Raw genomic sequence first — 54,485 nt, 5'->3', positions numbered from 1 at the left:
CGGCCGCCGATGGCGGCGCCGGCCACGGGAGACGGACATGGCGACCGACACGGCCTCCACACCTGCACCGACCGATCCGCTGGAGCCATCTGCGGTGCCTGGACCGACCTTCGCGGTCCACGATCCCCTCGCCGCCGTGCCGCTGCGGCTGCGCGTCAACGGGGCGGATCGTCCTCTCGTCGTCGAGCCATGGACGACGCTGCTCGACGCCCTGCGCGAGCGGGCCGGCCTCACTGGCACGAAGAAGGGCTGCGATCACGGCGCCTGCGGCGCCTGCACTGTGTTGGTCGACGGACGGCGCGTCCTGGCCTGCCTCACCCTGGCGCTGTCGGTGCGTGACCGGGAGATCACCACGATCGAGGGGCTCGCCGGCGACGACTGCGCCCTTCACCCGATGCAGCGCGCCTTCGCCGAGCACGACGCGCTCCAATGCGGCTACTGCACGCCCGGCCAAGTGATATCGGCCGTGGCGATGCTGGCCGAGGTCGACCAGGGTCGCCCGAGCGCCGCGACTGACCCGACGCGTCGCTTCGCCGGCCGGCCCGATCTCGACGAGCGCGAGATCCGCGAGCGGATGAGCGGCAATCTGTGTCGCTGTGCCGCCTACCAGAACATCGTCGCAGCGATCCGCGCGGTCGCCGCGGCCAGGGACGCCTGAGGAGTATCGTCATGCAGCCCTTCGGCTACGTCGAGCCACGCACGCGCGACGAGGCGCTGCGCCTCGCCCGCGAGCACCCGGACGCGCGCTTCCTCGCAGGCGGCACGACGCTCGTCGACCTGATGAAGTCGGGCGTCATGCAGCCCACCCTCTTGATCGACGTCAACCGCCTGCCCGGCCTGGATGCGATCGGGCTGACGGAGGATGCGCTCGCGATCGGCGCGCTCGCCCGGATGAGCGATGTCGCCAGTCATCCGGGGGTGCGCGAGCAGGCGCCGGGCCTGTCGGAGTCGCTGCTGGTCGCCGCCTCCGGTCAGCTGCGCAACATGGCGTCGATCGGCGGCAACCTCCTCCAGCGCACGCGGTGCGTCTACTTCCGCGACCGGCATTTTCCCTGCAACAAGCGCGTCCCCGGCACCGGGTGCAGCGCGATCGGCGGCGAGAACCGCAACCTGGCGGTGCTCGGCACCTCGGAGCACTGCATCGCGAACTATCCCGGGGACTTCGCCGTCATGCTGGCGGCGCTCGACGGCGTGGTGCACCTCGACGGCCCAAGCGGGGCGCGCAGCGTGGTTGCGGCCGGGTTCCACTACCTCCCGGGCGGGACGCCCGAGATCGAGACGGTGGTCGGTGCGGGCGAGATCGTCACCGGCGTGACGCTGCCGACTGGCCCGTTGAGCCGCTGGTCGCACTACCTGAAGGTGCGGGACCGCAGCTCGTACGAGTATGCCTCGGTCTCGGTCGCCGTCGCCGCCGAGTTCGCCGGCGACGGCACGATCCTGGATGCGCGCCTCGCGCTCGGCGGTCTCGCCGCGGTGCCGTGGCGGGTCGCGCCGGCGGCCGCGCTGCTCGCCGGCCGCCGTCCCGACGACGCGCGGGCGCTCGCCCGCCTCGTAGAGGCGGCGCTCGACGGGGCCCACCCGCAGACCGGCAATGCCTACAAGCTTCCGCAGGCACGGGCGGCCATCGGCCGCGCGCTGCGGACCCTCGCCGATCGCCATGCGGAGGTGCGCACGTGACCCGCGAAGCCCATCCCTTCACCGGCCGTCCGATCCCCCGCACCGAAGCTGGGCTGAAGGTCTCCGGCGCAATCACTTACGCGGGTGACGTCGTCCTGCCCGGCCTGCTCCACGCCGTGCTGGTGCCGAGCCCGATCGCGCGCGGCACGATCCGCTCGGCCGACACAACCGCCGCCGCGGCGGTGCCGGGCGTCGTGAGGGTATTCACGCCCGGAACGATGCCGCGTCTCGTGAGCCCGCCCGAGCAGCCCGATTGGGACATCATGTACGGCTCCGCCTTCGTGCCGATGGCGGACGCGACGATCCACTATGCCGGCCAGCCGATCGGGCTGGTTCTGGCCGAGACCCTCGAAGCGGCCAGGCACGCCGCCGCGATCGTCCGCTACGCGTTCGACGAGGACGGGCCGTGCGTCGGCCTCGAGGGCGACGCCGATCTCTCCGGCGAGGCATGGCACGAGCCCGAGCAGGTCTGGCTCGGCTTCCTCGCCGGCCATCTCCCGGGCGCGGTCAGGCGCGGGGACGCGGCGGCCGCGCTCTCACACGCCGAGGTGACGATCGAAGGCCGCTGGACGCTCGCCTACAACCACCACAACCCGATGGAGCCTGCCGCCTCCGTCGCGGTCTGGGAGGATGGCGACCGGCTGACGCTCTACGAGACGAGCCAGCACGTCGCCAATCACCGCAACGGCCTCGCCAAGGTGCTGGGCCTGCCGCGCGAGAACGTCCGGGTGGTGGCTGCTTACGTCGGCGGCGGCTTCGGCTGCAAGGGACCGGTCTGGTCGCACAGCTGGCTGGCCGCCCTGGCAGCCCGGGAGGTCGGCCGGCCCGTTCGGCTCGTGCTCAGCCGCGCGGAGATGTACACCTCGGTCGGCTTCCGCGAGGAGCAGCGTATCGACCTGGCGCTCGGCGCGACGCGCGATGGGAGACTCGTCGGCGCAGCGGTGACCAAGCTCTCGGCCACCCCCGCCTGGGAGGACTGGGTCGAGCCGAGCTGGTACCCATTCACCTTCCTGTACGACCTGCCGGCTCTGGAGACGCGCTGCCGGCTCAGGCGGGCCAACGTGATGGCGCCCACCTTTATGCGGGCCCCCGGCGAGGCGCCCGGCATGCTGGTGCAGGAATGCGCCTTGAACGAACTCGCGGCCGAGCTCGGTATCGATCCGATCGACCTGCGCCTGCGCAATCACGCGGACGCCTATCCGGTCGACGGCTCGCCCTGGTCGAGCAAGCGGCTCAAGGAGTGCTACCGCGTCGGGGCGGAGCGGTTCGGCTGGCCTCAGCGTCGTCCCGAACCGCGCACGATGCGCGAGGACGGCCTCCTGATCGGCATCGGCATGGCGAGCGCCTCGCACACGGTCTATCGCCAGCCCGCCCGGGCGCGCGTGACGATCACGGCGGGGGGCACCGCGCATGTCGCCGCCAGTGCAACCGATATCGGCACCGGCACCGCGACCTTCATGCGCCAGCTCGCGGCCGACGCCCTCGCGTTGCCGATTGACGCGGTGCGGGCGCTGATCGGCGATACCGGGCTGCCCGAGGCCCCGATGCAGGCGGGCGCCTCCCTGACGGGATCGCTCGCCCCGGCCGTGATGGAGGCGGCGCGCGACCTCACGGCGCGGCTCTTGGGGATGGCCGCCGGCCAGGAGGACGGCCCGTTCCATGGCCGCGGCACGGACGACCTGAGGCTGGAGGACAACCGCATCGTCGCCCGCGACGGCGCGAGCGAGACGGTGGCGGCGGTGCTGCGTCGTGCGGGCCTGACGGAGCTGTCGTGCGAGGGCCGCTTCGACCCCGGCGGCCCGGGCCAGGTCCGCACAGGCGAGCCCGAGCGCGACGCGCGGGCCGGACCGCGCGGGATGCACAGCTTCGGCGCGATCTTCGCCAGGGTGGCGGTCGATCCCGATCTCGGGATGATCCGCGTGCGGCAGCTCACCGGGGTCTACGCCTGCGGCCGCATCCTCAATCCGAAGCTCTCAGAGAGCCAGCTGATCGGTGGCATCACCTGGGGGATGAGCCAGGCGCTGTTCGAGGCGACCCACATGGACCCGCGCTTCGGCCGCTTCACCAACACGAACCTGGCCGAATACATGATCCCGGTGAACCTCGACGTGCCGGTGATCGACGTCACGTTTCTCGACGACCCCGACCCGTTCATCAACCCGGCCGGGGTGAAGGGCGTCGGCGAGATCGGGATCACCGGGGTCGCCGCGGCCATCTCGGACGCGGTCTGGCACGCGACGGGCAAGCGGCTGCGCTCGACGCCGATCCTCGCCGAAGCACTGCTGGAGGACTGACCGTGGCACGCATCCTCATCACCGGGTCCGCGGACGGGCTCGGCCTCATGGCGGGTCAGCACCTCGCCCGTAGCGGGCACGAGGTCGTGCTGCATGCCCGCAGCGACGCGCGCGGCGAAGCGGCCCGCCGGGCGCTGCCGGAGGCGGCTGGCGTCCTGATCGACGACGTCGTGACGATTGCCGGGATGAGGGCGGTCGCCGCGCAGGCGAACGCGACTGGTCGCTTCGACGCCGTCATCCACAATGTCGGGATCGGCTACCGCGAGCCCCGCCGGATCCCGACCGCGGACGGGCTGTCCCACCTCTTCGCGATCAACGTGCTCGCCCCCTACCTCCTGACTGCCCTGATCGAGCGCCCCGACCGGCTCGTCTACCTGAGCTCCGGCATGCATCCCGGGGGGCGGCCGGACATGGACGACCTTCAATGGGAGCGGCGGCGGTGGAACGGGTCGCAGGCCTACGCCGAGAGCAAGTTTCTCGACGTGGCGCTCGCCTTCGGGGTGGCGCGCCGGTGGCCGGACGTGCGAGCGAACGCGCTCGAGCCGGGATGGGTCCCGACGCGGATGGGGGGTCCGGGCGCACCGGACGACTTGGCCCAGGCCCACCTCACCCAGGCCTGGCTCGCCGTCGCCGACGAGCCCCTCGCCCGCTCGACGGGACGGTACTTCTACCACCGGGCGCTGCGCGAGCCGGACCCGCTCACTCGGGACGAGGCGTGCCAGGACGCGCTCCTGGATGCCTGCGCGCGACTGACGGGTGTACCCTTTCCGCCATGACGATCGGGCCGGCCTCTCGGTCGCCGGAGCCCCCGAACGGAGACGCGCATCATGCCGACACGTCGATCCATGAACCAGGCCCTCGTGGCGGCCGCGGCGGCGCTGCTTCCCGGCACGGCGTCCGCACAGGCGCTGCCCCGGGCCCGCAGCGTCGTGCTCGTGCACGGGCTGTTCGCCGACGGCTCGTGCTGGTCGGAGGTGTTCCCGAGGCTGCAGGCGGCCGGCCTCGACGCTACCTCCGTGCAGAACCCGCTGACCACGCTGGAGGAGGCGGTCGCCTCCGCTCGGCGCGTGCTGGCCCGGCAGGAGGGGCCGACCGTTCTGGTCGGGCACTCGTTCTCGGGCATGATCGTGACCGAGGTCGGCGCCGACCCGAAGGTCGGCGCGCTCGTCTACGTCGCCGCCCGGGCCCCGGACGCGGGCGAGGACTACGCCGCACTCGCCGGGACCTTCCCGACGCCGCCGGCCTCGGCCGGGATCGTGTACGACGGCGACGAGGGCCGGCTGACCGAGGCGGCTTTCCTGCGGGACTTCGCGGGCGACCTGCCCCCGGACAGGGCCAGGGTGCTGTTCGCGGTCCAGCAGCCGTTCCGGAAGGCGCTGCTGACCGGCCGGACGACCCGGGCGGCCTGGCGGTCGAAGCCGAGCTTCTACGCCGTCTCGACCGAGGACCGGACGATTGACCCGGACCTCGAACGGTTCATGGCCAAGCGCATGAACGCGAAGACGGTGGAGCTGAAGGCGAGCCACCTGTCCCTGATCTCGCAACCGCAGGCCGTGGCGGACCTCATCCTCGAGGCCGCCGGCCGGAAGCCGGGGCGACCGTGAGGCGCAAGGGTACCCCTCAGGGCAAGCCTGAACCCGGGTCCTGCGTGAAGCGGATGACCGCGTCCGCGAAGGCATCCGGCTCCTCGAGATGGGCGAAATGGCCGCTGCTCCCGAAGGTGACGAGCCGGGCATGGGGAAGCGTCCCGGCCAGGATCGCCGCGTGCCGCGGTCCCAGGATGAAATCGGCGGCTCCCGCCAGGACGAGGGTGGGAACTGCGAGGCCCGGCAAGGCGTCGCGAACGTCGAAGGGCGTTCGATCGCCGACCAGCATCGTCGCGCAAAGCTGCGATCTCAGTACGTCGAGGACGTCCCTGCATCGCCGGTGATCCGAGACGTAGGCCGGCAGGAGGCCGCGCAGAACCGCCGTATAATCCTCGTCGCTGCGGATTTCGGGCAGTGCCGCCCAGGCCTTCCGGACCTCCTCCGCCTCGCGGGTTCCGACGTTTCTGTCGACGAACCGGTCGATCTCGGCGCTCGCAGCCGCCATGAAATCGCCTCCGGTCCAGGCCGCGCCGGCATGCAGGATGAGGCCGCTCGTCGCCCCCGGCCGCTTCAGGGCGGCCTGCAGGACGACGAAGGCCCCGTGGGAATGACCGAGAAGGAAGGGGGTGTCGAGACCGGTCGCTTCTACGAAGGCCAGCACCTGATCGGCGAACCGGTCGACGGTGTAGCCCATCGGATGCGACGGAAGGCGCCCCGACGCTCCGGTCCCGATGGGATCGAGATACACCATCGTCAGATGCCGTTCGAGGAGCGGCATCCGCAGGTAGCCGGCGTCGATGCCGGGGCCTCCCGCATGCACGATGCAGCAGGGCCCTTGTCCCGCGACCCGAACCTGCTGCCTCACGCCATCGATGACGAGGCTGTGCGCGCCAGCTGCGAGGGGAGCGGATGCGTGCGGGTGGGGCATGGAACATCCCTTTGCAGGTCGGATGGAGAGACTGCACGACCCACGCGGACGCGCATGATGGGGAGCGGCCCGGCCGTACCCGCGCCCGGCTGCGGGAAGGACCGCCCTCGCGGATTGATGCGGGCCGCCGTCACCGAACAGGAGCGCGGGCTCCTCCGTCGGGATGCTATCCCCAAAGTGGATCGTTCGGCGATACAAGCATTCACGGTTCTCCAGAATGCAATATCCCCTGCATCCGGGCGATGCATGCGCCGGATGTGATTGCATATAGTCCGATATATGAGCCTGGTGCGCCTCATCCACTCCGCCGCACCAGATTTGAACGATAGCGCACGTCGACCGGCTTTTGCGGGTGCGGCGCATTTGCGACAGTGACCTGGGATGACGACAGCGATGCCTTCGATGCTCACACCAGGTCCGGCGCTTTTGCTGCCGCCCCTACTCCTCGCCGGCAACCCTCCCCGCGACGCCGGATCCTGCGTCCGGCAGCTGGTCCGGGGTGGCGGCCAGGGGGTCGGCGCGGTGGCGGTACGTGCTCGGATCGCAGCCATAGGCCGCCTTGAAGGCGTGCGAGAAGTAGCTGCGGCTGGCGTAGCCGACGCTCTCGGCGATGACCTTCACCGGCATCGGAGACGTCGTCAGCAGCTTGGCGGCCAGCTGCAAGCGGGCCCGCTGCAGGAACTCGATCGGCCCCTCGTCGAAGGTGGCGGAGAAGCGCTCGGCGAAGCCGGTCCGGCTCAAGCCGCAGAGCGCGGCGAGGCTGTCGACGGTGTGCGGCGCGCCGGGCGCGTCGAGGATCGCCGCGATGGCGGGCACCAGCCGGGGATCGCGCAGGGCCTCGAAGATCGGCGACCGGGTCCCCTTCTCCTCCAGGTGGACGCGGAGCAGGATCGCCAGGCACTGCTTCATCAGCGCGCTGGTCACCTCCTGCGTGCCGAGGCCGGGCCGGACCAGTTCCTCGATCATGAACGCGAAGGCGTGGCGCAGGCGGGCGTCGGCCGACAGGTCCTCCGCCAGCGCGCCATGCAGGCGGTCGAACAGGCCGAGTGCGCCGGCATATCTCGCCGAGATCGACCCGCAGGCCAGGAGGATGTCCCGGCTCCCGTCCCCCGCCGTATACGCGACGAGGCCGTTGGGAAGGAGCCGGCGCACCTCGCCGCTCGTCACCGTGCCGGCCGCGTCCACGGACCCGATCGAGTAATCGACGTCCCGGGGCAGGATGATCATGCTGTTTGGGCCGAAGAGCAGCGGGGGCTGATCCGCGACCACGACCGAGCCGGAGCCCGCCAGGACGTAGTGGACGAGGAGCGCGTCGGCCAGGGCGCTCTTCGCCAGCCGCCAGCCGGTCTGGATCTCGCAGAACGCGAAGGCGTGGACCTGCACGGACAGGGTGGGCAACAGGCTGGCGAGCACGGTGCAAGTCATGCGGCCTCCATGGATCGCTCGTCGTTACGCATTCGCGATGAATGACAATCAATATGACGTCGCGCAAGATATTTTATTAGTATATACGCACAACAATCCGTGATTTGCTCGATATAAACATCGATGCGTCTTTGCGTGTCAACGCGCCGACTTGAGGAAAAGCTTCGCATCATGAGACCGCATCCTGACAGCGCCGGGCGCCGGCTGCACCCTTTGCCGGTGCGCATCATGCACTGGACCAATGCACTGGCGATGGTCGTGCTGATTGGCTCCGGCTGGGGCATCTACGACGACTCCGTCATCATCCACGGGATCTACTTTCCCAAGGCGTTCCGGATCGGGTCCTGGGCGGCCGAGAGCCTGCTCTGGCATTTCGCCGCCATGTGGCTGCTCGTCGCCAACGGCGCCGCCTACCTGGCCTACGGGATCGCGACCGGGCGCCTGCGCGAGCGCCTGCTGCCGATCCGCCTCCGCGACATCGGGCAGACCCTGCGCGACACGCTCAAGCTCAAGCTCGCCCACGAGGATCTGACGACCTACAACGCCGTCCAGAAGATCCTCTACATCGTGGCGATCCTGGCCGGCGTCAGTCAGGTCGTCAGCGGCCTGGCGATCTGGAAGCCGGTGCAGCTCTCCGGCCTCGTCGCGCTGCTCGGCGGGTTCCAGGGCGCGCGCCTCGTCCACTTCGCCGGCATGGGCGTCCTCGCCGGCTTTCTCCTCGTCCACGTCGCACTCGCCCTGCTCGTGCCGCGGACGCTGCGGGCGATGCTGACCGGCGGCCCCGTCCTGCCTCCCGCCGCGGCGACGGAGTGCGCCCGATGAGATCCCCCTTCCGCCCCCTCACGGTGCCGGATCCCGGCATCCTCGACGACCATCGCCCGCTCCTGCGGCGGATCGAGCGCCGCGGCTTCCTGCGCGGCGGCCTGTCGCTCGGCGCGCTCACGATGCTGACCGGCTGCGACGTGAGCGATTCGAGCGCGGTCGGCCGGGCGTTGCGCGCCGTCTCCGACCTCAACGACGGCGTCCAGGCCGCCCTTTTCGATCCGCTGAAGCTCGCGCCCGAATACCCGGCGTCGATGGTGCTGAAGCCGCCGCGCTTCAACGCCTATTACGACGTCGAGGAGGTGAAGCCGGTCGACGGCGACGCGTGGCGGCTCGAACTCGGCGGGCTGATCGCCGACAAGCGGCCCTGGACGCGGCGCCAGATCGCGGAGCTGCCCGAGCGCGAGACCATCATCCGTCACGTCTGCGTCGAGGGCTGGGACTATATCGGCCAGTGGTCGGGCGTGCCGCTGCGCACCTTCCTCGAACGGGTTGGGGCCGACCTGACCGCCAAGTACGTCGCCTTCAAGACGGCGGACGACTACCCGAGCAGCATCGACATGGCGAGCGCGCTGCATCCCCAGACGCTGCTCGCCACCAGGTACGCCGGGGAGAGCTTGCCCGACCCCTACGGCTATCCGCTGCGGCTGCGCACGGCGGTCAAGCTCGGCTTCAAGAATCCTAAATGGATCACCGCCATCGAGGTCACCAATACCTATCCGGGCGGGTACTGGGAGAGCCGGGGCTTCAACTGGTTTTCCGGGCTATGAGCGCCCGCACGGCCAGCGGCCTCGCCGCCTGCCTCACCCTGGCGCTGTCCGTCGCGGCGCAGGCGCAGACGGCGGGCCCGTCGCCGACCCCCGGCCATATGCCGGTGCCCGGCATGACCGTCCCCGACATGGCGGCGCGGGCGGCGCGCCGCTTTCCCCAGCCGGTGCGCGTCGGCGACCTCGCCGGCCGTCTGCTGCTCCAGCCGGAGGAATCGCAGCCCGTCCTCGGCCGGGTGACGGGGCTCGTGCGCCGCGGCGACGGGGCGCTCGAGGTCGTCGTGCGCCTCGACGGGGCGTGGGGGCTGGGATGGCTCGGCCTGCAGCGGATCGAGTGGAGCGGGTTCGGGCCCCGCCTGGTGGCGGTGCCGGTCGAGGCGGTGGCGCTGCTCGGCGAGCACGTCGCCCTGATGGGCCTGACGCCCGAGCGCCTGCGCGCCCTGCCGAGCCTCGCACCGGACTCCGTCGCCGAGATCCCGCCGGACGCGACGATCCGCGTCGGGATCGTCCGGCCCTTCCACTGAGCAAGCGCGGGATTCTCGCCCATGACACGACGACCGGGCCTCGAAGCGGCCGCGACCTGCGCGATCGGCGTGATGGCGAAAGCCCCGCAGAGCGGCCGCGCCAAGACGCGGCTGTGCCCGCCGCTGACCGCGGACGAGGCCGCGTCCTTGAGCGCCGCCTTCCTGCGCGACACGACCGACACCCTCGCGCGGGCGGCGCGATCCGCCCCGATCGTTCCTTACGCGGCCTACGCCCCGCCGGGTACCAAGGGACTGGTCGCTCCCCACCTCGCGCCCGGGACCGCCCTCGTGCTGGCGGACGGCACCGCGCCGGCTCCGGCGGCGGTGGCGGGCTTCGGCCGCTGCCTGCTGCAGGCCGTCCAGGGCATGCTCGATCGCGGCCACGCGGCGGCCTGCGTGCTCAGCGCCGACGTTCCGACCCTGCCGACGCGGCGCCTAATCGAGGCGGCCCGGACCCTGCTCGCCCCGGGCGACCGGGGCGTGCTCGGCGCCTGCGACGACGGCGGCTACTACCTTCTCGGCCTCAAGCGGGCCCATGCTCACCTGTTCGCCAACATCGCCTGGAGCACCGCGTCCGTCGCCGACGCGACCCGGGCGAGGGCCCGCGAGATCGGCCTCGACCTCGTCGAGCTGGAGCCGTGGTACGATGTCGACGACGCGGCCTCGCTCGCGCGGCTCGCCGCCGAGACAGCCGGCTCCCCGGCGCCGGTGACCCGCGCCGCCCTGGCGCGCCTCGCCCGCGAGGCCGTGCCGGCATGATCCGGATCCTCGCCGGCCCGAGCCGCCGGCTCGCGGCGCTGGGAATCCTGCTCGCCGGCATCAATCTCGGCGCGCTCGCCCTCCATGTCCCGGGCGCCGACACCGTCGGCTCGCCGGCCCGCGCCAACGCCTTCGTCGCCGTGGTGACTGTCGGTCTCGCCGTTTACCTCCTCGCCGTGCGCCTGGTGCTGCGCGAGCGGCTGCCCCGTGCGGCCGTGTGGATGATCCTCGGCCTCGCCGTGGCGATGCGCGCCGCGCTCGTGCCGGCGCCGCCGTTCCTGTCGAGCGACATCTACCGCTACGTCTGGGACGGGCAGGTTCAGGCCGCCGGGATCAACCCGTACCGCTACATCCCGGCCGATCCGGCTCTGGAGCCCTTACGCGATCCGGCGATCTACCCGCTGATCAACCGCAAGGACTACGCCCACACGATCTACCCGCCCGCCGCGCAAGGCGTCTTCGCCGCCGTCGGCCAGGTCTCGCGCGGGGTCACCGGGATGAAGCTCGCAATGCTGGGCTTCGAGGCGATGGGCGTGCTGGCGATGCTCGCCGTGCTGCGCCGCGCCGGCCTGCCGCTGGAGCGCATCCTGATCTACGCCTGGAACCCGCTCGCCCTGTGGTCCTTCGCCTGCGACGGGCACGTCGACGCCGTGGCGGTCGGGCTCCTCGGGGTGGCGCTGCTCGCGCGCACCCGCCGCCGCGACGGGCTCGCGGGCGCCCTTCTGGCTGCGGCGGCGCTGGTGAAGGTGCTGCCCCTCGCGGTCGCCCCCGCCTTCGTACGCGGCGGCCGGCTGTGGCGGCCGGTGCTCGCCGGGATCGCGGTCATCATCGTCCTCTACCTGCCCTATCTCGGCGTCGGCCGGGGCGTGCTCGGCTTTGCCGGGTCCTACGGGGCGGAAGAAGGCTACGACACCGGCGCGGGCTACTGGCTGCTCGCCGGGCTCGGCCATCTCGGCTTCAGCCCCCCGGGCCTCGTGCGGGCCTACCTCCTGTGCGCCGGCCTGGCGCTCGCCGCCCTCGCGCTTCGGATCGCCTTCGGGCGGAACGACAGGCCCGGCACGGCCGACGCCGTCGCCCTGTGCCGCGACGCCGGGATCCTGGCGGCGCTGGCGACCTGCGCGGCGAGCCCGCACTACGCCTGGTACTACCCCTGGCTGACGCTGCCCGCGGTCGTCGCGCCGCTTCCGGCGGTGATCTGGCTCGGCGCGGCGCCCCTGCTGCTGCTGATCGACCCGTTCGACGACCGCTTCCTCTGGCCGGCGCTGGTCTTCGTGCCGGGCCTCGTCCTGGCCGCCCGCGCGGCGTGGCAGGCCCGCAGGCCGCGCCCGGCCGCCCTCCTCCCCCAAGGAACCGCTCGATGACCGTCTCCGCCGCCCTGAAGGATCCGCGCCGCTACTTCGAGGAGATCGGCGCTGCGCGTACAGCGGAGGCCGTCGCGCCGCCGGTCTGCCTCTACCTGGAGGTCACGAACCGCTGCAACCTCCTTTGCGAGACCTGCCCGCGCACCTTCGAGACCCTGGAACCCCCGGCCGACATGAGCTGGGAGCTGTTCACCCAGATCGTCGAGCAGGTGCCGAACATCGCCCGGGTCGTGCTCCACGGCGTCGGCGAGCCGATGCTGGTGCCGGCGCTGCCGCGCATGATCCGGTACCTGAAGGACCGCGGCACCTACGTGCTGTTCAACACCAACGGCACCCTGCTGCAGCCGAAGCGGTTCGGGGCGCTGATCGAGACCGGGCTCGACGAGCTGCGCGTCTCCCTCGATGCCGCCGACCGGGCTTCGTACCTCAGGGTGCGCGGCAAGGACTTCTTCGACCGCATCGTGCGCGACGTCGGACAGTTCATCGCCTACCAGAAGGCGACCGGCGCCACGACGCCCCGCGTGTCGCTCTGGCTCACCGGCCTCAAGGAAACCGTCGACCAGCTGCCGGCCTTCGTGCGGCTGGCCGCCGCGATGGGCGTGACCGAGGTGCACCTCCAGCGCCTGGTCTTCGACGAAGCGGGCTACGGCATGGCCCGGGCCGACCTGTCGCTGTTCGAGAGCGCGCGGTCCGAGGAGAGTGCGTCCATCGCCGAGGCGGAGGCGCTCGGCCGCTCGCTAGGGGTGACGCTCGACGCCTCGGGGGCGACCGAGCCCGGGATCAGCCTCAGGAAGCAGGACGACCGGGCCTGGGCGACCTGCCGCCGGCCGTGGTCGCTGATGTATTTCACGGCCCATGGCCGGGCGCTGCCCTGCTGCATCGCGCCGTTCTCCGTGCGCGGCTACTCGCACTACACGCTCGGCGACGCCACCCAGGCCACGCTCCGGGAGATCTGGAACGGCGAGGCCTATCGCGACTTCCGTGCGGCGCTCCTCTCCGACGCGCCTCCAAGCCCGTGCCGCAACTGCGGCCTGCGCTGGAGCCTGTGAGCCGATGCACCCGGTCAGCATCGTCATCCCGACCCTGAACGAGGCCGAGGCGATCGGCGCGGTGATCCGCGAGATCCCGCTGCCTTACTCTGGAGACGTGATCGTGGCGGATGGCGGCTCGACGGACGGCACCCGGGAGGTCGCCCAGGCCGCGGGCGCCCGGGTGATCGAGGCCGGCCGGGGCTACGGCCGGGCCTGCGCGGCGGGAGCGGAGGCGGCCGATCCCGGAAGCCGCGTCATCGTCTTCCTCGACGGCGACGGGGCCGACCGGGCGGACCTGATCGAGGCGATTGCCGGCCCGATGCTCGCCGGCGCCCAGGACCTCGTCCTCGCCTCCCGGACCCTCGGCCAGCGCGAGCCCGGCGCAATGCTCTGGCACCAGGTGCTCGCCGGGCGGCTCGCTGGACTCGGCATCGGCCTGCGCTACGGCGTGCACTATACCGATATGTGCGCCTTCCGGGCCATCGACCGCGCCGCGCTCCGGGCCTTGTGCCTGCGTGAGACGACCTACGGCTGGAACATCGAGATGCAGTTGCAGGCCGCTCGCGCGGGTCTGCGCGTGCTGGAGGTGCCGATGCCCTACCGGCGACGGATCGGAGGCGCATCGAAGGTCGCCGGTTCGGTGTCCGGGACGCTGCGGGCCTCGGCGCGCATCGGCGCGACCTACCTGCGCATCGCCGCCCGTCCGGCGCCGCGCGCGTGAGGATCGCCGTGGAGCTCGACGCGGACGCCTCGACCGACCGCTGGACCGACGACGTGCGGGAGGAGGCCGGGATCGACCAGCGAGAAGGCGGTGGCCTGCCCTCCCGGTCCTTCGCCATGGCGGATTACCTGAGGAGCTGGTCGGCCTGCGCATATCACGATCTCGCAGCCTCCGATTCGCAGCCGCTCCAGCTCTCCGCGTTGCTGCGCCTCGCAAGCTCCGACGACCGGCTGCGCTGGCGGAGCCTCGATCTTGGCTACGCCGATCCGCGCGGCTCCCTCCGCCTGCGCGAGGCGGTCGCCGCCCGCTACGCGATGGTCGGGGCGGACGAGGTGCTCGTCGGTGCGGGCGCGCAGGAGACGATGACCTGCCTCCTCCAGGCGCTGCTGGCCCCGGAGGACCACGCCGTGGTGGTGGTGCCGATCTACCAGCCCTTGGAACTCGTCGTGACGGGCCTGTGTGCCACGGACGGGGTCGCCCTGTCCGCGAACCGGGCTTGGAGCCTCGACCTCGACCGCTTCGCCGCGGCCTTGCGCCCGAACACACGGCTGGTGCTGACGAACTTCCCCAACAGCCCGACCGGCGCGGCCCTGGATCGGCCGACCCTGGACGGCCTGATCGCCCTCTGCCGCCGGCACGGGCTCTGGCTCGTCAACGACGAGGTCTACCGCCAGACCGACTGCGCTCTGGACCGGGCCGTTCCGCCCGTCGTGGACCTCTACGAGCGCGGTATCTCGATCAACGGGCTGTCGAAGGGGTTCGGGCTGCCGGGCCTGCGCGTCGGCTGGGCCGCCTGCCGCGACCGCGCCGTCCTCGGCCGCACGGTCGCCGCCAAGAACCTGCTGTCGAGCTGCCTTGCAGCTCCGAGCGAGATCCTGGGCGAGATCGCGCTGCGGGCCGAGCATCGCATCACCGATCGCGCCCGCGCGATTGGACGGCGCAACCATCGCCGCTTGCGCGCTCTGCTCGATCGCCATTCCGACGTCTTCGAGCCGGACGAACCGAGGAATCTCGCCTTCGCGTATCCGCGGTTTCGCGGGCACGAGGGGGCGACCGACTTCGCGCGGACGCTCGCATCCGAGGCCGGTCTTCTCGTCCTGCCCTCGATCCTGTGGCGCTCGTCGCTGGCGCCGGTCTCCCAGGACCATCTGCGTCTCGGCCTCGGCCGCATCGGGAGCTTTGCGGCGCTCGGGATTCTTGAGAAGCATCTGCTCAGGCAGTCTTGGTAAGGAGTGCGGGCCAGCCGCCGCTATACTCTTCGAAGCGGACCTTTGAGATGGGTGAGATCAATGTCTGCATGGGGTCAGGACCGGCGGTTCGGGCCGGGGTGAACGCCAACCTCGCCCTACCGAGCCCGACGCTCGGCTCGAAAAGTCATCGCCACAGTTGCGGAAGTGCGAGCAGGTACCGACAACACCGATACGTCATCGGCGGGGATGCCTGTCGATGGCCGCTGCCGACCAATGTGATGGCGTCAACTCCGGTGGACAAGCAAATCAGACAGGCCGGGTTGGTTGCGGCGCGCCGAACCGCCTTCGCCATGTCGATGGATTACGCCACCGCGTTCACGGATTTTCCATCGCCAAGTCGCGAAGGCCTTTCGAGTTAGGCATGCGTATGTCCCCGGGGAGCTTGAGGCGAAGTACGCCGCCTACCGTAAAGCGCTTGCGTGGATCGACTCCGAGATCGGGGGGCTCGCAGGGCAGCTGCTCGCCCCTGAATAAGAGCAAGTCGGACCCCTGAGTCGCAATGGGACCTACCAAGGCAGTCTGGACACGCGGTACAAAGGGCTGGTACAAAGTGTGCGAAGAGCCGAACGCGAAACCACTGAGTTTGTTGAGTTTTTTAGTCTGATTGGACAGTCCCTCCCTCTCCGCCAGGCTTGCTGAAAGCGCAGTTCTCTCAGTAAGTTGCTACCTCGTACCGGCTTTGCACGGCCCGCCTGGACCGTATCCCATAGCGTGGTGCCGCTGAGGCGAAGAACCACGATGACCGGAAGCGCTGGACTGGCCGGGCTGCAAGCTTCGGCAGGCTGACAGGCGCTCGCATCACCCGACCTGCTCCCGAATCGTCTCGAGGAAAATTTCGCTCAGCCGCGTGACGGCCGGCGACAGCTCGGCTTCCGCCTGATGCAGCGTCAGCTTTGCGTTCGGCAGGGCCGGCAGGCCGGTCGAGGCGGGATCGAGCACGCACACCGTCTTCGGCAAGCCGATGGCCGTCCGCGCGGTGATGCCGAGCCCTCCTTCGGCCGCGGCCCACATGCCCGAGAGGCTGGGACTCGTGAAGACCAGGCGCCACGGCAACCCGCCTTCGTCCAGGGCGGCCACGGCCGCGGACCGGAACGTGCAAGGCGGCGCGAAGGCCGCGAGCGGGACTGGCTCCCGGCCGAGGCTCGCGAGACCCGGCCAATCGGGCTGGCCAACCCAGTGGATCGGCACCTCGCCGACCCGCCGCGCGTGCGGAGCGTCGCCGCCGTCGCCCCAGACCAGCGCGATGTCGAGATCGCCCTTCAGCGTCTTCTCGATCAGGTGCGCGCCGAGCCCGACCTGAACTTCGATGAGCACCCGCGGATAGGCGCGGGAGAACCGCTTGAGCACCGCCGGGAGCCAGCTCTCGGCGAAATCCTGCGCGAGGCCGAGACGCGCCCAACCTTCGAGCTCCGTGCCACGCAGGCGATCGACCGCCTCGTCGTTGAGATCCAGCAGCCGCTTGGCGTAGCCGAGCAGGCTCTCGCCGGCGGCCGTCAGCGCGAGGCCGCGCCCGGCCTTCTGCACGAGAGGCTGCCCGACCTGCTCTTCCAGCTTCCGCAATTGCGTACTGACGGCGGATTGCGACCGGCCCAGACGCTCGGCCGCCCGGGCAAAGCTGCCGAGTTCGAACCCGGTCACGAAGGTTCGCAGCACGTCCATGTCGAGGTTGGTGCGGAGGGCCATTGTTCGATATTGCCGATGCATAACTTCGAAAGTTTCAAATTTTTGGAATTATCGTGGTCGCCTATGGATGGGGCGTCAACCCGCTGCGGCGCGACGCCATCCTCCCGAGGACCAATTCAATGCCCCTCGTCCGCATCTCGCTCCTCCGAGGCCAGTCGCCGGAGCACATCCGTGCCATTTCCGATGGCGTCCATCGCGGCTTGATGGAGGCCTACGGTGTGCCGGCCGACGATCGCTTCCAGCTCATCCACCAGCACGCGCGTGACGAGCTGGTCTACGACGCCGATTACCTCGGCCTTCACCGCACCGACGAGATCGTGATCGTCAACATCATCGCCGGGAACTGGCGGAATACGGCGCAGAAGAAGGCGCTCTACCGGGCGATCACCGACAATCTCGTCGAGAACCCCGGCCTGCGCCCGGAGGACGTCCTCATCGTCCTCTCGCCGAACGAGCGGGACGAGTGGTCCTTCGGCAACGGCGTGGCGTCCTACGTCAAGGACGACGCGGCCTGACCATCCCGCGACCGTATTGGATGCCGCCCGCATCGGGATACGGCGGCGGCGAGACGATCCCGCGACGGCCGGCCAGGGTCGGTCGAAGGTCCAGCGGCAGCCCCGGGATCGTCGGCGCCCCCGACGGAGACGCCGTGGCGCTCACGCATGCATCGCCAGCATCCAGACCGCCATGGCGACCATCATCAGGTTCTCGGTCAGCGAGACGAAGCCGAGCGGCACCTTGCTCGATCCGCCGACGCAGGCGCACTTGATCTCGCGCTTGTCGACGTAGACCGCCTTGAACACCGAGACGGCGCCGACCGTGCCGATGAACAGGGCGACCGGGATCGACAGCCAGTTCATGGTGCCCGCCACCATCAGGATGCCGGCGATGCCTTCCAGGAACGGATAGGCGTAGGCGTAGCGGACCCAGCGTTGGCCGAGCAGGTCGTAGCCGAGGAACATCGACGAGAAGCTCTCGATGTCCTGCAGCTTGAGGAGCGCCAGGACGCACATGCTGAAGGCGACGAACCACTCGGCCGCGCGCAACGTGAACGGCGTGCCGTCGGCGGCGTAGCTGGCCGCCAGCGCCATCGCGGCCGTCATGGCGAACACCGCGACGACAGGCGTGTAGGTCGTCGTCGCCGGGTCGTTGGCCGCCTGGCCGAAACGGCGTCGCAGGTCGTCGTAGCCGCCGACCCGCGCGCCGTCGATGAAGGTCTGCGGCGTCGACTTGACCTGATGCTCCGCCTTGAAGCGGTCGGTCTCCTCGCGGGTGGTGAGCCAGTGGTCCTCGACCGCGAAGCCCTGGCGTTCGAGAAGATCCTTGGCCTTCAGCCCGTACGGGCAGAGGTGCTTGTCCATCACCATGCGGTAGAGGACGGCCTTGGGGGCGGTGGCGGGCATGTCGGTCTCCTGAAACGGTCGGTCTTGCGGGAAGAAGCGGGCCGGGACGGCCTCGACGGGATCTCCGGCCCGCGCGGCGGCTACCGGCCGTGCCGCTTCAGCCACGCCGCCATGGCAGCGATCTCCTTCTCCTGGTCGTCGATGATCGTCTGCGCCATCGCCCGGGTCTCGGGATCCTTGGCATGGGCCAGCGCGACCTTCGCCATGGCGACCGCGCCTCTGTGGTGCGGGATCATGTGCGTGCGGAAATCGACGTCCGGGTCGCCCGTATAGGCGACGTCCATGTCCGCCATCATTGCCCGGTCGGCGGCCTTGAAGTCCCGGGTGGCGGCATCGTCCTTGGGGTTCGCCGCGCCCATCCCGTGGCCGGACGTGCTGCCGGACGTGCTGCCGGACCGAGCCCCGTGATCGTGCGGGCTCTGCGCGAGAGCGGGGCCGGCGAGGTTGGCCGACAGGAGAAGGATGGCGGCAAGGGTGCGAGAATCGATCATAGATGGCTCTCTCTGGAAGGGAGTTGGACGGGCCGGCCGGGATGGCCCGCGGGACGGGCGGCGATCGGCCGGGGCCGTGGGCCGCCGGAAACGGCGTCGGCGGCAGGCGGACGGGATCGGGTGAGCGGGATGTCCCGCGCCTCGGGCCCGGGATGCGCCAATCGCGGCGGACGCAATCCGGGCGTCGCGCGCCTTCAGGCACGCCTCATCTCACGCGAGGGTTCGTGGGGGTCTGGGCAGGGCCTCGGGCCCGGCGCCGGCGCGGCCCGGGACGTCGCGCGGGCGCAATCTGGCACCCCGGAACGGGAGCGGCGCCGGACCGGCTGAGCCGGACAGGATGCCGGTGGCGCAACAGGCCATCGTTCCGCAGCAGCGGACCCGGCAGGGCCCGGGGCAGCAATTCCCGTGCTCGACCGGTGCGACGGCGGCGATCCGGAGCGCGGTCCTCGACCAGGCCGGGGTCTCGGCCCGGATGATGGGGCGAGCCGGAGCGGTCGCAGCAACCGCCTTCGCCGGGACGGCCCGCCCCTGCATCGTGGCCGCAGGAGCGTGACGCCCGTGCCCCTCATGCGCCTGGACGGCGGACGGCGCGAGGTGGGCGAGGATCGCGAGGATCACCGCCGCCATCAGGCGCACGATCGGCCGGTCGGGGGTCATGGGGCTGGCTTGCACCTGCGCGGGCGACGGGGTCGTGCCCATCGTCGGGGCGTGACCGTTCGCCCACAAGGTCGGCCTCGGGGTCCGGTGTTTCAAGAGGCGGCGGATCCCGGTCGCGCCCAGCCGCGATCGGTCGTCGCCGGATCGGCGGCGCACCGATGCCGACGGGCCCTGCCGAGGTGGATCAGCCCGCCATCATCGCCCGATGCGGCATGCCGCCATCCATGAAGTCCGGGCCGAAGGCGACGAAGCCGAGTGTCTCATAGAAGCCGAGCTTGTCGGTCTGGGCCGTGAGGAGGAAGCGGTCGACGCCGATCTGCCGGCAATGCGCCATCGCGCAGAGCATCATCCGCCGGGCGATGCCCGATCCGCGCCGGTCGCGACGCACGGCGACGCGGCCGATCTTGGCCTGCTCGGGACTCTCGGCATGCTCCGGCTTGAAGACGACCCGCAGCGTTCCGACGACCTCCCCCTCGGCGAGGGTGACGAAGTGGGTGGCGACCGGATCATCCCCGTCGATCTCCTCGTCGGCCGGCACGCCCTGCTCGACGACGAAGACCTCGTGCCGAAGCGCCATGGCGGCCTCACCGAGAATCGAGGCGGCCGGTACCCGGACGATTCGGGTGTCCGATGCTGACATCGCTTCCCTGCCCTCCTTCCGGCCGCGGCCGGTGCTCGGCCTACCTTAAGGCCCGCGCGCCCGCCGCTCCAGGCCCCGGCGAACCGAGCCACGTCGTGCAGTTCTCGGGCGTTGGCCGATGTGACGCACCGGAGGATTCGCGCATGGACAATCGGGACATCGTCGTCATCGGCGGCTCGTCGGGGGCGACCGCTCCGCTGAAGACGATCCTCGGCGCCCTGCCGGCGGATTTCCCTGCGGCCCTGTTCATCGTGCTGCACATCCCCGCCCGCAGCCTCGGCCTGCTCGCGACCGTGACCGCCGCGGCGGGCCGCCTGCCGGTCCACGCGGCGACCGACGGCATGGCGATCCGGCCCGGCACCGTCACGCTCGGCGTGCCGGACTACCACCTCATCCTGACGGAGACGGGGATCCGGCTCGGACGTGGCCCGCGCGAGAACATGGCGCGGCCCTCGATCGATCCGCTGTTCCGCTCGGCGGCGGCGGCCTACGGGCCCCGCGTCATCGGCGTCCTGCTGAGCGGTCTCCTGAACGACGGCGCCTCGGGCCTGGAGGCGATCAAGCGCTGCGGCGGGCTCACGCTGGTGCAGGATCCCGCCGAGGCCCTGGCCGACGAGATGCCGCGCAGCGCCCTCGCGGCGCTGGAGGTCGACCTCACGCTGCCGGCTGCCCGCATCGGCGACGTCCTGTCGGAGCTGGTGCGCGATCGAGCCGGGCCGCGCCTGCCGATCTCGCCGGAGCTCCGCCTCGAGGTCGACATCGCGGCGGGCGCGCGCATCGACAGCGACGTGCTGCGCCGCCTGGCCGATCCCGCGCCGATCACCTGCCCGCAATGCGGCGGCGTCCTCTCGCAGATGCGGGACGCCAAGCCCCTGCGGTTCCGCTGCCAGGTCGGCCACGCCCTCTCCGCCGAGGCCGTCGCCAAGGAGCAGGAGACCGCCGTCGACGAGGCGATGCGGGTGGCCCTGCGCATCATCGAGGAGCGGGCGGAGCTCGTCCGGCGCATGGGGCGGGACGCGCGCGAGGCCGGGCGCAAAGCGGTTGCGACGCTGTACGAGGAGCGCGCCGCCGAGTACCGCCGCTACGCCGAGACGATCCGCAAGGCGGTCCTCAAGCGGCCCTCGCCCGAGCCCTCGGGCGACGAGGGCGCCCAGGACAACTGACTTCACCCACGATTGCAGCGCCGCGGCACACGACGGCTTGGTTTGCTTGCGCATACTGCACGTCCCATTCGCGACCTCATCCTGAGGTGCGAGTGAAACGAGCCTCGAAGGAGGGCTCCAGAAGTCTCCGAGCGAGCTGGAGGCCTCTTTCGAGGCTCACTTCAGGATGAGGTCGCGCGTGTGAGAGAGAAAGCTGTCGGCTCTACGCCCCAGTCCTTTACGATGCAGCACCGCGATCGGATGGTGGTCTAGGGCACTTCACGATCGCGTTGCAATCGCGAAGCGCTTTGAGTCTTTGATTGTGCCGCATTGTCTTCGACGAACCGGTGTCCACTTCGTCGGAAAATGCTCTAGAACTCCACCCCCAGCTTCACCCGCACCGCGTGGCGCTCGAAGTGGCTCAGATCGAGGGGGCGGCGGGTCTGGCCCTCCGTGCGATCGCGCCCGGCGACTTGGCCGGCATAGGCCAGCGTCACGAAGGCCTTGTCCGACAGCCGCCGGTAGAGCAGCGGGCCGAGCGTCAGCGCCCTTCCCTCGAAGCGGTTGAGGAAGGCGCCGTCATAGGCCCGCAGGTAGCGGAGTTCCGGGCCGAGGAAGGTGTCGGCATCGAGCCGGAACGCCAGCGCGTTCGACCACAGGAAGGTCGAGGAGCGGTCGGTCTCGCGCGCTCCCCGCAAGGTGCCGACGGTTGGCTCGACGCTGAGGTTCATGCCGTACCAGACCTTGTCGGGCACCAGCCTCAGATCGAGCTGGAGCACGCTTTCCATGTCGAAGATGTCGGCGCCCCGTCCCTCGACCGCCAGCACCCGGGCGAAGCGCGGGCGCAGCTCGATCGCGAGGCCGAGGGGCTGCGCGTCGCCGCCCTTGAGGAACTGGTACTTCAGCTCGATCCCGACTCCGTCGAAGCTGCCGTTGTCCTTGTCCGGCAGGTCGGCGGCGCCGCGCACCCGGCGGGCGTCGCCGAACAGGCCGAACTCGACGCTGACCGCGTCGGTCGGGTCGAATTGGTAGCTGAGCTTGGTGTTGGCGACGGCGTAGCGGGCCGGTCCCGCGTCGCCCCGCCGCTTGCCGGCACGGCCCACGGTGTCGAGCAGGATCTCCTGTTCGCCCTTGCGGCCGATGGTCGACCCTTCGGTGAAGCCGAACAGGTTCTCGGTATCGACGTCGCTCTCCTCCCCGGCCGCGGCGGGCTGCGCCAGCGCGGCGGCGAGCAGGGCGCCGCGGACGATGCGGCCGGGTCCCATCATGTCTCTCGGCGGTGTCCCCGACCTCTCGCAGCGATGTGGCACGGGCCTGCACACCGCTGCAAGGCTGCGAGCCGAGGCCGGGCTCCGCCATCCTCCCCCTAAACGGTGATGAAACCTTCGCCGTTGACGAACGCTTGATGGATCCAGGCCACACTGGAATCCGGGACAGGCCCGGCAGAGGTCAGGCGCCATGATGTGGGACGGCATCGCACTCTTCTCCGGCGCGCCGGTACGGCGCTCAGCGGACGGCGTGCTGGGTGCCGCGGGTGTTCCCGATTCCAAGTCCAAGCCCCCCGAGCACAAGCCGCCCCGCCGGGCGAAGGTCGGGCTGGCGCTCGGCGGCGGGGCCGCCCGGGGCTGGTCGCATATCGGGGCGATCGAGGTCCTGCGGGAGGCGGGCATCGCCATCGACGTGGTGGCGGGCTGCTCGATCGGGGCGGCGGTGGGCGCCTGCCACGCCGCCGGCAAGCTCTCGGAGCTGCGCGACTTCGCCCTGTCGCTGACCAAGCGCCGGGTGATGGGCCTGCTCGATTTCCACATCAGCGGCTCGGGGCTGATCGCCGGCGAGCGCCTGCGGCGGCTGCTCGAGCGCGACCTCGGCAGCTCCCGGATCGAGGACCTGCCGCTGACCTTCGCGGCGGTGGCGACCGAGCTCGGCAGCGGCCACGAGATCTGGCTCACCCGCGGCGGCCTCGTCGAGGCGGTGCGCGCGTCCTACGCCCTGCCGGGCATCTTCGATCCGGTGAAGATTGGCGGGCGCTGGCTGATGGACGGGGCGCTGGTCAATCCGGTACCGGTGACGGCGGCCCGCGCCCTCGGCGCCGACGTGGTCCTGTGCGTCAACCTCAACGGCGACATGCGGGTGCGCGGCACGGTGATCCAGTCGCACGGGGCGGAAGCCGCCGACGCGGTGATGGAGGCCGCCGCCGAGGCCGTGGCACTCCCGGACGAGCCGCGGCGCTGGCCGCTGATCGGCGGCCGGCGCCAGAAGCCGAAGCCCCGGCCGGAGGCCGGCGCGCCGAGCGGCATCGCCAGCGTGATGGTGGATGCCTTCAACATCACGCAGGACCGGATCTCGCGCTCGCGGCTAGCCGGCGACCCGCCCGACGTGATGATCAACCCGAAGCTCGCCCAGATGGGCCTGTTCGAGTTCCACCGCGCCGAGGAATGCATCGAGCTCGGCCGCCAGGCGACCCGGCGGATGCTGCCGGAGATCCACGAGATGATCGCCGCGGCGGTGACGCCGGTGTGAGGTGGTTCCGGCAGCGAGCCCGGAGCGGGATCCCATCGCTCCGCGATCGGATCCCGCTCCAGGCCATCGCCTTGGCCGCATTTTCTGCGACGAACCGGGATCCACTTCGTCGGGAAAATGCTCTGGCCGCTGCCGGAGCCGTCAGGCGGTCGCGATGTACTCGCGCAGGGCCCGGTGCTCGGCCTCGACCGATTCGATGCGGTGCTTGACCACGTCGCCGATCGACACGAGGCCGACCAGGCGGCCGTCCTCGACCACCGGAACGTGGCGGAAGCGCCCGTCGGTCATCAGCTCCATCACCTCGTCGATGGCGGTGGCGCGGGTGCAGCACACCACCTTGGCGGTCATGTGCCGGGAGACCGGCGCCTCGAGCGCCGCGCCGCCGCCGCGGACCACCGCCCGGATGATGTCGCGCTCCGAGAGCATGCCGAGGACATTCTGGCCGGCATCGCTCACCACCAGGGCGCCGATGCCCTTCTCGGTCAGGAGCGCCGCCGCCTCCGCCAGCGTGCGGTGGGGCTGGACGGTCACCACGGTGCGGCCCTTCTGCGACAGGATGCGCGCAACGGTCATCAACACCTCCCTGCTAGAGCATTGTCCGACGAAGCGGGGACCGGTTCGTCGAAGACAATGCGGCACAATCGAAGACTCGAGCAGTGTACGGTCGCGCTGCGACCGTACACTGCTCGAGGCCCCGCCGGCTTCGTGGCGTTCCGGGCGGGGCGATCGTTCGGGGGGGAGTGTGTGACCGCGCGCCGATCGAGGCAAGCACCCCGGAGGTCGAAGAGAAACAATCTTCGCGGGAGACCCGGTCTCCCGCCGCGACCTCTCGCCTGACTCAGCGGCGCCCGAGGCGATCGACCAGGGGCAGCAGCAGGAAACCGACGACGAACCCGCCGAGATGCGCGTCCCAGGCGACCGCGGAGTCGCTCAGGCCCAGCGGCAGGGCGGCGAGGCCGAACAGCAGGTTGGTGACGAACCAGATCGCCAGGAACACCACCGCCGAGCGGTTGCGCAGGAGTTCGGGGATGGTCTGCAGCCGCGTCGGCACCGGGCGCTGCCACGGCACGGCGCCGGCGCCGGCCGGCTCGACCGGCTGGAAGGCGAAGCGCACCGCCGCCGCCATCAGCCCCGAGACCCCGGCCGAGGCGCCGATCAGCGGCACGGTGCTCAGGGGGTCGATGAGGACATGGAGGAAGCCGCCGGCGGCGGTCGAGACCAGGGCGATCAGGCCGTAGCGCCAGGCGCCGCAGCGCCGCGCCACCGGCGTGCCGAAGGCCGCAAGCCAGACGCTGTTGAGGAGCACGTGGGCCCAGGAGCCGTGCAGGAGCGCGTAGGACGCGAAGGTCCAGGGCATCGCGCCCGGATCGGCCACGAGGTAAGCCGCGAAGGCCTTGCGCGCCTCGACCTCAAGGGCGCCGCCCCCCGCGGCGGCGGCGGTCCGGATCACGTCGGCGGCCCGGTCGGGGTCGAGGGCGAGGGTCCAGCGCGCCGGCACCAGGGCGAGGTCGAGGAGCAGGGTGATGTCCCAGACGTCGGGCAGCACCTGCCGCACGGCGTGGATCAGCACCAGGATCCCGACCGAGGCGGTGACCACGGCGGGCATGTTGAACACCGGCACGCGCGGCGGTCGCGGGAGGTCGGGGGTGGCATCCATCTCGGCACCATTGCGGGGCCCACGGCCCGACCGCAAGGGCGACCGCTGCCGCGGGCCCGGCGCACCCCCGAAAAGAGGACGCCATGTTCGAAAAAACATGGTCCGGCGGACAAAAAAAGGGAGAGCGTCGCCGCTCTCCCCGAAAGAGGGTGACTCCGCGCCCGACCGCTCTGCAGCCGTCCGCGAAACGCCGTCAGGACCGTGACGACGCGGACCGTGAACCGGCCCTCACCCCTTGGTATGCGGGCGGGCATAGGGTGGGCTCTCCGCCCCTGCCAGCCCGAAATCACCGTCGCCGACGACAATCGCGCAGGTGTGGGAGAAACGCAACATTTATGACTTGGTAACCTTAATCAAACCTTACGCCTTTGCAGCTCGGCTGTTCGGCATACGGTCTGCTGAACCGAATCAGTCGAACCGGCCGCCGTCCCGAAACGGGACAGCGGCCGGCGACCCCAGGACAGTCCGACCCCAAGACCGTGCCAGACCGAGACGCCATGAAGCACCCGACCAGCCGCATGCTCCACGCCTACTGGAACGGCCTGCGCGGCGCCCGCGCCGCACCGGAGCGGGGCGAGATCGAGCCCGGCGAGATCCGCCACGTCCTGGCCGACAGCCTGATCCTCGAGATCGACGCCCCCCGGCACGCCGCCACGGTGCGGCTCGCCGGCACCCGGCTCTGCGCGCTGTTCGGGGCCGAGCTGCGGGGCCTTTCCTTCGCGAGCCTGTGGGGCGAGGCGCCGGCCGCCGATCCGTGGCGGCTCGTCGAGGTGGTGATCCAGGACACTACCGGCGTGGTGGTCGGCCTCGTCGGGGTGACGGAGGCCGGGGAGACGATCGACCTCGAATTGCTGCTCCTGCCCCTGCGCCACCGCGGCAAGACCCAGGCCCGGGTGATCGGCTCGCTGTCGCCGGCGGTGATCCCGACCTGGCTGGGCCTGCGCCCGATCGTGGCCCTGCGCACCGTGTCCCTGCGGATCCTCATCCCCGAGGCGAATGCCGCCCCCGCCCCGCTCGCGGCGCCCCCGCCGGCGGCCAACGACGAGCCGGGCCTGGAGCGCCGCAAGCGCTTCGTGGTGCATCGCGGTGGGCGGCTGTGAGCGGATCTGTATCGCCTGGCCCATACGGCATGCGACCGTAGAATGCAGGGCATACCGGTCTGTTCACCTCTCTCGGCGGTCTGAAACCCCGCAGGGGCATTCCGGGCGGCGCAGCGGAGCCCGGAATGACGCGGCGTATCTTCATACCGTTGAGGGAAGCGAACCGGCTCTCAACCGTTCGGTAAGCCGGGCGAAGCCGTCCACGTCACCCCGCATCCCGCAACCTGTCCCCAGCCTCGCCATATCCTGACGCCACCGCCGCACGGTTGACGATGCCGCGGCTGAGCGTGACCCATTCGAGGTCGTTGATCGCCTTCACCAGCCGCTCGCGCTCGGGCATGTCAGCGTCGTCACCAGGCGCCGCCTCGGCAAGGTTCACGGCGGCGATCAGGACCTGGTCGCGGCCGTCCTCGATGCGGGGGTCGCGCTCGACATGGCCGCGCACGTCGTCGTCGAAGCGCTTGATGACCGCCCAGGGCAGCGCCTCGGCGCTGCATCCCGACGGGTAGCCCCGGGCAATGAGCCGGGCTTGGGCGGCGGCCTCCCGGACGAGTTCGACGAGCTTGGCGGCCATGGCCCCTCCCTACCGGCACTTGCGGAGCGGGAACCCGCGGGAACGCCCGCGGGTCCCGCGGCGGATTCATCAGCGCGCCAGGAGCCCCTCCCCGGCCGCCTTCTCCATCGCCTCGGCATCCGCCGGCAGCAGCGTGCGCTCGGCCACCATCCGCTCGGCCGCCGCCGTCACCGCCGCCGCGTAGGCGCCCTCGGTCGGGTAGCGCTCCTCCAGCGAGACCCGCGGATCGTTCGCGGCCTTCGCCGCCGCCCGCGTCTCGGGGAAGGCGAGAACGCCGCCCTTCTGGTTGCACAGGGTGTCGGCGGCGACGCCGCGGGTCGGGTTCCAGGCGGTATAGGTCGCCCGCGGCGCCTCGATCAGCGGCAGGCGGATCCCCGCCAGCGTGTTGCCGTCGGGATCGACCTTCGGCAGCAGCACGGGATAGGTGCCGCGCACCACCGGCGGATCACCGGGTTCCACCCACTGGGCCGGGTTGTAGAGGCCGGTATAGGGCAGGCCGGGAATCGGCGGGTAGAGATGGGCGGGCGATCCCAGCGTGCCGTCGGCCCGCGACGGATAGCGGCTCGCCGGCGGCGCGACGCCGTCGGTGATCCAAGACTCGAGTGCGGCGAGGAGAGCGCGGGACGCCGCCCCGGCATGGACCGGGCTGACCGGCAGGGCGCAACCGGGCAGGCTAGCGGTCGTCGCGTCGGGATCCGCGAAATGCGGCGCGCCGGTCACCATGTAGACCCGGACCTCCGGCGGCTGGGGGAGGTCGGCGCCGCTTGTGTCGGTGGTCACGAGCGCACCGCGGGAGCCCCACAGCTCGTACTCGCTATCGACATGCATCAGGCGCGGGCAGGTATTGGTCAGGCGGCAGCGCAGGAACAGGCCGTCGCGCTTGCCCGTGAGCGCATCGGTGGTGGTCGCGTAGGCGAAGGGGAACTGGTCCGCGGGGTAGTAGCGGTCGAGATGGGGACCGGGATTGCGGCCGGGCTGGGCGAAGCGGGCATTGGTGAAGCTGCGCCGGCTGCCGGCGATGTGCGGCATCATCCCGTCGAATACCATCCGGCCCTGCTCGTCCTCGTTGAGGCCGAGATAGAGCACGTCGCGCAGGACCCGGCCCGATTGCGAGATGCCGAAACCGACCGCCCGGTCGATGGTGCCGTGGCCGTCCCGCGCGAGCGGGTTCCGGTCGCCCGTCTCGTGGCGCAGGAAGGTCGCGACGTCGCGGATCGCCGCGAGGCCCAAGCCCATCACCGCCGGGTCGCGGGCGGTGTAGCTCAATTCATAGAGGGCGCTGCCGTCGAAGCCCTTGGGCCGCGTGATCTCGATGCGCTTTGCGTCGAGGTAGCGGAACGACAGGTCGGCGGGCGTGGTGCGCGGATCCTCCGGCTTCGCCCGCACGGTGAGACGGGCCTTTGCCGGATCGAGGTCGGCGGCGGGCCAGGTCAGCGGCGCGGCGATCGGCGAGGTGGTGTTCTCGAAGCTCCACTCCTCGCGCGACGGGCCGGTGAGTCCGGAGAGCACCGGCAGGCGGATACCCATCCCGTTTCCCGGCGCGATGTCGCCCTGCCAGCCGATCCAGGCCAGCGTGTAGCCGCGCGACAGAAGGAAGCCCCGGCCGGCATCGCCCGCCTGTTCGAGCCGGCTCGACGCCGCGGTCGAGGCGCCCTCGAAGAGGGGGCCGATCAGCTTGCGGCCGCGATTGGGGATCTCGACGAGGAGGAGCCCGTTGGGGTGCTCGGGGCGCAGCAGCACCACGTCGGCCACCGCCTCGACCCGGCCCGCGGCGTTGCGGGGCGCGAGCGCCAGGTCGGCGATGACCGCGTTGTGGGGGTCAGTCGGATCGAGGGCGATGGTCGCCCGGCCGGTGATTTTTTCTGCCTGGCCGCGCTCGCCGAAGCGGCGACCCTGCAGGGCGGGCTTCTCCGCCGCCACGGTCTCGAACCGCGTCACCTCCGCGCCGGCTGGCCCGGCGGCGAGGCCGCAGCCGAGCATCGCCAGGGCCACGGCCCTCGGCATCATTCGCAGATGTCGCAAAAGTGGTGGCCGGTTTTGCGACAAAAATCTGCGGCAAAACAATAGCCTAAGCGGGCGAAGCGTTGGCCTGTCAACGCAAGTCTGCTTAGTCATCGCTGGACTCCCCTGGCGGCGCCACGGACGGGCGCCTTCGGGAGGACAGTAACGGTGCGGCACCCGGCATGGAACCGATTCCACCGCCGGGCTGCCCCGCGCGATTTCGTGTCTCCCACAAAACTCCCGGTCGCCACCATCGCTCGCTCTGGCGAGGCCGGTGCAGCGGGAGTTTTGTGAGGTGCAACTAGGCGGCCAGCACGCTCGCGAGGTAATGCCGGACGAAGCCGGGCATCCGTGCGGGATCGAGGTCCGCCGCCGCGCGCACCCCGACGATGGCCGACAGCTCCGGCTCAGCCTCCGCCGCGAGGTGGGCAGAGATGCCCGCCCGCACGGCAGCCTCGTCCTCGGCGAGCTGCACAGGGCGCAACAGAGCCATCAGGCCGCCGTCGCGCACGATCACCCAGCCGGGATCCGGCCCCGCCGGGGCGACGAGGCCGGTCTCCTCCCGCAATTCGCGCAACGCGCTCGCTGCGAGGTCGACCTCTCCGTCGGGGCCGATATCGGTCGGGTCCGGCGTGCCGCAGGGGAAGTAGACCCGCCCGGCGGCCGCCGTGTGCGGGCCCATCTCGCCGAGGAGGAAGATCCCATCCCGGGTGCGCGGCACCGCCGCCGCGAAGACGTTGAGGACGCTCCCGTCGGGAAAGCCCCAGTCCTTCAGGGCGGTGAGGGCGGCGTAGTCGGCCTCGAACAGCTCGGCGTCGAGCACGCCGTCGGTCAGCGTCCAGCGGCGCAGCATCAGCACCGTGCCGTTGAACATCGCCGGGCGGGCCGCCCGCCGCTCGTCCCAATGGGCCATGATGGCGGCCCGGTGGTCGCGGGCCCAGGGCCAGTCATGGGCGACCATCCGGGCCTCGACCCGGCGGGCCGGAGTGAGGGTGAGGCTCATCAGAGGTGCAGCACGCCCTCGGAGACCAGCACGGCGCTGCCGCCGATCTCGGCCGCACGCAGGGCACCGTCCTCGATCGTGAGCTGGAGCGCGATCTCGCTCGGCCGGCCCATCTCGAACCCCTGCGCGATGACGAGGTCGTGGGTGCCGCTGCCCAGGGGCTCGAACTGCATCAAGGCTCCGGCGAAGGCCGCGACCGCGCCGCCGGTCGCCGGATCCTCGGCGATGCCGGCGGCGGGGGCGAACATCCGGGCCCGGAAGCTGTGGCCCGCCTCGCCGGTCTCGCCGGTATAGAGGAAGACCTTCGCGCCTTGCCCGAGGGCCTGCACCATCGCCTCGGCGCTGGTGCGGGCCCGCGCCAGGGCGTCGAGCCCCTGCACCGGCACGAGGTGGAACGGCGTGCCGGCGCTGTAGCGGCTCGGCCGGTGGCGGGCATAGCCGATCTCGGACGGCGACAGGCCGAGCGCCCCGGCGAGCACCGTCGCGTCCGGCTCCTCGCCCCAGCTCTCCGGCAGGCGCGGCAGGCGGAAGCGCGCGCGGCCTCTCCCCTCCCCGGTCTCGACCACGCAGGGCACCACCCCGACCTGCTCCTCGAGGCCGAACGCCACCGCGTCGGCGATCTCCGCCCGCCGGTCGCCGAGGGCGAGCAGCACCGCGGTGCCGACGGTCGGGTGGCCTGCGAAGGCCAGCTCCTGGGTCGGCGTGAAGATCCGCAGCCGCGCCCGGTGCCGGGCCTCGGAGGGCGGCAGCACGAACACCGTCTCCGACAGGTTGAACTCGCCAGCGATGGCCTGCATCGCGGCATCGTCCAGCCCCTCGGCGTCGAGCACCACCGCCAGCGGGTTGCCGGCCAAAGCGGTGTCGGTGAACACGTCCAGGGTGGCGTAGCGGCGTGCGGGCATCCGGGTCTCGTCCTTTCCGAAGCTCAGTCGCGCGAGGCAGCACGGATCGGGCCGGCGGTGCAAGTCCCGGGGATCGGGGGACGGTCACGCCGAGCGCCGTTACGGCAGTTTCGCGAAGCAGCCATAGCGGCACGTCAACCGCTTTGCCCCAGCCGCTTCGCGGCACGCTTGACCGTCTCGTTGATCCGGGTCTGCCAGCCCGGGCCCGTGGCCCTGAAGGCCGCCAGGGCCTCCGGGTCGAGCCGCAGCGTGACCTGCACCAGCCGGCTCGGCGACTTCGGCCGCCCCCGCTTCGTGAGAGCTTCGAACACGGCCGCCGGCAGCACCTCGCGGGCGGGCCGCATCCGGCCGAGTTCTTCATCCGTCATCTCACGGGCATCCGGATCCGCTTTCATCCGGGCCTGAAGCTCAGCCTCCTCGGCGTCGCTCAGCATCGGGACCGTAGGCTTACTCGGATCGTGCGGCATAGGCTCTCCTCTCGCGGTTGCTGGCTGTTCGCAGGCTGATGGCTGAGATAGCCTCCGTGCCGAGGAGCGAGAAGGTGAGCGTGACGAGCTTGCCGTCGAGATATCCCGTCGCAATGTACCGGGCGCCGCCGGATGAGCTGCCGTAGCTCTCGCTGATCGCCGCGGTTTCCCATTCGAAGCGATCACGGGCATCCGCGAAATCGAGTCCGTGGCCGGCCGGCGGCGGCCGACGATTCCTCTCTCGCTTAGGCTCGTCCCAGACCATCCGCATGTATTTTCTGTAACTCCAGAAAATAAGGGTGGCAAGCTGCAACGGCGGCGACGGATGGTGTAGGCGTGCAGGATGTTCCGACGGAGTGTAGTCGCATGCCCCACACCCTGACCCCCGACACCGCCGCCCGCTTCGCCGTCCTCACGCTCGGCCACGTCACCCGGGAATATCCGAACAAGCCGGACCACACGCTCGCCGGCCCGGAGGACGCCCGCACGCCGGCCGAGCTGCACCCGGTCTTCTACGGCAGCTTCGACTGGCATTCCTGCGTCCACGGCTACTGGCTGCTCGCCCGGGTGCTGCGCCGCTTCCCCGAGGGACCGCAGGCGCCGGCGATCGTCGCGCTGTTCGACCGGCAGCTGACCGCCGAGAAGGTCGCGGGCGAGTGCGCCTATCTCGACGCGCCGACGGCGCGAGGGTTCAAGCGGCCCTATGGCTGGGCCTGGGCGCTCAAGCTCGCCGACGAGCTGGCGCAGCTGCCCGAGCCGCGCTGGTCGCGGGCGCTGGCGCCGATGGCCGGGATCTTCGCCCGGCGTTTTCGCGATTTCCTGCCGCTCTCGCCCTATCCGGTGCGGGTCGGCACCCACTTCAACACCGCCTTCGGGTTGCGGATGGCAGCGGATTACGCCGACGGTACGGGGGACGAGGCCCTGACAGCGCTTTTGCGCACCACCGCCGCGCGCTGGTACGGCGCCGATGCCGATTGCCCGGCCTGGGGCGAGCCGAGCGGCGACGACTTCCTGTCCTCCGCGCTGATCGAGGCCGAGTGCCTGCGCCGCCTGATGCCGGCGGAAGAATTCCGGCCCTGGTTCGACCGCTTCCTGCCGCGCCTCGCCGAGCGCTCACCCGACACCCTGTTCCGGCCGGCGACCGTCACCGATCGCAGCGACGGCAAGATCGCCCATCTCGACGGGCTCAACCTCAGCCGCGCCTGGTGCCTGCGGGCGCTCGCCGGCGCGCTGCCGGCGGACGACGCCCGCGTGCCGGTGCTGCGGGAGACGGCGGAGGCGCATCTCGTCGCGGCCTTGGCCCACCTCGCCGACGACTACATGGGCGAGCACTGGCTGGCGAGCTTCGCGCTGCTGGCGCTGGAGGCGTGAAGGCTCAGTGCCTGTTTGATTCGCGAGGCCAGCACCAAGAGACACCTTCTTCTCCCACCCACGACCTCATCCTGAGGTGCGAACGCAGTGAGCCTCGAAGGAGGCCTCCAGAGACCTCGGAGATTTCTGGAGGCCTCCTTCGAGGTCAGCCGATTTGCAATCGACTGACACCTCAGGATGAGGTTGTAGGTGGGAGAAAATCTCCCCAGAAGCCAAATAGACTCTCAGTCCCTGTTCGAATTGCTCGACAATACCGACACCTTCCCCGTCATTCCGGGGCCGCGAAAGCAGAGCCCGGAATGACGGGGAGGGTTTGATATCTGTCGATTTCAATCAGACAGCTCTCACACCGCCTCGACCGGGAACGTGCGGCTCGGCGCCACGAACTCGTCCTGGGCCGCCACGGTCAGGATCTCCCGGGCGCCGGCCTCCGCGGTGCGGCGCAGGAGGCCGTAGATCGAGGCAGCGGCCGCCCCCAGGGCCTCGCCGGCCGAGCGGCTGCGAGCGTAGTGCACCAGGAACAGGGCCGCGGTGGCGTCGCCCGCGCCGTTGACGCTGAGCGACAGCCGCGGGGTGCGCAGGCGCCAGAAGAGGCCGTTCGCGCCGGCCAGCATGTCGATGCTGTCGTCGGGCGTCTCCTCGGTGTGGAGCGAGGTCACCAGCACCACCTTCGGCCCGCTCGCCTGCACGGCCGCCACCGCCGCCTTGGCGTCGGCCAGCGTCCGGGTCTCGATCCCGCTCAGGTAATCGAGCTCGAACTGGTTCGGGGTGATGAGATCGGCCGCCGGCACCGCGTGGTCGCGCATGAATTCCGGGATGCCCGGGCGCACGAACACCCCGCGGCCGGTATCGCCGATCACCGGATCGCAGCAATAGAGCGCCGCGGGGTTCGCCTCCCGCACCCGCGCCACCGCCCGCAGGATCGCGGTGCCGATATCGGCCGAGCCCATGTAGCCCGACAGCACCCCGTCGCAGGAGGGCAGCGCCCCGCGCTCGGCGATGCCCTCGACCAGTTCCTCGATCGCCGGCCCGTCGAACACCCGGCCGCGCCAGGCGCCGTAGCCGGTATGGTTGGAGAACTGCACCGTGTGCACCGCCCAGACCTCGACCCCGAGCCGCTGCATCGGGAAGACCGCCGAGGCGTTGCCGACATGGCCGTAGGCGACGTGGGACTGGATCGACAGGACGTTCATCGCGACACGAACCTCGCGCGGGGGCACCCAAGGCCCGCACGATTCCCGGATCCGGACGCTCTTGGCAACAGCACAATCTCGGCAACGGCTCAATCTCGGCTACCGCCCCGGGTCGCGGGTTCACACGGCGCACACCCCTCTCGCGTAAGGGAGGGGAACGTCCGCCCGGCGCCCCGACTTGTCCCGCCGTCCCTCCCCCTCAGCCCCAAGGCCGCCATGGACTTCGAGAGCTTACGCACCACGGTGCTCGACTTCCTGCGCGACCACCAGGCCTGGGCGCCGGTGATCACCGGGATCATCGCCTTCTGCGAGTCGCTCGCGGTGCTCTCGCTGCTGGTGCCGGCGACCGTGATCCTGATCGGGATCGGGGCGCTGATCGGTTCGGGGGCGATCCCGTTCCTGCCGGTGATGATCGGGGCGGCGATCGGGGCGATCCTCGGCGACTGGGTCTCCTACGAGATCGGCCGCTACTACAAGGACGGCGCCAAGAAGCTCTGGCCGCTCAGCCGCTACCCCGAGATGGTGCAGAAGGGGGAGACCTTCTGCCAGCGCTGGGGCGCCTGGGCGATCTTCGTCGGCCGCTTCATCGGCCCGGCGCGCGCGGTGGTGCCCCTCGTCGCCGGAGTGGCACTGCTGCCGCGATTCTGGTTCCAGCTCGCCAACCTGTCCTCGGCCTTCGTCTGGGCCTTCGTCTGGCTGGCACCGGGCGCCGGCCTGATCGACTGGCTCCGGCGTGCCTGACGAGGTGGCAACCACAATATAGGAAAGATGTCCGGCAAGCAGAACACTTCACCGGGCCGGCACGATCGGCGCGGAAATCTCATGAAATATTAAGCGGCGGCGACAGACTGAAGGCGGCGCGGTCCGGGAACGGACCAACCCCGGAAGCCGCCCCATGCCCGACGCGACGCCGACCTACCTGCTGCCGCGCGCCGCGCCGCTGCGCTGGCTCGTGGATCCGAGCCTCGACCTGCCGGCCGAGCTGCGGATCCGCCTGCTCGCGACGCTGATGGCCTCCCCGTCCTCGCTGGTGATCGGCGCGGTGGCGATGCTGATCATCGAGGTCACGGCCGTGATCCGCCATCCGGGGTCGGCCTTCCCATGCCTGCTGGCGGTGGATGCGGGCCTGCTCCTCCTCCGTCTGGTCCTCGTCGCGCGCAGCACCCGCGCCGTCGCAGCCGGACGCCCGGCGCCGACCGACCTGCTGGTCGCCAGCAGCCTCGCCTGGGCCGGCCTCGTCGGCCTCGCCACGGTCCTGTGCTTCATGAGCGGCGATCCGGTGCTGCAGGTCCTGGCACCGCTGACCATGATGGGCATCCTCGCCGGCATCATCACCCGCAACTACGCCGCGCCGCGCCACGCCCTCACGATGATCGTGCTGTGCGACCTGCCGCTGAAGCTGATGCTGCCGTTCCATTACGGCAACCCCTGGTTCCTGATCGGGGCGGTGCAGGGCCTGCTGTTCGTGGTCGCGATGCGCGTCACCACGGTGAAGCTCAACAGCACCTATATCAAGGTGCTGCTCGCCCAGCGGGAGAACCAGCGCCGGGCCACCCACGACGCCCTCACGGGCCTGCGCAACCGCACCGGGCTGATGGAGGATCTCGCCGCCCGGATGCGGCGCGGCGCCGACGATCTCGCCCTGCTCTACCTCGACCTCGACGGCTTTAAGGCGGTCAACGACTGCCTCGGCCACGCCGCCGGCGACGCCCTGCTGGTGGAGGTGGCCGGCCGGATTTCCGCCGGGATCCCCGACGGGTGGCAGGCGGCCCGGCTCGGCGGCGACGAGTTCGTGATCCTGGCCGCCGGCGACCGGGCCTGCGAGGCGGCCGTGGTGGCGGCCCGCCTGATCGAGGCCGTGAAGGCGCCCTACGCCATCGGGATCGGGGTCGGCCTCAGCGTCGGGATCGGCTGGGCGGTCCCGGGGATGACCCCGGAGGCGCTGCTCGCCGAGGCCGATGCCGCGCTCTACCGCGCCAAGGCCGCCGGCAAGGGCCGGCTGATGACCGCCGGCGCGCCCGGACCGCGCGCCGCGGCCCGGGTCGGCTGGGCGTGAGGGTTCAGCCCATCGCCTTCTTGATGAACCGGTCCTCGACCGTGTTCGCGAGGTCGATCTTGGCGCCCTGCAAGTCGGGATCGAGGGTGCGCACCAGCTCCAGCACGCTCGCCATGCCCTCCTGGGTCGGGATGCCGGTGCGGGAATAGCTCTCGAGCGAGTTCTTCACCGCCTGCACGTAGAGCGGCTTGTCGCCGAAATGGTAGGCCGGCGGCACCGTGTCGGCGATCTCCTCCGGTGTCGCGGCGACGATCCACTTCAGGGCCTTGGCGAAGGCGTTGACGACCTTCTGGGTCCCGGCGGCGTGGTGCTCGATCCAGTCTTGCTTGGTGTAGACCACCGCAGCCGGATTCGGACCGCCGAACAGCGCCCGGGTGCCGGCCTCGGTGCGGGTGTCGATGATCACCGCGATGTCGCCGTCGGCCTCGAGCTTGGCGATCACCGGATCGAGATGCGCGATGGCGTCGATCTCGCCCTTCTTCATCGCGGCGATCGCCCCGGCGCCGCCCCCGACCCCGATCAGGGCCGCGTCGCTGGCCTTCAGCCCGGCCTTGATCATTGCGTATTGGGCGGTCAGCGCGGTCGAGGAGCCCGGCGCCGTGACGCCGATCTTGCGGCCCTTGAGGTCGGCGGCCGACTTCACCGTGCCGGCGAGATCCTTGCGCACCCCGATCACGATGGCGGGGAAGCGGCCGAGCTCGCACACGGCGCGCACGTCCTGGCCCTTGGCCTGCATCCGGATCGTGTGCTCGTAGGCCCCCGTCACCACGTCGACCGAGCCGCCGATCAGCGCCTGGAGCGAGCGAGCGCCGCCGCCGAAATCGTTGATCTCGGCCTCGATCCCCTCCTCCTTGAAGAAGCCCTTCCGCTCGGCGATCGTCAGCGGCAGGTAGTAGAGGAGAGGCTTGCCGCCGACACCGATGCGGACCTTCACGATGTCGGCCCGGGCGGGCACGGAAGGGGTCAGCGCCAGGGCGGCGGCGCCGGCGAGGAAGCTGCGGCGTTGCATGGGGTGTGTCCTCCGGTTGTTTCCGTGGGCCGGTCAGGCCGAACTATCGAATGATCCCATCCACGACCTCATCCTGAGGTGCGAGGCGATCGAAGATCGCTGAGCCTCGAAGGAGGCGTCCAGTGATCGCAGAGGCCGCTGGACGCCTCCTTCGAGGCCGCTGCGCGGCACCTCAGGATGAGGTCGCGGGTGGGATGAAGCGTGTCGCGATGCCGGTCTGACGAGCATCGCACCGGTGTCTCACCCCTGGCCGCCCGCCTGCGGGCGCCAGACCAGGAGGCGGTTCTCGATCAGGGTGACGACCGTGTCGATCACGATGACGAACACGGTTAGGATCAGCATGCCGGCGAAGACGCCCGTCACGTCGAACACGCTCTCGGCCTCGTGGATCTTGTAGCCGAGCCCGGCCGAGGAGCCGAGATACTCGCCCACCACCGCCCCGACGAGGGCGAAGCCGACGGCCGTGTGGAGCGAGGAGAACATCCAGGTCAGCGCCGAGGGCCAGTAGACGTGGCGCAGGAGCCCGCGCTCGCTCATCCCGAGCATCCGGGCGTTGTTGAGCACCACAGGGCTTACCTCGCGCACGCCCTGGTAGACGTTGAAGAACACGATGAAGAACACGAGCGTGAAGCCGAGCGCCACCTTCGACCAGATGCCGAGCCCGAACCACAAGGCGAAGATCGGCGCCAGCACCACCCGCGGCAGGGCGTTCGCCGCCTTGATGTAGGGGTCGAACACCGCGGCGAGAAGCGCGTTGCGGGCGAACAGGAACCCGAAGGCGATGCCGCCGAGGGCCCCCGTCACGAAGGCCAGCACCGTCTCCTGCAGGGTGATCCAGAGATGGCCCCAGATCTCGGGGTTGGTCATCTCGGTCCAGGTGCGCTTGAGCACCTCCACCGGGGTCGAGAAGAAGAACTGGATCTGCTTAGGCGCGCCGAGGATCGGATAGACGGTGAGCACGTGCCAGATCGCAAGGCCGGTCAGGCCGACGAGGATCTGGAGGGCGAGGAGGCCGAGGCGGTTCACGAATGGAATCTCCGATCAGGCGTCACGCGGGACCGCCCGCATAGGCGCGGGAGACCTCGACCCGCAGGCACGACCAGATCTCCTTGTAGAGGGCGTGGAAGTGCGGCTCGAGGCGGATCTCGCTGATGTCGCGCGGGCGGGCCAGATCGACTTTGAACTGGCCGACGATGCGGGCGGCGGGCCCGGCCGAGAGCACCACCACCCGGTCGGACAGCGCGATCGCCTCCTCGAGGTCGTGGGTGACGAACATCACCGCCTTGCGGTTGGCCGCCCACAGCTCCAGCAGCAGGTTGCCCATGATCTGCCGGGTCTGCGCGTCGAGGGGCCCGAACGGCTCGTCCATCAGCAGGATCTCGGGATCCCGGATCAGCATCTGGGCGAGCGCCACGCGCTTGCGCTGGCCGCCCGAGAGCATGTGCGGGTAGCGGTCGACGAAGGCAGACAGCCCGACCCGGCCGAGCCAGTCGCGGGCCCGGGCCAGCGCCTCGGCGCGCGGGACCTTCTGCGGCTCCAGCGCCACCGCGACGTTGTCGAGCGCCGTCTTCCACGGCATCAGGGCGTCGGCCTGGAACAGGTAGCCGGCGCGGCCGTTCAGGCCCGACAGCGCCGAGGAGAACATCGTGACGCTGCCGGTAGCCGGCTTCAGCAGGCCGGCGGCGGCGTTGAGCAGGGTCGACTTGCCGGATCCCGTCGGCCCGACCACCGCCACGAACTCGCCGGGGCTCACGCCGAGATCGATGCCCTCGACGGCGACGTAGCGCTTGCCACCCTTCAGGGTGAAGGCGATGCCGACATTCTCCAGCCGCACCGCGTCGCCGTGGGCGAGCGCCGTGCCGCCGACGAGGCGCATGCCGGCCCGCCCACCTGTCTGTCCCTCGGCGGCGCGCTGCCCCACCATCGATCTCCCTCCCGTCGCCCGGCCGTCTCTTGCGGCAGTCTCTCGCGGCCGTCTCGAGCGGCCTCCGGCGGGGCCGACCATCGGCGAGCGGGCGCGTGAGATCAACCGCTACGTCCGTCGCGGATGCGCGCCGCCTGCGACACGGGCCGCAGGTGACAACGGCGAGCAGAGCTGGTCCGATGGTGTTCCCGATTCGGTCCCGTGCAACCCGTCAGAAGCAGCCCTCCACAGCCTTGTCCGCCGCCCTCGCCCTCTCGCTCCCCGTCGACCGCCGCCAATCGCCGACCGCGCTCAGCGTGCAGCGGGGGGTGCGGCGCCTCTTCGCCGAGCTCGGGCACGTCACGATCCCGGAATTCACCCTCGCCAACGGACGGCGCGCCGACCTGATCGCGCTGGGGGCCTGCGGCAAGCTGACGATCATCGAGATCAAGTCGAGCGTGGCCGATTTCCGCGCCGACCGGAAATGGCCGGATTACCGCGACTTCTGCGACCGCTTCTACTTCGCGGTGCCGGAGACCCTGCCGGTGGAGATCCTGCCCGAGGAGACCGGGCTCATCGTCGCCGACGCCTTCGGGGCGGAGATCCTGCGCGCGCCGCCGGAGCACCCCCTGGCCGGCGCCCGCCGCAAGGCCGTCACCCTGCGCTTCGCCCATTCGGCGGCGGGCCTGCTCCACGCGCTCGCCGATCCGGGCTCGATCCGCGAGGGTGCGCTGTAGGTCTCCGTCAGGCTTCAGCGACTCACGACCCGCGAGCGGCCACCCCTGCCCCGCCCGGCGAGGCCCAAGCCGGTCTCGCCCGGCGTCCCTCCGCAGGCCCGGCGGCGCGGACGAGGAACCCCGCCGCCCCGATCGCCAAGACTGCGATCACCGCCCCCGCGCCGACATCGACGAAGTAGTGCCCGCCATCGATCGGCGTCGCGGCGATCATCATTCCGTTCAAGGCGATGCCGGGCCAGCGCGTGATCCGGGACATCCAGAAATAGCGGATGAACAGCACGCCGAGCGCCGTGTGGAAGCTCGGGAAGGTGATGATCCCCTCCATCCGGTCGAGGGTGATGCTCCGGAGCGTGCCATCGCGAAGGCCCGTCAGGTCGGCGAGGTGGGCGTAGGGGGCCGCGGGGGAGAGCCGCGAAAAATCCTCCGGCCGCAGCCCGAGATGGGCGTAGGTCCCGACCGCCGGCAGCAGGCCGGAGAGCACCACGGTGACCACGCCCGCGATCACGAAGGCCAGCACGAATTCCCGCGCCGCGGCCAGCCTTCCGCCGAAACCCAGCACGACGACCACCAGGATCATCTGCGGCATCAGGGTCCGGTAGGCCAGGGTCAGGGCGGCGCCGAGCCCGGGCCGGTCGTTCAGGGCGGCCAGGTAGGCGGTCCAGTCGAGGCCGAGGGCGCGGTCGAGCGCCAGGAAGGCGTCGTCCCGGAGCGGACCGCCGGTGGCGGCCACCGCGTAGGAGAGGAGCGCCGCGCAGGCGCTGAACCCGAGGATCTGCGCGACGCAGGACAGGCTGACCGCGAGGCGCGGATCGGGGCGCCGGACGGTATAGACCGTCGCGACGAGTTCGAGCCCGAGGCAGGCGGCGGCCGGCAGGAGCGCGCTCGCGGCCTCGAGGGCGAGCCCGGCCGCGCGCATCCAGGCCGCAGTGAGACCTGCGACGGCCAGGATCAGCAGCCACAGGCGGACCCGCGCGCGAGGGACGTCGCCGGGCGATGCGTGCCGAACCGCATCCATCGCTACAGCACCAGGGTCTCGTCGAACCGGTCCGGCGACAGCGGCAGCCGGAACTCGACCGCGAGGCCGCCCTTGAACCGGCGCACCACCCGGGCGGGGGTGCCGCCGACGGTGAGGGCGGATTCGAGCGGCAGCTCCGCCTCGCAGGCCAGGGCCGCGCCGGAGAGCGAGACGTCGATGATGCGGGCTTCGACCTCGCGCCCGCCATCGAGCCGCAGGATGGCGAGGGTCTGGCGCGGCACCACGCGCTCGTGCCGGCGGTCCTCCGGCAGACCGAGCGCCGCCCGGTTGGCGAGCCAGGTCAGCTGCGAGGCGATCTTGTCGCGCTTGCGCGTCGTGGCGCCGATCGCCACCGCGACGCCGTCCGGCAGGAGCCGGGCGATCGTCCCCTCGATCCGCCCGACATGGTCGAGATAGATCACGATGCGCTCGCCGACCGCGCCGCCGACCGCGCAGGTGAGGCGCACCCCGCCGGGGGACATGTCGACGGTCTGGCACGGATATTCCTGCCGGTCGGCGAGCATGTAGCGCCCGAGCAGGGCCACGGCCACGCGCTGGTGCCGGCGCTGGTCCGGCGCCACCCGCAGGGCGAGGGCGCGCGCGCCCGACAGCTTACCGCGATTCACGAGGCTCGCCAGTTCGCCAGCCATGACGCTCGACCCTCCCGGCGCGAAACGGACCGCTCGCGGCAGCCTGCACGGAACCGGTTAAACAATCGCCGCCCGAAGCCCCGCTCGCCTCGGCCTTGCGGCCCGGCCCCCCGCCCCGTAAGCTCAAGTCCCTGTACACAAAGACGAATTAGTGTGATTCCAAAGTACCGATCAGGCATCGCGGCCGGTCCGGGCGCGCCCGCGCCGTGACGCAGGCCGTCGCGCTCGGCAGCGCCCGCACGCTCCTCGCGGCGTTGCGCCCGCTCCTCCCGTTCTTCTGCCTCTACGTGACCTTCGGGGCCACGCTCGGCTTCCTGTCGGGCGGGGCGCCGCTGATCCTGCGGGCGCGCGGCCTCGACCTCGCGCAGGTCGGGCTCCTGCAGCTCATCAACCTGCCGGTCGGGCTGACCTTCCTGTGGGCGGCCCTGCTCGACCGGGTGCGCCTGCCGTTCCTCGGCCGCCGCCTCGGCTGGATCGTCGCGGCGCAGGGCGCGACGGTCGCGCTGCTGGCGGCCTTGAGCCTCGGCGAGCACTGGCCGCTCCCGGTGCTGCTCGCGCTCGCCATCGCCACCTGCGCCTGCACCGCCACCATGGACATCGCGCTGGAGGCCCTGGTGGTCGAGACGGTGCCGGCGGAGCGGCGGGCCTTCATCGCCTCGGCCAAGCTCTGCGGCGCCTCGCTCGGGGGGATTCTCGGGGTCGGCGTGCTGGTCGGCTCCTACGACACGATCGGCTGGCCGGCGGCGCTGCTGGCCTGCGCCGGGCTCGACGCGCTCTGCCTCCTGCCGATCCTCGCCTATCCGGAGGCGCGGCTGCAGGGGGCCGGCGGCGTGCCGGAGCGCTGGTCGGGCTCGCTCGAACGCCTGCGGGTGCTCGCCGGCCGCATCGCGGCCCTCGGCGCCTACTTCGCCGCCGCCTACCTGCTGGCCGGCCCCAACACCCTGGCGCTGCTCGATCTCGGGGTGCCGCTCGGCCAGGTCGGCTTCCTCACCGGCACCGTCCTGCCGGCGGTGAACCTGGTGATGGCGCTGATAGCCGGCGGCCTGGCGGTCCGGTTCGGCACCGTGCGGCTGATCGGCCTCGGCGGGATCGGGGTGCTCCTCGCCGGCGGCCTGATGGCGGCGGCCTGCCTGCTGCGCTCCGAGGGGCTGGCCGTCACTGCCACGGTCCTGAACTTCGTCTTCGGCGGCTTCCTCGGGGTGCCGGTGTTCAACATGATCTATCGCTGGTCGCAAGGACCGCGGCCCGCCACCGACTACGCGCTCCTGTTCGGCGCCGCCTTCTTCGCCGCGATGCCCTTGCGCGTCGCGAGCCCGGCGCTCGCCGGCTGGGCCGGCTGGCCGGGCTACTTCGCGGCGGCAATGCCGCCCTACGCCGCGGCGCTCGCCTGGCTGGCGCTCCAGATCGCCCGCACCCTGCGGGCCGACCGGGCGGGGCCGCGATGAGCCCCGGTCTCGCCTCCCCGATGCCCGACATCGCCGCCCAGTTGGCAGCCCAAGTGACTGCCCAAGTGGCCGCTCACGTGCCGGCCTCGCTCGGCACCTATCGCGACGGCGTGGCGGCGGAGACCGGCGGGGCGGCGACGCCCCTCGTCGCCTTGCGCGATCCCGCGGTGTTCGACGCCACGCTCGCGGCCTTCGCGGCCGGGCTCGGCGTGAGCCCCGGCACCGCCGACCGGCGGGCCCTGGTCTCGTACTGGAGCCAGTTCTACCTCGCGCCCCTCGCCACCCCGGTGATGACGGCCCTGGTGCGCCTCGGGCGGCCGCTGCCCCTCGCCTTCGCGACGACGAGCCTCGAACTCGACGCGGCCGGCCGCCCGGCCCGCTTCCTGGTGCGGCCCGGGGCTCAGGCGGGAGCCCGCGCCGGGCTCGCCGGCCTCGTCGAGGACCATCTGCGGCCCTTCGTCGAGCTGTGCCGGGCGCAATGCGGCATCGCCCCCCGGGTGATCTGGGGCAACGCCGCGGTGATCCTCGACTACGTCGCCCGCGAGCTCGGCGAGCCCGAGACCCTGGCCCGCCCGGAGGTCGCGACCTGCCTCGGCTGGTGCGCCGACACCTCTTGCACCCTCAACCCGCTGGCGCAGGCCCTGCGCGACCGGCGCCGGCGCACCTGCTGCCTGCGCCAGCGCCTGCCGGGGGTGGCGTCCTGCGGGGAATTGTGCCCGCTCCGGTAGAGCGGCGGGTGCTGCGGGGGCGGCTAGGGCCCTGTCCGACCGTGCTGCGACACGGTAACCGGCGCGCAGCGAGCGTCGTGGGATGCACGGACGGCTCCTCGCAAGCCACACCCCCTTTCCCGGACGACTGTAGCGTCAGCGGAAGGAGATCCGGGAAAGGGGAGTTCGACGAGACCCGTCTCGCGAGCGGCCCTTGCCTGCTGTCTGCTCGCCTGCCGTCGCTTCGTCAGACAATGCTCCGCGGCCCGGCCCGATCACGGATCGATGACGTGCGGCACGAAGCGGGCCCGGTCGGTGGTGATCGGCCCGTCGCCCTCGCGCAGGCAAAGGCCCGAGGGCTCGTCGCCGACGATCCAGCTGCCGATCAGCGCGTGGCGCCCCTCGAAGCACGGCAGCGCGGCAAGGCCCTGGCGGACGAAGCCCTCCACGCCGTAGGGGCCCTCGACCCGGGCCGCCACCGCGCCCTCGCGCACGACCAGCACGTTGGCGCCCTCCCGGGCGTAGAGCGGCTTCTTCACGAAGCTGTCGCCGAGGACGGCCTTGGCCGGGTCGTCCTCGAAGAAGGCCGGCAGCAGGTTCGGATGGCCCGGCGCCATCGCCCAGAGATGGGCGAGCATCCCCTTGTTGGAGAGCACCGCCTTCCAGGGCGGCTCCAGGAAGCGGGTCGGTGCGGCGGCGACCGCCCGGCCGAACGGATCGGCGAAGATCCACTCCCACGGATAGAGCTTGAACAGGGTCTCGATCGGGTGCCCGGCCTCGTCGACGAACCACCCGCCAGACTCGAGGCCGATCGCCTCGACCGGCAGGAACGGCGCCGCGAGGCCGGCCTGGAGCGCGCAATCCTGCAGGTAGGCGACCGTCCCGCGGTCCTCCGGCGCGTCGGCGAAGCTCGCGAAGGTGAGGCGCCCCGACCCGCCGATCTCGGCGAGGCGCGCGACCAGCCGCTCGTGCAGGGCGTTGTACTGGTCGCAGCCCTCCGGCAGGCGGCCGCGGGCGAGTCCGTCCTCGAGCCAGAGCCACTGGAACACCGCGCTCTCGTAGAGGGCGGTCGGCGTGTCGGCGTTGTATTCGAGGAGCTTCGCCGGCCCGGTGCCGGCCCCGCCATAGCTGAGGTCGAGGCGGCCGTAGAGCGCGGGGTCGCCCCGGCGCCAGCTCGCCCGCATCGCGTCGAAGGCGTGCTCGGGGATCGCCAGGGAGGCGAGGATCGCCTCGTCCTCGACCGCGCGCGCGACGAAGGCGAGGCAGAGCGCGTGCAGGTCGCGGCTCGGTTCCTCGATGTCCGCCTCGATCTCCGCGAGGCTGAAGGCGTAGTAGGTGCTCTCGTCCCAGTAGGGCGCCCCATCGAAGGAGTGGAAGTGGAAGCCGGCCCGGGCCGCGTGCTCGCGCCAGTCGGGCCGCTCGCGAATCGCGACGCGGCGCATCAGCCGCCCCCGGACCCGTGGCTTCCCGCCGCCGCGACCGCGCGCCCGGTCCCGCCGAAGCCGCCGCGGGCGATGGTGCGCGGGCTCGAGACGGGGCTGCGGGCGACCGCAGAGGAGACGCGGGCGCCCGAGCCGCCGCCCCCGGGCACGACCCGGGCGCCCGAGCCGGTGCAGTAGCCGCCGGCATACCCGCCGCCATGGCCGGCGTGAGACCGCTCCTCCTCCGGGTCGTGGGCGTAGAGCGGCTGGACCGGCAGGTTCTGCTCGTCCGTCCGCCCCATCATGAAGGCCGACATCAGCGGGAGGGTGCGGCCTTGCGCGTCCGGCGTCACCGTCGCGCCCGGCACGCAGCCGCCGCTTCCGTGGTGGCGCTCGCACTCGGCCAGGGTCTCGTAGCGCGGCGCGCTCGCCGCGTAGGCGGCGCGGGCGGCGGCCTCGGCCTCGGTGCAGGCCTGGGCGCTGCGCACCCGCTCGGCGAGGCAGGCGTCGAGCGTGCGGTAGACCAGCACGTCCTCGTCCCGCTTCGCGCCGGCAAGGCCGGCGAGCGCGAAGGCCCCGGCCCCGGCGCCCGCCACCAGCACCAGGGAGATCGCGGCCGAGCGCTTGGCGCGGCGGGCCGTTTCCTGGGGAGGGACCGGCGCGAACTCGCTCACAGGCGCCTCAGGAGGTCATCGAGGCGGCGTTCAGGACGCCGCCGGCGAGCGAGGCGGCCCCGAGCAGGCAGGCCGCCGCCATCCGGTTCTCCTCGATCCGCCGCGACAGGTCCGGCACGACGAGGCGGACCAGCCAATAGACCGCGATCTGCACCACCAGCGCGATGAGGCCCCAGACCAGGCAGTCGAGCACGGAGCCGGCATTGGCGACCGCCATCGCGAGCGGCAGGGTGAAGCCGACGAGGCTGCCGCCGAGGGCGATCGCGGCGGCCGTCACGTCCCGGCGGATCAGCGCCAGCTCGTTATGCGCCGTGGCGAGGGTGTAGACGACGAGGTAGAGGCCGGTCAGGCCCGCGGCCGTGCCGAGGTAGAGCAGGAACTCGGGCAGCCCGGCGATCGACGTCATCAGGTCGATCTCACGATGTCGCCCGAGCCGCTGCGGTCGGGGGCGATCTCTTCGAGACGGGCAAGGTGCAAGGCGGAACAAATCCTTCGATCGTCTGAGGGCGATCGATTCGCCCGGCCAGTGTCATCAGTCCCCTCGCCACCGTCAACTCCGCACCGGCGGCAACGCCGCCACCAGCGCCGTCAGGAAAGCCTGCACCGCGCGGGGCAGGCGCCGGTCGCGCATCGTCTGGACCTCGATGCCCCGCGCCAGGCTGCGGCGGGAGCGGATCGGCAGCACCCGGAACTCACCCCGCGCGACCTGGCCCTGGAGCGCGACCGACGACACCAGGGTCAGCCCCCGGGTGCGGCGCAGGAAGGGCAGGACGGAGGAGAGGGTGTTGGCGGTGAGCGCCGGCTCGATCGCGACGCCGTCCGCCGCGCAGGCCGCGTCGAGGATGGTGCGCAAGGTGGTGTCCCGCGGCAGCAGCGCCACCGGGTAGGCGGCGAGGTCGGACAGCCCGATCGGCCCGCCCCCGGCGAGCGGATGGTCGGGCGCGCACAGGGCCACCATGTCGAGGCTGTGGCGATAGGCGACCGCGGTCTCGGTCGAGGGCTCCAGGCTGAAGGTGAGCCCGAGATCGGCGTCGCCCTGGACCACCCGGTGGGTGACCTGGCCCGGCGGCAGCACGGCGAGGTCGAAGCGGATGCCCGGATGGCGGGTGTGGAAGGCGGCCATCGCCTCCGGCACGAGGTCGATGGCGAAGGCCTCGGTGCAGGCCACCCGCACGAGGCCGCGCCACAGCCCCTCGAGCTCCCGGATCTCGGTGACAACCTGCTCGGCGCTCGCCAGCACCTGGTGGGCATGGCGGGCGAGCAGCTCGCCGGCCTGGCTCAGGACCATGCCGCGCGGCCGGCGCTCGAAGAGCGGGCAGGCGAGCTCGGCCTCCAGGTTGGCGATCTGCCGGCTGATCGCGGAGGGCGCGACGTTGAGCCGGGCGGAGGCCGCCGCGATCGTGCCCTCGCGGGCGACCGCCAGGAAGTAGCGCAACGCCGTAGTCTGCATCCCGCCCGCACCCCGTGCCTTGCCGTTTCGGCAACGAGCCTATCGATAAATTCGACTTGCTGCGATCGGATCTGCGCAACATTCTGGCAGGGTGAATTTTGCGGCAGTGCAGCATGACGGGTCGATGCGCCTGCGCTGCACCATGACGAGGCGGAGCCGAGATGCCGACACGGATGCCGACACGGATCGACGCGGGCCGGATCTGCAAAGCGGGGGCGCTGCTCGCGGGCCTCCTCCTCGCCGGGGTTGCGGGCCCGGCGCTGGCAGGCAAGGGCAACGACACCCTGGTCTACGCTTCCGACAGCGAGCCGGAGAACCTGAGCCCCTACCACAACAACCTGCGCGAGGGCGTGATCCTCGCCCGCAACGTCTGGGACACTCTCCTCTACCGCGATCCGGCGACCGGCCAGCACCAGCCGATGCTCGCCACCGCCTGGACCTGGGTCGACCCGGTGACGCTCGATCTCACGCTGCGCGACGGCGTGACCTTCCACAACGGCGATCCGCTGACGCCCGAGGACGTCGCCTTCACCTTCAACTACGTGCTGACGCCCGAGGCGAAGATCGTCACCAAGGGCAACGTCGACTGGATGAAGTCGACCGAGGTGACCGGGCCGAACAGCGTCCGGATCCACCTCAAGGCGCCGTTCCCGGCCGCCCTCGAATACCTCTCCGGCCCGACCCCGATCCTGCCCGCCGCCTACTTCAGACGAGTGGGCCTCGACGGCTTCAGCAAGGCACCGGTCGGCACCGGCCCCTACCGCATCGTCGCGGTCGAGAGCGGCCGCAGCGTGAAGATGGTGCGCAACGACAAGTACTGGCCGGGCAGCCCGATCGGCAAGGCCAAGATCGGCAAGCTCGAATTCCGCATCATCCCGGACGCCGACAGCCGCATGGCCGAACTGATGACCGGCGGCGTCGACTGGATCTGGCGCGTGCCGACCGACCAGGCCGACCAGCTGAAGAACGATCCGACCCTGACCGTGGTCTCCGCCGAGACGATGCGGGTCGGCTACCTGCAATTCGACGTGCAGGGCCGCGCGCAGGAGAACTCGCCGCTCAAGGACGTGCGGGTGCGCCAGGCGATCGCGCATGCCATCGACCGCAAGGCGATGGTCGACAACCTGGCGCGCGGCGGCGCCCGGGTCATGAACGCCATGTGCTTCATCGAGCAGTTCGGCTGCACCAGCGAGGGCGTGCCCACCTACGCCTACGACCCGGCCAAGGCGCGGGCGCTGCTCAAGGAGGCCGGCTACCCCAACGGGTTCGAGATCGACCTCTCGGCCTATCGCGAGCGCGACTACGCCGAGGCGGTGATCGGCTACCTGCGCGCCGTCGGCATCCGCGCCAAGCTCAACTACCTGCGCTACGCCGCCTTCCGCGACGCGCTCAGGGCCGGCAAGACCTCGATCGGCTACCAGACCTGGGGCTCGTTCTCGATCAACGACGTCTCGGCCTTCACCGGGATCTACTTCCGCGGCGGGGAAGAGGACCTGGCCCGCGATCCGGCCGTGATCGCCGACCTCCAGGCCGGCGACACCAGCACCGATCCGGCGACCCGCAAGGCGAAGTACAAGGACGCCCTGACGCGCATCGCCGCCCAGGCCTACGCGCTGCCGATGTTCTCCTACCCGTCGAACTACGCCTTCAGCGCCGACCTGAACTTCACCGCGCAGACCGACGAGGTGCCGCGCTTCTTCGCCGCCTCCTGGAAGAAGTAGGAGGGGAGCGCCATGCTGGGCTTCGCGCTGCGGCGCATCCTCGTCGCGGTCGGCGTCGCGCTGACCGTCTCGGTGGCGAGCTTCATGCTCCTCCACCTCTCGGGCGACCTCGCCACGGCGATCGCCGGCCCGGAGGCGACGGGCGAGCAGATCGCGGCGGTCCGCGCGCAGCACGGGCTCGACCAGCCGCTGGTGGTCCAGTTCGCCACCTGGGCCTGGCGGGCGCTCCACTTCGATTTCGGCCGCTCGTTCTACTTCCCCGAGCAGGTGACCGACCTCGTCGCCGCCCGCATGCCGGTGACCCTGACCCTCGGGGTGATCGCGCTCGCGGTGGCCTTGCTGGTGGCGATCCCGCTCGGCGTGCTGGCGGCGTTCTACCGCGACACCTGGCTCGACCGGGCGGCGCTCGCGATCTCGGTGCTGGGCCAGGCGATGCCGAGCTTCTGGTTCGGCCTCACCCTGATCCTGATTTTTTCCGTCAACCTGCGCTGGCTGCCGGTCTCCGGCAACGCGACCTGGAAGCACTTCATCCTGCCGGCGGTGGCGCTCGGCTACTACGCCATGCCGGCGGTGATGCGGCTCACCCGCAACGGCATGCTGGAGGTCCTGTCCTCGGACTACGTCCGCACCGCCCGGGCCAAGGGCCTGCCGCCGCGCAAGATCCTGATCCGCCACGGCTTACGCAACGCCGTGATCCCGGTGATCGCGCTCGCCGCGGTGCAGTTCGGCTTCATGCTCGGCGGCTCGATCGTGATCGAAGCGGTGTTCTCGCTCCAGGGCCTCGGCCAGCTCGCCTGGGAATCGATCGCCCGCAACGACTTCCCGGTCGTCCAGGCGATCGTGCTGGTCCTGGCGATGATCTATATCGGGCTGACGCTGGCCGCCGACCTCCTCAACGCCCTCCTGGATCCGAGGCTGCGCACATGACGTCCCGGCCTGCCTCCCCGCTCGTCCAGGGTTCGACGCCCGCCGAGATCGTCCTGCCCCCGGCCCGCTCGCCGGCCGCCATCGCGCTCCGGCGCGGCCTGTCCCATGGCGGCTTTCTGATCGGGGCCGGCATCGTCGGGTTCGTGGTGCTGATGGCGCTCGCCGCGCCGCTGATCGCCCCGCACGACCCCTACGCCCAGGACGTGTCGCGCCGGCTGATCCCGCCGTTCTGGCACGCCAAGGGCAGCGTCGAGCACCTCCTCGGCACCGACAAGCTCGGGCGCGACTACCTGAGTCGCCTGATCTACGGCAGCCAGATCTCTCTGCTGATCGGGCTGTCCGCCGCCCTGATCTCGGGGGTGATCGGCACTGCGCTCGGGGTGCTCGCGGGCTATTACGGCGGGCGGGTCGACGCGGTGGTGAGCTACGTCGTCACCACGCGGCTCGCGATGCCGGTGGTGCTGGTGGCGCTCGCCATGGCCTCGCTGGTCGGCGGCTCGCTCAAGGTCGTGGTGCTGGTGCTCGGCTTCCTGCTCTGGGACCGCTTCGCGGTGGTGACGCGGGCCGCGACCCGGCAGGTGCGCAACCAGGACTTCGTCGCCGCCGCGAAGGCCGCGGGCTTCTCCCCGGTGCGGATCCTCGCCCAGGAGATCCTGCCCAACATCCTCAACGCCCTGATCGTCGTCGCGACGCTGGAGATGGCCCACGCGATCCTGCTCGAGGCGGCGCTATCCTTCCTCGGGCTCGGGGTGCAGCCGCCGCTGCCGTCCTGGGGCCTGATGATCGCCGAGGGCAAGCAGTACATGTTCTTCCAGCCCTGGGTCATCACCATCCCGGGCGTGGCCCTGCTGATCCTGGTCCTGGGCATCAACCTTCTGGGAGACGGGGTGCGCGACATCACCGCCCCCGAGGGCCGGCACTGACCCCCCTCCCCCCTTGCACGCGTAGAAGAAGAGAGAGTCCCTCCATGTCGCGACGCGACGCCATCGGGCTGGCCCACCGGCACTTCGACGACGGCGGCTTCCTCGCCGTGCTCCGCGAGGCGGTCGCCCTGCCGACCGAGAGCCAGGCCCCGGACCAGGGTGAGGCGCTCGCCGCCTACCTCACCCGGTTCATCACCCCCCTGGTGTCGCGCCTCGGCTTCCAGACCCGCCTCCTCGACAACCCGAAGTCTGAGCGCGGGCCGTTCCTGATCGCCACGCGGCACGAGGGCGACGACCTGCCGACCGTGCTCACCTACGGCCACGGCGACACGGTGCGGAACTACCCCGAGCAGTGGCGCGAGGGCCTGCATCCCCTCGCCGTCACGGTCGAGGGCGAGCGCTGGTACGGGCGCGGCACCGCCGACAACAAGGGCCAGCACCTGATCAATCTCGGCGCCCTCGCGGCGGTGATGCAGGCGCGCGGCGGCCAACTCGGCTTCAACGTCAAGCTCCTGATCGAGATGGGCGAGGAGGCCGGCTCGCCGGGCCTGCACGAGGTCTGCCGCGCGGAATCCGCTTCGCTCGCCGCCGACCTACTCATCGCCTCCGACGGGCCGCGGCTGGAGGCGGCGCGGCCGACGATGTTCCTCGGCTCGCGCGGCGGGGTCACCTTCGAGCTGGTGGTGGATCTTCGCGAGGGCGGCCACCATTCGGGCAATTGGGGCGGGCTCCTGCGCAACCCCGGCACCGTGCTGGCGAACGCCATCGCGACCCTGGTCGACGGGCAGGGCAAGATCCTCCTCGATGCGTTGCGTCCGCCGCCGATCCCCGCGGGGGTGCGGGCGGCTCTGTCCGACATCACCGTCGGGGGCGATCCGAACGCGCCCGAGATCGACAAGGGCTGGGGCGAGCCGGGCCTGACCCCGGCCGAGCGGGTCTTCGCCTGGAACACCCTCGAAGTGCTGGCCTTCAAGTGCGGCGATCCGGACGGGCCGCAGAACGCGGTGCCGCCCTCCGCCAAGGCGACCCTGCAGCTGCGCTTCGTCGTCGGCACCGACTGGCAGGGCGTGCTCCCGGCGGTCCGTGCCCATCTCGACGCGAACGGTTTCCCGATGGTCGAGGTGCGGGCGACCCGCGGCGAGGTGTTTCGCGCCACCCGCCTGCCGGTCGAGGATCCGTGGGTGACCTGGGCTCTCGCCTCGATCGAGGCCAGCACGGGCAAGCGCCCGGCGCTCCTGCCCAATCTCGGCGGCTCGCTGCCGAACGACGCCTTCTCGGAGATCCTCGGGCTTCCGACGCTCTGGGTGCCGCATTCCTATCCGGCCTGCGCCCAGCACGCGCCGAACGAGCACCTTCTGGGACCGCCGACCCGCGAGGCGCTCGGGCTGATGGCCGGGCTGTTCTGGGACCTCGGCGAGACCGGGCCGGCGGTGCTGGCGGAGCGCAGGGCGGCGGGGTGAGTGCAGGTCAGCACTGACATCCTCCGCGTTATCCCGGGGCCGCGAAAGCGGAACCCGGGATCCATGACCGCCGAATCTTCCGGACGAAGCGAAACGCGACCGCCTTGTCCTGTACCGTCAGCGGTTATGGATCCCGGGCTCTCGCCTTCGGCGAGCCCCGGGATGGCGCGAAGGTCGTGAATGCTGTCGAGACACTGACACCAGTCTCGAACAAGACTTCATTCGATCGAACCAACCCGCCCATCGGGCGCATGAGGGCCAGAGATGAGCGAACCGATCGTCCAGATCCGCAACCTGACCCTCGCCCTGCCGAAGGGCGCCGACCGGCCGCACGCGGTCGAGGGCCTGAACCTCGACCTGATGCCGGGCAAGATCCTGTGCGTCGTCGGCGAATCCGGTTCGGGCAAGTCGATGAGCGCCTACGCGCTCACCGGCCTCCTGCCGCGCTCGCTCAAGGTGGCGGGCGGCGAGATCCGCTTCGAGGGCCGCGACCTGCTCCGCCTCGACGAGCGCGCCTGGCGGGATCTGCGCGGCCGGCGGATCGCGATGATCTTCCAGGAGCCGATGACGGCGCTCAACCCCGTGATGCGCATCGGCGACCAGATCGCCGAGATGTTCGAGGCCCACGACCTGCTGACACTGAGGGAACGGCGCGAGCGCGCGGTTTCGCTCGCCCGCGAGGTCGGCCTGCCGGACCCCGAGCAGATCGTGAAGGCCTATCCGCACCAGCTCTCGGGCGGGCAGCGCCAGCGGGCGATGATCGCGATGGCGCTCGCCCTCGAACCGGCGGTGCTGGTCGCCGACGAGCCGACGACGGCCCTCGACGTCACGACCCAGGCGCAGATCCTCAAGCTGATCCGCGCCATCCAGCAGCGCCGCAACATGGCGGTCCTGTTCATCACCCACGATTTCGGCGTCGTCGCCGACATCGCCGACCACGTCGCGGTGCTCCAGCGCGGCCGGCTGGTCGAGTCCGGCTCGGCCGAGGAAGTGTTGCGCCGTCCGCAAGCCGCCTACACCAAGGCGCTGCTCGCCGCCGTGCCGAGCCTGACCCCGCCGCCGCGCGAGCCGATCACCGAGGCGCCGGTCGCCCTCTCGGTGATGAACCTCGCCAAGACCTACGCCACCCGCGCCGGCCTCCTCGGCAAGCCCCGGGTGGTGGCGGCGGTCAAGGAGGTGAGCTTCGATCTGCGCCGGGGCGAGACCCTCGGGATCGTCGGCGAATCCGGCTCCGGCAAGTCGACCACGGCGCGGCTGGCGATCCGCTTGATCGAGCCCGACCACGGCACGGTGCGCCTCGGCAGCCTCGACTTCACGGCGCTCAAGCCCACGGCGCTCCGCGACGAGCGCCGGCGGATCCAGATGATCTTCCAGGACCCCTTCGCCTCGCTCAATCCCCGCCGCACCGTCGAGCAGATCATCGCCGGCGGCCCGATCGCCCACGGCACCCCGTCCCGCCAGGCCCGGGCCCGGGCGCGCGAGCTCCTCGACCTCGTCGGCCTGCCTCCGAGCGCCGCCGAGCGCTACCCCAACGCCTTCTCGGGCGGCCAGCGCCAGCGCATCGGCATCGCCCGGGCCCTCGCCATGGAACCGGACGTGCTCGTCGCCGACGAGGCGGTGTCGGCCCTCGACGTCTCGGTCCAGGCCCAGGTCCTGGCGCTGCTGGAGGATCTGAAGCAGCGCCTCGGCATCGCGATGCTGTTCATCACCCACGATTTGCGGGTGGCGGCGACGATCTGCGACCGCATCGCCGTGATGCATCGCGGCGAGGTCGTCGAGATGAACCGCACCGAGGCCCTGTTCCGGGCGCCGGAGCATCCCTATACGCGCAGCCTGCTAGCGGCGGTGCCCGGGGCGCTGTTCGCCGAGACGGCGTGAGGAGGCGGTACGCTGTCCACTTGCTCTGCTCCCATGAGCATAAAGCGCGGGCCCTCCCCTCTCCTCGCTGGCGGCAAGGCTGTCCGGGGAAGAAGTGGCGCGGGCAATCCCCTCTCCCCGCGGGCGGGGAGAGGGCCGTGTTCCTGTTCAGGGAACACGGCAAGCGGAGGCGCAGCCGGAGCGAGGGTGAGGGGGTGTTTCCGAAGGAGCCTCCTCCGGCACCGCCCCCTCACCCTCGCGGCGAACCTGCAGTTCGCTGCTCCCTGAGCCCCTTCGGAGTTCAGGCCTCTCCCCGCAACGAAGTCGGGCTTGCTCGACTTCGTCCCTCGCTTGCAGATCCCGGGCAAGCCCGGGATCTGTCGGGAGAGGGGAAACCCGCGCCATTTCTTTTCCCCGGACAGCCCTGCCGCCCGCGGGGAGAGGAGAGGCGCGCGCCATTATCGTCCGCTCGCACCGAGCGGAAATCGTACGAGATCGCCCGCACCTCTCCGGCATACGGTGGTAGATCCGCGCGACCACCCGAACCCCGCGAGCCCGACCCCCATGGTGCCCTCCTTCCC

The 54,485-nt window shown here is 71.2% G+C and carries 54 protein-coding genes; 28 read left to right on the top strand and 26 right to left on the bottom strand.

Going from position 1 to position 54,485, the window contains the following annotated elements; translation table 11 throughout:
- Positions 1-37: 37 nt before the first annotated feature.
- From ABZT49_RS13520 to ABZT49_RS13500, 5 genes are read left to right on the top strand one after another with little or no spacing between them, the layout of a single operon-like run.
- Positions 38-658 (top strand): (2Fe-2S)-binding protein, encoded by a 621-nt coding sequence (locus tag ABZT49_RS13520; protein WP_063920198.1) that lies wholly within the window; start codon positions 38-40, stop codon positions 656-658.
- A gap of 11 nt (positions 659-669) precedes the next feature.
- Positions 670-1,677 carry a xanthine dehydrogenase family protein subunit M gene (locus tag ABZT49_RS13515; protein ID WP_091748261.1) on the top strand — a complete coding sequence of 336 codons (1,008 nt, stop codon included), beginning with the start codon at positions 670-672 and terminating at the stop codon, positions 1,675-1,677.
- Complete coding sequence (locus tag ABZT49_RS13510; protein WP_355286568.1) at positions 1,674-3,971, top strand: xanthine dehydrogenase family protein molybdopterin-binding subunit; 2,298 nt, start codon at positions 1,674-1,676, stop codon at positions 3,969-3,971. The genes ABZT49_RS13515 and ABZT49_RS13510 overlap by 4 nt, the downstream gene beginning before the upstream one ends.
- A gap of 2 nt (positions 3,972-3,973) precedes the next feature.
- A complete protein-coding gene (locus ABZT49_RS13505; protein ID WP_060851035.1) occupies positions 3,974-4,747 on the top strand; it encodes an SDR family NAD(P)-dependent oxidoreductase in 774 nt (257 codons plus the stop codon).
- A gap of 51 nt (positions 4,748-4,798) precedes the next feature.
- Positions 4,799-5,575 (top strand): alpha/beta hydrolase, encoded by a 777-nt coding sequence (locus ABZT49_RS13500; protein ID WP_355286567.1) that lies wholly within the window; start codon positions 4,799-4,801, stop codon positions 5,573-5,575.
- A gap of 16 nt (positions 5,576-5,591) precedes the next feature.
- Here ABZT49_RS13500 and ABZT49_RS13495 read toward each other — a convergent pair whose 3' ends face one another.
- Entirely contained in the window at positions 5,592-6,422 is an 831-nt protein-coding gene (locus ABZT49_RS13495; RefSeq protein ID WP_355286566.1) for an alpha/beta hydrolase, read from the bottom strand.
- A gap of 501 nt (positions 6,423-6,923) precedes the next feature.
- Complete coding sequence (locus ABZT49_RS13490; protein ID WP_091748249.1) at positions 6,924-7,910, bottom strand: AraC family transcriptional regulator; 987 nt, start codon at positions 7,908-7,910, stop codon at positions 6,924-6,926.
- Between the two features lie 171 nt (positions 7,911-8,081).
- Here ABZT49_RS13490 and ABZT49_RS13485 point away from each other — a divergent pair, with 171 nt between their 5' ends.
- The 8 genes from ABZT49_RS13485 to ABZT49_RS13450 are packed head-to-tail and all read left to right on the top strand — an operon-like array spanning position 8,082 to position 15,124.
- Positions 8,082-8,732 carry a cytochrome b/b6 domain-containing protein gene (locus ABZT49_RS13485; RefSeq protein WP_060851032.1) on the top strand — a complete coding sequence of 217 codons (651 nt, stop codon included), beginning with the start codon at positions 8,082-8,084 and terminating at the stop codon, positions 8,730-8,732.
- Complete coding sequence (locus ABZT49_RS13480; RefSeq protein WP_091748247.1) at positions 8,729-9,502, top strand: molybdopterin-dependent oxidoreductase; 774 nt, start codon at positions 8,729-8,731, stop codon at positions 9,500-9,502. The genes ABZT49_RS13485 and ABZT49_RS13480 overlap by 4 nt, the downstream gene beginning before the upstream one ends.
- Positions 9,499-10,023 (top strand): hypothetical protein, encoded by a 525-nt coding sequence (locus ABZT49_RS13475; protein ID WP_355286565.1) that lies wholly within the window; start codon positions 9,499-9,501, stop codon positions 10,021-10,023. The genes ABZT49_RS13480 and ABZT49_RS13475 overlap by 4 nt, the downstream gene beginning before the upstream one ends.
- Positions 10,024-10,044: 21 nt before the next feature.
- Positions 10,045-10,782, top strand: a complete 738-nt coding sequence (locus ABZT49_RS13470; RefSeq protein ID WP_091748244.1) for a DUF2064 domain-containing protein — start codon at positions 10,045-10,047, stop codon at positions 10,780-10,782.
- Positions 10,779-12,143 (top strand): glycosyltransferase 87 family protein, encoded by a 1,365-nt coding sequence (locus tag ABZT49_RS13465; RefSeq protein WP_355286564.1) that lies wholly within the window; start codon positions 10,779-10,781, stop codon positions 12,141-12,143. The genes ABZT49_RS13470 and ABZT49_RS13465 overlap by 4 nt, the downstream gene beginning before the upstream one ends.
- Positions 12,140-13,192, top strand: coding sequence for a radical SAM/SPASM domain-containing protein (locus ABZT49_RS13460; protein ID WP_091748238.1), 1,053 nt, complete (start codon positions 12,140-12,142; stop codon positions 13,190-13,192). Before ABZT49_RS13465 ends, ABZT49_RS13460 begins: the two co-directional genes overlap by 4 nt.
- Before the next feature lie 4 nt (positions 13,193-13,196).
- Positions 13,197-13,895, top strand: coding sequence for a glycosyltransferase family 2 protein (locus tag ABZT49_RS13455; protein WP_091748236.1), 699 nt, complete (start codon positions 13,197-13,199; stop codon positions 13,893-13,895).
- 8 nt (positions 13,896-13,903) lie between these two features.
- A complete protein-coding gene (locus ABZT49_RS13450) occupies positions 13,904-15,124 on the top strand; it encodes a pyridoxal phosphate-dependent aminotransferase (protein WP_244538349.1) in 1,221 nt (406 codons plus the stop codon).
- A gap of 819 nt (positions 15,125-15,943) precedes the next feature.
- Here ABZT49_RS13450 and ABZT49_RS13445 read toward each other — a convergent pair.
- Positions 15,944-16,828, bottom strand: a complete 885-nt coding sequence (locus ABZT49_RS13445; protein WP_355286563.1) for a LysR substrate-binding domain-containing protein — start codon at positions 16,826-16,828, stop codon at positions 15,944-15,946.
- 119 nt (positions 16,829-16,947) lie between these two features.
- Between ABZT49_RS13445 and ABZT49_RS13440 the strand changes: the two genes are divergently transcribed.
- Complete coding sequence (locus ABZT49_RS13440; RefSeq protein WP_355286562.1) at positions 16,948-17,343, top strand: tautomerase family protein; 396 nt, start codon at positions 16,948-16,950, stop codon at positions 17,341-17,343.
- Between the two features lie 141 nt (positions 17,344-17,484).
- Here ABZT49_RS13440 and ABZT49_RS13435 read toward each other — a convergent pair whose 3' ends face one another.
- From ABZT49_RS13435 to ABZT49_RS13420, 4 genes are all read right to left on the bottom strand, one after another.
- Positions 17,485-18,231: a glutaredoxin gene (locus tag ABZT49_RS13435; protein ID WP_355286561.1), complete on the bottom strand. Its 747-nt coding sequence runs from the start codon at positions 18,229-18,231 to the stop codon at positions 17,485-17,487.
- An 80-nt stretch (positions 18,232-18,311) separates the two neighbouring features.
- Positions 18,312-18,722, bottom strand: coding sequence for a DUF305 domain-containing protein (locus ABZT49_RS13430; RefSeq protein ID WP_355286560.1), 411 nt, complete (start codon positions 18,720-18,722; stop codon positions 18,312-18,314).
- A 210-nt stretch (positions 18,723-18,932) separates the two neighbouring features.
- A complete protein-coding gene (locus ABZT49_RS13425) occupies positions 18,933-19,379 on the bottom strand; it encodes a hypothetical protein (RefSeq protein ID WP_355286559.1) in 447 nt (148 codons plus the stop codon).
- Positions 19,380-19,563: 184 nt separating this feature from the next.
- A complete protein-coding gene (locus tag ABZT49_RS13420) occupies positions 19,564-20,019 on the bottom strand; it encodes a GNAT family N-acetyltransferase (protein WP_355286558.1) in 456 nt (151 codons plus the stop codon).
- 143 nt (positions 20,020-20,162) lie between these two features.
- On the opposite strand from ABZT49_RS13420, the gene ABZT49_RS13415 reads away from it, so the two are divergent.
- Positions 20,163-21,182: a chemotaxis protein CheB gene (locus tag ABZT49_RS13415; RefSeq protein WP_355286557.1), complete on the top strand. Its 1,020-nt coding sequence runs from the start codon at positions 20,163-20,165 to the stop codon at positions 21,180-21,182.
- A gap of 350 nt (positions 21,183-21,532) precedes the next feature.
- Here the strand turns inward: ABZT49_RS13415 and ABZT49_RS13410 are convergent, their stop codons facing one another.
- The gene (locus ABZT49_RS13410) at positions 21,533-22,429 is read right to left on the bottom strand and encodes a hypothetical protein (RefSeq protein ID WP_355286556.1); all 897 of its coding nucleotides are present in this window, start codon (positions 22,427-22,429) and stop codon (positions 21,533-21,535) included.
- A 190-nt stretch (positions 22,430-22,619) separates the two neighbouring features.
- Here ABZT49_RS13410 and ABZT49_RS13405 point away from each other — a divergent pair, with 190 nt between their 5' ends.
- Positions 22,620-23,681, top strand: coding sequence for a patatin-like phospholipase family protein (locus tag ABZT49_RS13405; RefSeq protein ID WP_355286555.1), 1,062 nt, complete (start codon positions 22,620-22,622; stop codon positions 23,679-23,681).
- Positions 23,682-23,822: 141 nt separating this feature from the next.
- On the opposite strand, the gene ABZT49_RS13400 is transcribed toward ABZT49_RS13405, so the two are convergent.
- Entirely contained in the window at positions 23,823-24,254 is a 432-nt protein-coding gene (locus ABZT49_RS13400) for a CBS domain-containing protein (RefSeq protein WP_355286554.1), read from the bottom strand.
- Positions 24,255-24,519: 265 nt separating this feature from the next.
- Entirely contained in the window at positions 24,520-25,338 is an 819-nt protein-coding gene (locus ABZT49_RS13395) for a rhomboid family intramembrane serine protease (protein ID WP_355286553.1), read from the bottom strand.
- A gap of 497 nt (positions 25,339-25,835) precedes the next feature.
- On the opposite strand from ABZT49_RS13395, the gene ABZT49_RS13390 reads away from it, so the two are divergent.
- A complete protein-coding gene (locus ABZT49_RS13390; protein ID WP_355286552.1) occupies positions 25,836-26,438 on the top strand; it encodes a PAS domain-containing protein in 603 nt (200 codons plus the stop codon).
- Between the two features lie 205 nt (positions 26,439-26,643).
- Here the strand turns inward: ABZT49_RS13390 and ABZT49_RS13385 are convergent, their stop codons facing one another.
- The 6 genes from ABZT49_RS13385 to ABZT49_RS13360 all read right to left on the bottom strand — a co-directional run bounded on the left by ABZT49_RS13385 (position 26,644) and on the right by ABZT49_RS13360 (position 31,698).
- Positions 26,644-27,012 (bottom strand): hypothetical protein, encoded by a 369-nt coding sequence (locus ABZT49_RS13385; RefSeq protein WP_355286551.1) that lies wholly within the window; start codon positions 27,010-27,012, stop codon positions 26,644-26,646.
- Positions 27,013-27,081: 69 nt separating this feature from the next.
- Positions 27,082-29,019 (bottom strand): alpha/beta hydrolase domain-containing protein, encoded by a 1,938-nt coding sequence (locus tag ABZT49_RS13380; protein ID WP_355286550.1) that lies wholly within the window; start codon positions 29,017-29,019, stop codon positions 27,082-27,084.
- 295 nt (positions 29,020-29,314) lie between these two features.
- Positions 29,315-30,016: an NUDIX hydrolase gene (locus tag ABZT49_RS13375; protein WP_355286549.1), complete on the bottom strand. Its 702-nt coding sequence runs from the start codon at positions 30,014-30,016 to the stop codon at positions 29,315-29,317.
- Positions 30,016-30,918, bottom strand: a complete 903-nt coding sequence (locus ABZT49_RS13370) for a PhzF family phenazine biosynthesis protein (protein WP_355286548.1) — start codon at positions 30,916-30,918, stop codon at positions 30,016-30,018. Before ABZT49_RS13370 ends, ABZT49_RS13375 begins: the two co-directional genes overlap by 1 nt.
- Positions 30,919-31,052: 134 nt before the next feature.
- On the bottom strand, positions 31,053-31,352 hold the full coding sequence (locus tag ABZT49_RS13365) for a BrnA antitoxin family protein (protein ID WP_355286547.1): 300 nt from the start codon (positions 31,350-31,352) through the stop codon (positions 31,053-31,055).
- Between the two features lie 13 nt (positions 31,353-31,365).
- Positions 31,366-31,698, bottom strand: a complete 333-nt coding sequence (locus ABZT49_RS13360) for a BrnT family toxin (protein WP_407943498.1) — start codon at positions 31,696-31,698, stop codon at positions 31,366-31,368.
- A 53-nt stretch (positions 31,699-31,751) separates the two neighbouring features.
- Between ABZT49_RS13360 and ABZT49_RS13355 the strand changes: the two genes are divergently transcribed.
- A complete protein-coding gene (locus ABZT49_RS13355; RefSeq protein ID WP_355286546.1) occupies positions 31,752-32,756 on the top strand; it encodes a DUF2891 domain-containing protein in 1,005 nt (334 codons plus the stop codon).
- Between the two features lie 344 nt (positions 32,757-33,100).
- Here ABZT49_RS13355 and pdxY read toward each other — a convergent pair whose 3' ends face one another.
- Positions 33,101-33,949: a pyridoxal kinase PdxY gene (gene pdxY, locus ABZT49_RS13350; protein ID WP_355286545.1), complete on the bottom strand. Its 849-nt coding sequence runs from the start codon at positions 33,947-33,949 to the stop codon at positions 33,101-33,103.
- A gap of 216 nt (positions 33,950-34,165) precedes the next feature.
- Here pdxY and ABZT49_RS13345 point away from each other — a divergent pair, with 216 nt between their 5' ends.
- Both ABZT49_RS13345 and ABZT49_RS13340 read left to right on the top strand, forming a co-directional pair.
- Complete coding sequence (locus ABZT49_RS13345) at positions 34,166-34,690, top strand: DedA family protein (RefSeq protein WP_355286544.1); 525 nt, start codon at positions 34,166-34,168, stop codon at positions 34,688-34,690.
- A gap of 154 nt (positions 34,691-34,844) precedes the next feature.
- Positions 34,845-36,005, top strand: coding sequence for a GGDEF domain-containing protein (locus ABZT49_RS13340; protein WP_355286543.1), 1,161 nt, complete (start codon positions 34,845-34,847; stop codon positions 36,003-36,005).
- 4 nt (positions 36,006-36,009) lie between these two features.
- On the opposite strand, the gene ABZT49_RS13335 is transcribed toward ABZT49_RS13340, so the two are convergent.
- The 3 genes from ABZT49_RS13335 to ABZT49_RS13325 form a co-directional block, all read right to left on the bottom strand.
- A complete protein-coding gene (locus ABZT49_RS13335) occupies positions 36,010-37,014 on the bottom strand; it encodes an ABC transporter substrate-binding protein (protein ID WP_355286542.1) in 1,005 nt (334 codons plus the stop codon).
- A gap of 240 nt (positions 37,015-37,254) precedes the next feature.
- A complete protein-coding gene (locus tag ABZT49_RS13330; RefSeq protein WP_355286541.1) occupies positions 37,255-38,040 on the bottom strand; it encodes an ABC transporter permease in 786 nt (261 codons plus the stop codon).
- Between the two features lie 22 nt (positions 38,041-38,062).
- Entirely contained in the window at positions 38,063-38,890 is an 828-nt protein-coding gene (locus ABZT49_RS13325) for an ABC transporter ATP-binding protein (protein WP_355286637.1), read from the bottom strand.
- Positions 38,891-39,171: 281 nt separating this feature from the next.
- Between ABZT49_RS13325 and ABZT49_RS13320 the strand changes: the two genes are divergently transcribed.
- On the top strand, positions 39,172-39,654 hold the full coding sequence (locus ABZT49_RS13320; protein WP_244539503.1) for an MmcB family DNA repair protein: 483 nt from the start codon (positions 39,172-39,174) through the stop codon (positions 39,652-39,654).
- A gap of 22 nt (positions 39,655-39,676) precedes the next feature.
- Here ABZT49_RS13320 and ABZT49_RS13315 read toward each other — a convergent pair whose 3' ends face one another.
- Together ABZT49_RS13315 and ABZT49_RS13310 are read right to left on the bottom strand one after the other, a co-directional pair.
- Positions 39,677-40,669, bottom strand: coding sequence for a phosphatase PAP2 family protein (locus ABZT49_RS13315; RefSeq protein WP_355286540.1), 993 nt, complete (start codon positions 40,667-40,669; stop codon positions 39,677-39,679).
- Positions 40,670-40,671: 2 nt separating this feature from the next.
- Complete coding sequence (locus ABZT49_RS13310) at positions 40,672-41,319, bottom strand: PilZ domain-containing protein (protein WP_355286539.1); 648 nt, start codon at positions 41,317-41,319, stop codon at positions 40,672-40,674.
- 206 nt (positions 41,320-41,525) lie between these two features.
- On the opposite strand from ABZT49_RS13310, the gene ABZT49_RS13305 reads away from it, so the two are divergent.
- Together ABZT49_RS13305 and fhuF are read left to right on the top strand one after the other, a co-directional pair.
- Positions 41,526-42,764 (top strand): MFS transporter, encoded by a 1,239-nt coding sequence (locus tag ABZT49_RS13305; RefSeq protein WP_355286538.1) that lies wholly within the window; start codon positions 41,526-41,528, stop codon positions 42,762-42,764.
- On the top strand, positions 42,761-43,492 hold the full coding sequence (gene fhuF, locus ABZT49_RS13300) for a siderophore-iron reductase FhuF (protein WP_355286537.1): 732 nt from the start codon (positions 42,761-42,763) through the stop codon (positions 43,490-43,492). Before ABZT49_RS13305 ends, fhuF begins: the two co-directional genes overlap by 4 nt.
- 254 nt (positions 43,493-43,746) lie before the next feature.
- On the opposite strand, the gene ABZT49_RS13295 is transcribed toward fhuF, so the two are convergent.
- The 4 genes from ABZT49_RS13295 to ABZT49_RS13280 all read right to left on the bottom strand — a co-directional run bounded on the left by ABZT49_RS13295 (position 43,747) and on the right by ABZT49_RS13280 (position 47,016).
- The gene (locus tag ABZT49_RS13295; RefSeq protein ID WP_355286536.1) at positions 43,747-44,913 is read right to left on the bottom strand and encodes a glutathionylspermidine synthase family protein; all 1,167 of its coding nucleotides are present in this window, start codon (positions 44,911-44,913) and stop codon (positions 43,747-43,749) included.
- Entirely contained in the window at positions 44,913-45,566 is a 654-nt protein-coding gene (locus ABZT49_RS13290; RefSeq protein ID WP_355286535.1) for a DUF1190 domain-containing protein, read from the bottom strand. The genes ABZT49_RS13295 and ABZT49_RS13290 overlap by 1 nt, the downstream gene beginning before the upstream one ends.
- 7 nt (positions 45,567-45,573) lie before the next feature.
- Positions 45,574-45,972 carry a DUF350 domain-containing protein gene (locus tag ABZT49_RS13285; RefSeq protein WP_355286534.1) on the bottom strand — a complete coding sequence of 133 codons (399 nt, stop codon included), beginning with the start codon at positions 45,970-45,972 and terminating at the stop codon, positions 45,574-45,576.
- A gap of 144 nt (positions 45,973-46,116) precedes the next feature.
- Positions 46,117-47,016 carry a LysR family transcriptional regulator gene (locus ABZT49_RS13280; protein WP_355286533.1) on the bottom strand — a complete coding sequence of 300 codons (900 nt, stop codon included), beginning with the start codon at positions 47,014-47,016 and terminating at the stop codon, positions 46,117-46,119.
- 161 nt (positions 47,017-47,177) lie between these two features.
- On the opposite strand from ABZT49_RS13280, the gene ABZT49_RS13275 reads away from it, so the two are divergent.
- The 5 genes from ABZT49_RS13275 (at position 47,178) to ABZT49_RS13255 (ending at position 53,925) form a co-directional block, all read left to right on the top strand.
- Entirely contained in the window at positions 47,178-48,737 is a 1,560-nt protein-coding gene (locus ABZT49_RS13275; protein ID WP_355286532.1) for an ABC transporter substrate-binding protein, read from the top strand.
- Between the two features lie 12 nt (positions 48,738-48,749).
- The gene (locus tag ABZT49_RS13270) at positions 48,750-49,664 is read left to right on the top strand and encodes an ABC transporter permease (RefSeq protein WP_355286531.1); all 915 of its coding nucleotides are present in this window, start codon (positions 48,750-48,752) and stop codon (positions 49,662-49,664) included.
- The gene (locus tag ABZT49_RS13265) at positions 49,661-50,587 is read left to right on the top strand and encodes an ABC transporter permease (protein WP_355286530.1); all 927 of its coding nucleotides are present in this window, start codon (positions 49,661-49,663) and stop codon (positions 50,585-50,587) included. Before ABZT49_RS13270 ends, ABZT49_RS13265 begins: the two co-directional genes overlap by 4 nt.
- Positions 50,588-50,631: 44 nt before the next feature.
- Positions 50,632-52,047, top strand: coding sequence for a M20 family metallopeptidase (locus ABZT49_RS13260; protein ID WP_355286529.1), 1,416 nt, complete (start codon positions 50,632-50,634; stop codon positions 52,045-52,047).
- A gap of 264 nt (positions 52,048-52,311) precedes the next feature.
- Positions 52,312-53,925 (top strand): ABC transporter ATP-binding protein, encoded by a 1,614-nt coding sequence (locus ABZT49_RS13255; protein ID WP_355286528.1) that lies wholly within the window; start codon positions 52,312-52,314, stop codon positions 53,923-53,925.
- Positions 53,926-54,485: the final 560 nt, after the last annotated feature.

This window comes from Methylobacterium sp. EM32 (assembly GCF_040593685.1).
GTDB lineage: Bacteria > Pseudomonadota > Alphaproteobacteria > Rhizobiales > Beijerinckiaceae > Methylobacterium.
The sequence above is the reverse complement of the archived record's forward strand: the minus strand, read 5'-3'. Positions and strand labels throughout refer to the sequence as shown.

Bases quoted from the DNA above. Each gene is read 5' to 3' on its own strand.
- ABZT49_RS13520 (WP_063920198.1), top strand. From the start codon at position 38: ATGGCGACCGACACGGCCTCCACACCTGCACCGACCGATCCGCTGGAG.
- ABZT49_RS13515 (WP_091748261.1), top strand. From the start codon at position 670: ATGCAGCCCTTCGGCTACGTCGAGCCACGCACGCGCGACGAGGCGCTG.
- ABZT49_RS13500 (WP_355286567.1), top strand. From the start codon at position 4,799: ATGCCGACACGTCGATCCATGAACCAGGCCCTCGTGGCGGCCGCGGCG.
- ABZT49_RS13490 (WP_091748249.1), bottom strand. From the start codon at position 7,910: ATGACTTGCACCGTGCTCGCCAGCCTGTTGCCCACCCTGTCCGTGCAG.
- ABZT49_RS13485 (WP_060851032.1), top strand. From the start codon at position 8,082: ATGAGACCGCATCCTGACAGCGCCGGGCGCCGGCTGCACCCTTTGCCG.
- ABZT49_RS13480 (WP_091748247.1), top strand. From the start codon at position 8,729: ATGAGATCCCCCTTCCGCCCCCTCACGGTGCCGGATCCCGGCATCCTC.
- ABZT49_RS13475 (WP_355286565.1), top strand. From the start codon at position 9,499: ATGAGCGCCCGCACGGCCAGCGGCCTCGCCGCCTGCCTCACCCTGGCG.
- ABZT49_RS13470 (WP_091748244.1), top strand. From the start codon at position 10,045: ATGACACGACGACCGGGCCTCGAAGCGGCCGCGACCTGCGCGATCGGC.
- ABZT49_RS13465 (WP_355286564.1), top strand. From the start codon at position 10,779: ATGATCCGGATCCTCGCCGGCCCGAGCCGCCGGCTCGCGGCGCTGGGA.
- ABZT49_RS13460 (WP_091748238.1), top strand. From the start codon at position 12,140: ATGACCGTCTCCGCCGCCCTGAAGGATCCGCGCCGCTACTTCGAGGAG.
- ABZT49_RS13455 (WP_091748236.1), top strand. From the start codon at position 13,197: ATGCACCCGGTCAGCATCGTCATCCCGACCCTGAACGAGGCCGAGGCG.
- ABZT49_RS13445 (WP_355286563.1), bottom strand. From the start codon at position 16,828: ATGGCCCTCCGCACCAACCTCGACATGGACGTGCTGCGAACCTTCGTG.
- ABZT49_RS13440 (WP_355286562.1), top strand. From the start codon at position 16,948: ATGCCCCTCGTCCGCATCTCGCTCCTCCGAGGCCAGTCGCCGGAGCAC.
- ABZT49_RS13435 (WP_355286561.1), bottom strand. From the start codon at position 18,231: ATGCCCGCCACCGCCCCCAAGGCCGTCCTCTACCGCATGGTGATGGAC.
- ABZT49_RS13430 (WP_355286560.1), bottom strand. From the start codon at position 18,722: ATGATCGATTCTCGCACCCTTGCCGCCATCCTTCTCCTGTCGGCCAAC.
- ABZT49_RS13425 (WP_355286559.1), bottom strand. From the start codon at position 19,379: ATGACCCCCGACCGGCCGATCGTGCGCCTGATGGCGGCGGTGATCCTC.
- ABZT49_RS13420 (WP_355286558.1), bottom strand. From the start codon at position 20,019: ATGTCAGCATCGGACACCCGAATCGTCCGGGTACCGGCCGCCTCGATT.
- ABZT49_RS13415 (WP_355286557.1), top strand. From the start codon at position 20,163: ATGGACAATCGGGACATCGTCGTCATCGGCGGCTCGTCGGGGGCGACC.
- ABZT49_RS13410 (WP_355286556.1), bottom strand. From the start codon at position 22,429: ATGATGGGACCCGGCCGCATCGTCCGCGGCGCCCTGCTCGCCGCCGCG.
- ABZT49_RS13405 (WP_355286555.1), top strand. From the start codon at position 22,620: ATGATGTGGGACGGCATCGCACTCTTCTCCGGCGCGCCGGTACGGCGC.
- ABZT49_RS13400 (WP_355286554.1), bottom strand. From the start codon at position 24,254: ATGACCGTTGCGCGCATCCTGTCGCAGAAGGGCCGCACCGTGGTGACC.
- ABZT49_RS13395 (WP_355286553.1), bottom strand. From the start codon at position 25,338: ATGGATGCCACCCCCGACCTCCCGCGACCGCCGCGCGTGCCGGTGTTC.
- ABZT49_RS13390 (WP_355286552.1), top strand. From the start codon at position 25,836: ATGAAGCACCCGACCAGCCGCATGCTCCACGCCTACTGGAACGGCCTG.
- ABZT49_RS13385 (WP_355286551.1), bottom strand. From the start codon at position 27,012: ATGGCCGCCAAGCTCGTCGAACTCGTCCGGGAGGCCGCCGCCCAAGCC.
- ABZT49_RS13380 (WP_355286550.1), bottom strand. From the start codon at position 29,019: ATGATGCCGAGGGCCGTGGCCCTGGCGATGCTCGGCTGCGGCCTCGCC.
- ABZT49_RS13375 (WP_355286549.1), bottom strand. From the start codon at position 30,016: ATGAGCCTCACCCTCACTCCGGCCCGCCGGGTCGAGGCCCGGATGGTC.
- ABZT49_RS13370 (WP_355286548.1), bottom strand. From the start codon at position 30,918: ATGCCCGCACGCCGCTACGCCACCCTGGACGTGTTCACCGACACCGCT.
- ABZT49_RS13365 (WP_355286547.1), bottom strand. From the start codon at position 31,352: ATGCTGAGCGACGCCGAGGAGGCTGAGCTTCAGGCCCGGATGAAAGCG.
- ABZT49_RS13355 (WP_355286546.1), top strand. From the start codon at position 31,752: ATGCCCCACACCCTGACCCCCGACACCGCCGCCCGCTTCGCCGTCCTC.
- pdxY (WP_355286545.1), bottom strand. From the start codon at position 33,949: ATGAACGTCCTGTCGATCCAGTCCCACGTCGCCTACGGCCATGTCGGC.
- ABZT49_RS13345 (WP_355286544.1), top strand. From the start codon at position 34,166: ATGGACTTCGAGAGCTTACGCACCACGGTGCTCGACTTCCTGCGCGAC.
- ABZT49_RS13340 (WP_355286543.1), top strand. From the start codon at position 34,845: ATGCCCGACGCGACGCCGACCTACCTGCTGCCGCGCGCCGCGCCGCTG.
- ABZT49_RS13335 (WP_355286542.1), bottom strand. From the start codon at position 37,014: ATGCAACGCCGCAGCTTCCTCGCCGGCGCCGCCGCCCTGGCGCTGACC.
- ABZT49_RS13325 (WP_355286637.1), bottom strand. From the start codon at position 38,890: ATGCGCCTCGTCGGCGGCACGGCGCTCGCCCACGGCGACGCGGTGCGG.
- ABZT49_RS13315 (WP_355286540.1), bottom strand. From the start codon at position 40,669: ATGGATGCGGTTCGGCACGCATCGCCCGGCGACGTCCCTCGCGCGCGG.
- ABZT49_RS13310 (WP_355286539.1), bottom strand. From the start codon at position 41,319: ATGGCTGGCGAACTGGCGAGCCTCGTGAATCGCGGTAAGCTGTCGGGC.
- fhuF (WP_355286537.1), top strand. From the start codon at position 42,761: ATGAGCCCCGGTCTCGCCTCCCCGATGCCCGACATCGCCGCCCAGTTG.
- ABZT49_RS13295 (WP_355286536.1), bottom strand. From the start codon at position 44,913: ATGCGCCGCGTCGCGATTCGCGAGCGGCCCGACTGGCGCGAGCACGCG.
- ABZT49_RS13285 (WP_355286534.1), bottom strand. From the start codon at position 45,972: ATGACGTCGATCGCCGGGCTGCCCGAGTTCCTGCTCTACCTCGGCACG.
- ABZT49_RS13280 (WP_355286533.1), bottom strand. From the start codon at position 47,016: ATGCAGACTACGGCGTTGCGCTACTTCCTGGCGGTCGCCCGCGAGGGC.
- ABZT49_RS13275 (WP_355286532.1), top strand. From the start codon at position 47,178: ATGCCGACACGGATGCCGACACGGATCGACGCGGGCCGGATCTGCAAA.
- ABZT49_RS13270 (WP_355286531.1), top strand. From the start codon at position 48,750: ATGCTGGGCTTCGCGCTGCGGCGCATCCTCGTCGCGGTCGGCGTCGCG.
- ABZT49_RS13265 (WP_355286530.1), top strand. From the start codon at position 49,661: ATGACGTCCCGGCCTGCCTCCCCGCTCGTCCAGGGTTCGACGCCCGCC.
- ABZT49_RS13260 (WP_355286529.1), top strand. From the start codon at position 50,632: ATGTCGCGACGCGACGCCATCGGGCTGGCCCACCGGCACTTCGACGAC.
- ABZT49_RS13255 (WP_355286528.1), top strand. From the start codon at position 52,312: ATGAGCGAACCGATCGTCCAGATCCGCAACCTGACCCTCGCCCTGCCG.